The sequence below is a fragment of the Cupriavidus sp. 05L411 genome (assembly GCF_056398045.1).
Genome location: NZ_JBFTOQ010000002.1, coordinates 172,518 through 227,000, shown reverse-complemented (window position 1 = coordinate 227,000; position 54,483 = coordinate 172,518). Strand labels below are relative to the sequence as shown.

General features: G+C 66.1%; 59 protein-coding genes (2 of these 59 running past the window's edge). 15 read left to right on the top strand and 44 right to left on the bottom strand.

The window, feature by feature from the left end:
* From AC1DQR_RS03290 to AC1DQR_RS03225, 14 genes are all read right to left on the bottom strand, one after another.
* Positions 1-459, bottom strand: partial view of a hypothetical protein gene (locus AC1DQR_RS03290; RefSeq protein WP_477132512.1) — the 5' portion only. It extends 396 nt beyond the left edge of the window; 459 of the gene's 855 nt are visible here — the first part of the coding sequence; the start codon lies at positions 457-459; its stop codon lies off the left edge, out of view.
* A 510-nt stretch (positions 460-969) separates the two neighbouring features.
* Positions 970-1,854, bottom strand: a complete 885-nt coding sequence (locus AC1DQR_RS03285; RefSeq protein WP_477132511.1) for a hypothetical protein — start codon at positions 1,852-1,854, stop codon at positions 970-972.
* Positions 1,855-1,906: 52 nt separating this feature from the next.
* Positions 1,907-2,188 (bottom strand): hypothetical protein, encoded by a 282-nt coding sequence (locus AC1DQR_RS03280; protein WP_477132510.1) that lies wholly within the window; start codon positions 2,186-2,188, stop codon positions 1,907-1,909.
* A 231-nt stretch (positions 2,189-2,419) separates the two neighbouring features.
* A complete protein-coding gene (locus tag AC1DQR_RS03275) occupies positions 2,420-3,511 on the bottom strand; it encodes a helicase RepA family protein (RefSeq protein ID WP_477132509.1) in 1,092 nt (363 codons plus the stop codon).
* Complete coding sequence (locus AC1DQR_RS03270; RefSeq protein WP_477132508.1) at positions 3,508-4,341, bottom strand: DUF7146 domain-containing protein; 834 nt, start codon at positions 4,339-4,341, stop codon at positions 3,508-3,510. Before AC1DQR_RS03270 ends, AC1DQR_RS03275 begins: the two co-directional genes overlap by 4 nt.
* Positions 4,338-4,706, bottom strand: coding sequence for a hypothetical protein (locus AC1DQR_RS03265; protein WP_477132507.1), 369 nt, complete (start codon positions 4,704-4,706; stop codon positions 4,338-4,340). Before AC1DQR_RS03265 ends, AC1DQR_RS03270 begins: the two co-directional genes overlap by 4 nt.
* Positions 4,706-4,915 carry a DNA-binding protein gene (locus AC1DQR_RS03260; protein ID WP_477132506.1) on the bottom strand — a complete coding sequence of 70 codons (210 nt, stop codon included), beginning with the start codon at positions 4,913-4,915 and terminating at the stop codon, positions 4,706-4,708. Before AC1DQR_RS03260 ends, AC1DQR_RS03265 begins: the two co-directional genes overlap by 1 nt.
* Before the next feature lie 208 nt (positions 4,916-5,123).
* Positions 5,124-5,729: a hypothetical protein gene (locus AC1DQR_RS03255; RefSeq protein ID WP_477132505.1), complete on the bottom strand. Its 606-nt coding sequence runs from the start codon at positions 5,727-5,729 to the stop codon at positions 5,124-5,126.
* A gap of 139 nt (positions 5,730-5,868) precedes the next feature.
* On the bottom strand, positions 5,869-7,230 hold the full coding sequence (locus AC1DQR_RS03250) for a tyrosine-type recombinase/integrase (RefSeq protein ID WP_477132504.1): 1,362 nt from the start codon (positions 7,228-7,230) through the stop codon (positions 5,869-5,871).
* A 306-nt stretch (positions 7,231-7,536) separates the two neighbouring features.
* Positions 7,537-9,432, bottom strand: a complete 1,896-nt coding sequence (locus AC1DQR_RS03245) for an alpha/beta fold hydrolase (protein ID WP_416049360.1) — start codon at positions 9,430-9,432, stop codon at positions 7,537-7,539.
* A gap of 45 nt (positions 9,433-9,477) precedes the next feature.
* Positions 9,478-10,644, bottom strand: a complete 1,167-nt coding sequence (locus tag AC1DQR_RS03240; protein ID WP_416049359.1) for an AI-2E family transporter — start codon at positions 10,642-10,644, stop codon at positions 9,478-9,480.
* 163 nt (positions 10,645-10,807) lie between these two features.
* Entirely contained in the window at positions 10,808-11,314 is a 507-nt protein-coding gene (locus AC1DQR_RS03235) for a DUF3318 domain-containing protein (RefSeq protein ID WP_416049358.1), read from the bottom strand.
* A complete protein-coding gene (locus AC1DQR_RS03230; protein WP_150984121.1) occupies positions 11,311-11,691 on the bottom strand; it encodes a phage holin family protein in 381 nt (126 codons plus the stop codon). Before AC1DQR_RS03230 ends, AC1DQR_RS03235 begins: the two co-directional genes overlap by 4 nt.
* A gap of 170 nt (positions 11,692-11,861) precedes the next feature.
* Positions 11,862-12,179: an ElaB/YgaM/YqjD family protein gene (locus tag AC1DQR_RS03225; protein WP_324291756.1), complete on the bottom strand. Its 318-nt coding sequence runs from the start codon at positions 12,177-12,179 to the stop codon at positions 11,862-11,864.
* 240 nt (positions 12,180-12,419) lie between these two features.
* Here AC1DQR_RS03225 and AC1DQR_RS03220 point away from each other — a divergent pair, with 240 nt between their 5' ends.
* The gene (locus tag AC1DQR_RS03220) at positions 12,420-13,058 is read left to right on the top strand and encodes a peroxiredoxin (RefSeq protein WP_416049357.1); all 639 of its coding nucleotides are present in this window, start codon (positions 12,420-12,422) and stop codon (positions 13,056-13,058) included.
* A 159-nt stretch (positions 13,059-13,217) separates the two neighbouring features.
* Here AC1DQR_RS03220 and AC1DQR_RS03215 read toward each other — a convergent pair whose 3' ends face one another.
* A complete protein-coding gene (locus tag AC1DQR_RS03215) occupies positions 13,218-14,411 on the bottom strand; it encodes an acyl-CoA dehydrogenase (protein ID WP_006162948.1) in 1,194 nt (397 codons plus the stop codon).
* A 215-nt stretch (positions 14,412-14,626) separates the two neighbouring features.
* On the opposite strand from AC1DQR_RS03215, the gene AC1DQR_RS03210 reads away from it, so the two are divergent.
* Positions 14,627-15,442: an IclR family transcriptional regulator gene (locus AC1DQR_RS03210; RefSeq protein WP_416049356.1), complete on the top strand. Its 816-nt coding sequence runs from the start codon at positions 14,627-14,629 to the stop codon at positions 15,440-15,442.
* 50 nt (positions 15,443-15,492) lie between these two features.
* Here the strand turns inward: AC1DQR_RS03210 and kynA are convergent, their stop codons facing one another.
* Genes kynA through kynB form a run of 3 tightly spaced genes read right to left on the bottom strand, consistent with a single transcriptional unit; the run spans position 15,493 to position 18,357 of the window.
* Positions 15,493-16,368 (bottom strand): tryptophan 2,3-dioxygenase, encoded by an 876-nt coding sequence (gene kynA / locus AC1DQR_RS03205; RefSeq protein WP_150984125.1) that lies wholly within the window; start codon positions 16,366-16,368, stop codon positions 15,493-15,495.
* 13 nt (positions 16,369-16,381) lie between these two features.
* On the bottom strand, positions 16,382-17,638 hold the full coding sequence (gene kynU, locus AC1DQR_RS03200; RefSeq protein ID WP_416049355.1) for a kynureninase: 1,257 nt from the start codon (positions 17,636-17,638) through the stop codon (positions 16,382-16,384).
* A gap of 53 nt (positions 17,639-17,691) precedes the next feature.
* A complete protein-coding gene (gene kynB, locus AC1DQR_RS03195; protein WP_416049354.1) occupies positions 17,692-18,357 on the bottom strand; it encodes an arylformamidase in 666 nt (221 codons plus the stop codon).
* Positions 18,358-18,519: 162 nt separating this feature from the next.
* Between kynB and AC1DQR_RS03190 the strand changes: the two genes are divergently transcribed.
* Positions 18,520-19,002 (top strand): Lrp/AsnC family transcriptional regulator, encoded by a 483-nt coding sequence (locus AC1DQR_RS03190; protein ID WP_043348484.1) that lies wholly within the window; start codon positions 18,520-18,522, stop codon positions 19,000-19,002.
* A gap of 13 nt (positions 19,003-19,015) precedes the next feature.
* Here AC1DQR_RS03190 and AC1DQR_RS03185 read toward each other — a convergent pair whose 3' ends face one another.
* Together AC1DQR_RS03185 and AC1DQR_RS03180 are read right to left on the bottom strand one after the other, a co-directional pair.
* Positions 19,016-19,480, bottom strand: a complete 465-nt coding sequence (locus tag AC1DQR_RS03185) for a MarR family winged helix-turn-helix transcriptional regulator (protein WP_416049353.1) — start codon at positions 19,478-19,480, stop codon at positions 19,016-19,018.
* 18 nt (positions 19,481-19,498) lie between these two features.
* Entirely contained in the window at positions 19,499-20,053 is a 555-nt protein-coding gene (locus AC1DQR_RS03180; protein WP_006162962.1) for a flavin reductase family protein, read from the bottom strand.
* Positions 20,054-20,224: 171 nt separating this feature from the next.
* On the opposite strand from AC1DQR_RS03180, the gene AC1DQR_RS03175 reads away from it, so the two are divergent.
* The 4 genes from AC1DQR_RS03175 to AC1DQR_RS03160 are packed head-to-tail and all read left to right on the top strand — an operon-like array spanning position 20,225 to position 25,041.
* Positions 20,225-21,331 carry a 2,5-dihydroxypyridine 5,6-dioxygenase NicX family protein gene (locus tag AC1DQR_RS03175; RefSeq protein WP_477132503.1) on the top strand — a complete coding sequence of 369 codons (1,107 nt, stop codon included), beginning with the start codon at positions 20,225-20,227 and terminating at the stop codon, positions 21,329-21,331.
* The gene (locus AC1DQR_RS03170; RefSeq protein ID WP_416049351.1) at positions 21,328-22,188 is read left to right on the top strand and encodes an alpha/beta fold hydrolase; all 861 of its coding nucleotides are present in this window, start codon (positions 21,328-21,330) and stop codon (positions 22,186-22,188) included. The genes AC1DQR_RS03175 and AC1DQR_RS03170 overlap by 4 nt, the downstream gene beginning before the upstream one ends.
* A gap of 58 nt (positions 22,189-22,246) precedes the next feature.
* Entirely contained in the window at positions 22,247-23,491 is a 1,245-nt protein-coding gene (locus tag AC1DQR_RS03165) for an acyl-CoA dehydrogenase family protein (protein ID WP_416049350.1), read from the top strand.
* The gene (locus tag AC1DQR_RS03160; protein WP_416049349.1) at positions 23,488-25,041 is read left to right on the top strand and encodes a class I adenylate-forming enzyme family protein; all 1,554 of its coding nucleotides are present in this window, start codon (positions 23,488-23,490) and stop codon (positions 25,039-25,041) included. Before AC1DQR_RS03165 ends, AC1DQR_RS03160 begins: the two co-directional genes overlap by 4 nt.
* On the opposite strand, the gene AC1DQR_RS03155 is transcribed toward AC1DQR_RS03160, so the two are convergent.
* The gene (locus AC1DQR_RS03155) at positions 24,998-25,939 is read right to left on the bottom strand and encodes a LysR family transcriptional regulator (RefSeq protein WP_477132502.1); all 942 of its coding nucleotides are present in this window, start codon (positions 25,937-25,939) and stop codon (positions 24,998-25,000) included. The two genes, AC1DQR_RS03160 and AC1DQR_RS03155, sit on opposite strands and share 44 nt — an antisense overlap.
* Before the next feature lie 125 nt (positions 25,940-26,064).
* Here AC1DQR_RS03155 and AC1DQR_RS03150 point away from each other — a divergent pair, with 125 nt between their 5' ends.
* Both AC1DQR_RS03150 and msrA read left to right on the top strand, forming a co-directional pair.
* On the top strand, positions 26,065-27,075 hold the full coding sequence (locus AC1DQR_RS03150) for a cyclase family protein (protein WP_416049347.1): 1,011 nt from the start codon (positions 26,065-26,067) through the stop codon (positions 27,073-27,075).
* Between the two features lie 83 nt (positions 27,076-27,158).
* Positions 27,159-27,701, top strand: a complete 543-nt coding sequence (gene msrA, locus AC1DQR_RS03145; RefSeq protein ID WP_416049346.1) for a peptide-methionine (S)-S-oxide reductase MsrA — start codon at positions 27,159-27,161, stop codon at positions 27,699-27,701.
* Between the two features lie 16 nt (positions 27,702-27,717).
* Here msrA and AC1DQR_RS03140 read toward each other — a convergent pair whose 3' ends face one another.
* The 5 genes from AC1DQR_RS03140 to AC1DQR_RS03120 form a co-directional block, all read right to left on the bottom strand.
* On the bottom strand, positions 27,718-28,803 hold the full coding sequence (locus AC1DQR_RS03140) for a DUF72 domain-containing protein (protein ID WP_416049345.1): 1,086 nt from the start codon (positions 28,801-28,803) through the stop codon (positions 27,718-27,720).
* An 8-nt stretch (positions 28,804-28,811) separates the two neighbouring features.
* Positions 28,812-30,044, bottom strand: coding sequence for a class I SAM-dependent methyltransferase (locus AC1DQR_RS03135; protein ID WP_416049344.1), 1,233 nt, complete (start codon positions 30,042-30,044; stop codon positions 28,812-28,814).
* Positions 30,045-30,223: 179 nt separating this feature from the next.
* Positions 30,224-30,862 (bottom strand): pyridoxamine 5'-phosphate oxidase, encoded by a 639-nt coding sequence (pdxH, locus tag AC1DQR_RS03130; protein ID WP_174422553.1) that lies wholly within the window; start codon positions 30,860-30,862, stop codon positions 30,224-30,226.
* A gap of 139 nt (positions 30,863-31,001) precedes the next feature.
* Positions 31,002-32,195 (bottom strand): MFS transporter, encoded by a 1,194-nt coding sequence (locus AC1DQR_RS03125; protein ID WP_477132501.1) that lies wholly within the window; start codon positions 32,193-32,195, stop codon positions 31,002-31,004.
* 293 nt (positions 32,196-32,488) lie between these two features.
* A complete protein-coding gene (locus AC1DQR_RS03120) occupies positions 32,489-34,756 on the bottom strand; it encodes an AsmA family protein (protein ID WP_477132500.1) in 2,268 nt (755 codons plus the stop codon).
* Between the two features lie 188 nt (positions 34,757-34,944).
* On the opposite strand from AC1DQR_RS03120, the gene tcdA reads away from it, so the two are divergent.
* Positions 34,945-35,856: a tRNA cyclic N6-threonylcarbamoyladenosine(37) synthase TcdA gene (gene tcdA / locus AC1DQR_RS03115; RefSeq protein WP_416049341.1), complete on the top strand. Its 912-nt coding sequence runs from the start codon at positions 34,945-34,947 to the stop codon at positions 35,854-35,856.
* Positions 35,857-35,872: 16 nt separating this feature from the next.
* Here tcdA and AC1DQR_RS03110 read toward each other — a convergent pair whose 3' ends face one another.
* A complete protein-coding gene (locus tag AC1DQR_RS03110) occupies positions 35,873-36,451 on the bottom strand; it encodes a P-loop nucleotide/nucleoside kinase family protein (protein ID WP_416049340.1) in 579 nt (192 codons plus the stop codon).
* A 157-nt stretch (positions 36,452-36,608) separates the two neighbouring features.
* On the opposite strand from AC1DQR_RS03110, the gene AC1DQR_RS03105 reads away from it, so the two are divergent.
* Positions 36,609-37,049, top strand: a complete 441-nt coding sequence (locus AC1DQR_RS03105) for a bacteriohemerythrin (protein ID WP_174422549.1) — start codon at positions 36,609-36,611, stop codon at positions 37,047-37,049.
* Positions 37,050-37,063: 14 nt separating this feature from the next.
* Here the strand turns inward: AC1DQR_RS03105 and AC1DQR_RS03100 are convergent, their stop codons facing one another.
* A complete protein-coding gene (locus AC1DQR_RS03100; protein WP_416049338.1) occupies positions 37,064-37,462 on the bottom strand; it encodes a cupin domain-containing protein in 399 nt (132 codons plus the stop codon).
* 65 nt (positions 37,463-37,527) lie between these two features.
* Entirely contained in the window at positions 37,528-38,373 is an 846-nt protein-coding gene (trxA, locus tag AC1DQR_RS03095; protein ID WP_416049337.1) for a thioredoxin, read from the bottom strand.
* 260 nt (positions 38,374-38,633) lie between these two features.
* Between trxA and AC1DQR_RS03090 the strand changes: the two genes are divergently transcribed.
* Entirely contained in the window at positions 38,634-40,349 is a 1,716-nt protein-coding gene (locus AC1DQR_RS03090) for a long-chain fatty acid--CoA ligase (RefSeq protein WP_416049336.1), read from the top strand.
* A gap of 57 nt (positions 40,350-40,406) precedes the next feature.
* Here the strand turns inward: AC1DQR_RS03090 and AC1DQR_RS03085 are convergent, their stop codons facing one another.
* Together AC1DQR_RS03085 and AC1DQR_RS03080 are read right to left on the bottom strand one after the other, a co-directional pair.
* Entirely contained in the window at positions 40,407-41,210 is an 804-nt protein-coding gene (locus AC1DQR_RS03085; protein WP_477132499.1) for an ankyrin repeat domain-containing protein, read from the bottom strand.
* A 16-nt stretch (positions 41,211-41,226) separates the two neighbouring features.
* Complete coding sequence (locus AC1DQR_RS03080) at positions 41,227-41,931, bottom strand: gamma-glutamylcyclotransferase (protein WP_416049334.1); 705 nt, start codon at positions 41,929-41,931, stop codon at positions 41,227-41,229.
* Positions 41,932-42,161: 230 nt separating this feature from the next.
* Here AC1DQR_RS03080 and AC1DQR_RS03075 point away from each other — a divergent pair, with 230 nt between their 5' ends.
* The gene (locus tag AC1DQR_RS03075) at positions 42,162-42,947 is read left to right on the top strand and encodes a DUF1223 domain-containing protein (RefSeq protein ID WP_477132498.1); all 786 of its coding nucleotides are present in this window, start codon (positions 42,162-42,164) and stop codon (positions 42,945-42,947) included.
* A 99-nt stretch (positions 42,948-43,046) separates the two neighbouring features.
* The gene (locus tag AC1DQR_RS03070; RefSeq protein WP_043348426.1) at positions 43,047-43,367 is read left to right on the top strand and encodes a hypothetical protein; all 321 of its coding nucleotides are present in this window, start codon (positions 43,047-43,049) and stop codon (positions 43,365-43,367) included.
* A gap of 120 nt (positions 43,368-43,487) precedes the next feature.
* Here the strand turns inward: AC1DQR_RS03070 and AC1DQR_RS03065 are convergent, their stop codons facing one another.
* The 8 genes from AC1DQR_RS03065 to AC1DQR_RS03030 all read right to left on the bottom strand — a co-directional run bounded on the left by AC1DQR_RS03065 (position 43,488) and on the right by AC1DQR_RS03030 (position 48,835).
* Positions 43,488-43,835: an FKBP-type peptidyl-prolyl cis-trans isomerase gene (locus AC1DQR_RS03065; protein WP_006162999.1), complete on the bottom strand. Its 348-nt coding sequence runs from the start codon at positions 43,833-43,835 to the stop codon at positions 43,488-43,490.
* 96 nt (positions 43,836-43,931) lie between these two features.
* On the bottom strand, positions 43,932-44,480 hold the full coding sequence (locus AC1DQR_RS03060) for a YaeQ family protein (protein WP_043348422.1): 549 nt from the start codon (positions 44,478-44,480) through the stop codon (positions 43,932-43,934).
* A 96-nt stretch (positions 44,481-44,576) separates the two neighbouring features.
* Positions 44,577-45,281, bottom strand: coding sequence for an alpha/beta hydrolase (locus AC1DQR_RS03055; protein WP_416049332.1), 705 nt, complete (start codon positions 45,279-45,281; stop codon positions 44,577-44,579).
* Between the two features lie 18 nt (positions 45,282-45,299).
* Positions 45,300-45,611, bottom strand: a complete 312-nt coding sequence (locus AC1DQR_RS03050; protein WP_174422540.1) for a hypothetical protein — start codon at positions 45,609-45,611, stop codon at positions 45,300-45,302.
* A gap of 145 nt (positions 45,612-45,756) precedes the next feature.
* A complete protein-coding gene (locus tag AC1DQR_RS03045) occupies positions 45,757-46,359 on the bottom strand; it encodes a YceI family protein (protein WP_416049331.1) in 603 nt (200 codons plus the stop codon).
* An 11-nt stretch (positions 46,360-46,370) separates the two neighbouring features.
* Positions 46,371-46,754: an MAPEG family protein gene (locus AC1DQR_RS03040; RefSeq protein WP_477132497.1), complete on the bottom strand. Its 384-nt coding sequence runs from the start codon at positions 46,752-46,754 to the stop codon at positions 46,371-46,373.
* A 79-nt stretch (positions 46,755-46,833) separates the two neighbouring features.
* Positions 46,834-47,052 (bottom strand): RNA-binding S4 domain-containing protein, encoded by a 219-nt coding sequence (locus AC1DQR_RS03035; protein ID WP_043348411.1) that lies wholly within the window; start codon positions 47,050-47,052, stop codon positions 46,834-46,836.
* A gap of 4 nt (positions 47,053-47,056) precedes the next feature.
* Positions 47,057-48,835, bottom strand: coding sequence for a glutamine--tRNA ligase/YqeY domain fusion protein (locus AC1DQR_RS03030; RefSeq protein WP_477132496.1), 1,779 nt, complete (start codon positions 48,833-48,835; stop codon positions 47,057-47,059).
* Positions 48,836-49,049: 214 nt separating this feature from the next.
* Here AC1DQR_RS03030 and AC1DQR_RS03025 point away from each other — a divergent pair, with 214 nt between their 5' ends.
* Positions 49,050-50,489 carry a CoA transferase gene (locus AC1DQR_RS03025; protein ID WP_477132495.1) on the top strand — a complete coding sequence of 480 codons (1,440 nt, stop codon included), beginning with the start codon at positions 49,050-49,052 and terminating at the stop codon, positions 50,487-50,489.
* 53 nt (positions 50,490-50,542) lie between these two features.
* Here the strand turns inward: AC1DQR_RS03025 and AC1DQR_RS03020 are convergent, their stop codons facing one another.
* The 5 genes from AC1DQR_RS03020 to ggt all read right to left on the bottom strand — a co-directional run.
* Positions 50,543-51,160: an FMN-binding negative transcriptional regulator gene (locus tag AC1DQR_RS03020; protein WP_416049328.1), complete on the bottom strand. Its 618-nt coding sequence runs from the start codon at positions 51,158-51,160 to the stop codon at positions 50,543-50,545.
* 4 nt (positions 51,161-51,164) lie between these two features.
* A complete protein-coding gene (locus AC1DQR_RS03015; RefSeq protein ID WP_416049327.1) occupies positions 51,165-51,812 on the bottom strand; it encodes a pyridoxamine 5'-phosphate oxidase family protein in 648 nt (215 codons plus the stop codon).
* Positions 51,813-51,908: 96 nt separating this feature from the next.
* Positions 51,909-52,769: a PhzF family phenazine biosynthesis protein gene (locus tag AC1DQR_RS03010; protein ID WP_174422683.1), complete on the bottom strand. Its 861-nt coding sequence runs from the start codon at positions 52,767-52,769 to the stop codon at positions 51,909-51,911.
* Positions 52,770-52,889: 120 nt separating this feature from the next.
* Entirely contained in the window at positions 52,890-53,288 is a 399-nt protein-coding gene (locus AC1DQR_RS03005) for a thiol-disulfide oxidoreductase DCC family protein (RefSeq protein WP_416049326.1), read from the bottom strand.
* A gap of 171 nt (positions 53,289-53,459) precedes the next feature.
* On the bottom strand, positions 53,460-54,483 hold the 3' portion of the coding sequence (gene ggt, locus AC1DQR_RS03000; protein WP_416049325.1) for a gamma-glutamyltransferase. It continues 602 nt past the right edge of the window; only the last 1,024 of its 1,626 coding nucleotides appear in the window; the start codon falls outside the window, past its right edge — the gene reads right to left on this strand; it ends in the stop codon at positions 53,460-53,462.

Below are 54,483 nucleotides of genomic sequence, written 5' to 3'. Positions count from 1 at the left end.
CATCACCGGTGTCGGCTCAGAAGTTCCGAGTAGGTTGTAGTTGTAAATCGCCCACCATGCCGCCCCCACGATAGCAACCACCTGCATCCACTTCGACCAAGGGTCGGCCGTTTTTGCGAACCAGCCTGCGATTCGCGTAAGCTGTGACCGCGCCACTACGATAGCTTTTCCACGCCGCGTAGCTTCCATATCTGCTCCCCATTTGTATGCCGCTCGGTACAGAATACTCCCTCCCATAATTTGGCGGCCGGCTCCGATTCCCTTGGTGCTGCTTCCGAGGAAATCGGTACGGCGCCCGAGGAAGTCCCGCCTTACGACCCGAAACTTTGCGCCATAGTCGAAAGCCCTGTTGTCCATGGTGAAAAGGCCTATCGCCGAGCAGGCAAGGCCAAGCCATCCCGAAACCGTCTCAGAAAGTGCAATTGGACCGTTCGGCAAGCCGTTTCGCAAACCGTTCATCTAAGCCATCCCGCATGCCATCCACGAAGGCATGGCGGATGCCATGCGGGAAGCCTTCCCGAAAGCCTTCCCGAAAGGCTTCGGCGTAGGATTGCGCATGGCTTTATCGAAGACTTCCCGCCAAGGTGACGACGTATGCTCGCCCGTCCTAACGTCGATGCTGGCATCCGGGTTACGGCGCCCTTGTCAATAAACGCCGGACTATGGTGCGTGCCGCACGCGCTAGAACGTACGCAGAGCGGAGCAACACATCCACGATGTAGGCGAGCAGCATGACAGCGACGCGCGTGCAGCCTAGCCCCGATTTGAGGGCTGGCAGTACCGATTAAGACGGGGGAGGGGGCGATAAATCGCTGGGGCCGGGCGCCGCTAGACCGTGCGCTAGCTGCAATTTTTGCAGCCGCAAAATTGAGTAGAGGACTATGCACAAAACTGACGAGGCGGGCGCCAAGTGCGGCGCCGCCTAGGGCATCGGTAGGGCTGTGCCGCAAGGGTACAGCCCCCCCAACGTTAGATACGCGAGCCAGTGAAACGTACCGCCTGCTTGTTGGCGTTCTTGCCGCCAGTGCGTTCGATAGCGACGACAGGCTTTGGCGTGCTGGCACCGTGTTTTTGCGTACGGGGACGCGCTTGCGTCGTTACCGCCGCCGGCTGGTCGCCCGGCTCACGAACGCCATTGTCCTGCAGCACGTCGGCCAGCTTAAGGCGCTCGCGGCTCAACGTAACCTCGCCGCTCTCGTCCAGGCGGGGCGTAGGGAGCGAAAACGCCTCCAGCGCCGGCCCAAGCTTGTGCGTCAGAACGGTCAGGCGCTCGCTTACCTCGTTGCGGGCCAGCGGCAGCAACGCCATGCCCGTTACCTCGGCCATCGCCTCCTTCAGCGCAGTCACGAGCGCGGTCACCTCGGCGGTGTTGGACTCGTACTTCGCCGACGTTTCCCCGGTCCACGAATTAACCGGGAACGCGGTAATGCGCGTGAGGTGGCGCAGCTTGTCCGCAGCGCTGTCAAGGTGCCGGAAAAAGTCATCAAGCCGCATGTCGCGGGAAGCAATCAAGTCCTGTTGCAAAGCGCGCGCCTCGCGGTGCTTGGCCGATTCAGCAGCGTCAATTGCGGCCCCCGTGCGCTTTTCCTCGTGGCGCGCGGCAACCAATTGCGCTTCGAGGGATTCGCGGGCACGAATTGCATTTTGGAGCGCAACGCCGGCAGCGCTAACGTCCTTGTCGTGACGCTGGTCAACGGTGTCCAGCCTCGCCTTGAGTGCGATGCGCTTTTCGATGGTGGCCTGCTCGGCGCGCTCAATGATGCGTTCGGCCTCCGGCGAAGCCATGATGTTGCGCAACACCTGCTCATCACGGCTCGTCAGATTGGCCTTGTGGAGAAAATCGAACATGCTCATGTCTAACTCCCAAAAGTGAAAACGGAAGGAACAGCAGCCGGGTCCGGTGCCGTCACTGGGCCATTTGCCAGCCGACCACGTTGTAAAGGCGAAGGCCGGTGCGCGCGTCGTACCACACTGTGCCGAGAGGGCCATCGCCGCCACTCAGGCCCGTATGACCATACGCATAGCGGGCCAGCCGATAGACCGGGTCATCGTCACGGTGAGCGGCATTCGTGGGGTCAACCTTAACCAGAACGTTATTTGCGGCCCCGTAGGCATCCAGAAGTGGCGCGAGGCCGGTTACGGCATCGGCGGGGACGTTCCATACGGGCGGTTGAATGGTTGCAGTCATTTCTTTACCTCTCTTCGATAGTGCGCCTATGGCGCGGGTTTGGTCGTTACTGCGCGGTCATCTACAAAGCATCAGCTATAGCCAGCCCTCCTGTATTTGTTGAATGCCCTCGCGGGGGTACAGCAGGTGCGTTTGGGTGCGCCCCTAAAGGGTCGCGCACCTAAACGCACCCTCTTGCCTAGGTGCGCGAAGGTGCGTGCACCCTAAATGCACCCTCGCGCACCACCCTCATCATTTGGCGGCCTCCGCAATGCAGACCATGCCGGCGGCTTCATGCACTGCGCCAGCGTCCACAAGCGACTGGATGGCGCGATAGACGGACGCTTTGTAATACCGGCCTTCGAAATGCGCCCGCACATCGCTCTTTTTGATGCCGACCTTGTGCGACGCCAAGAACTCGACCACTGCGCCTTCGATTGCGCCCATGCGCTTGCCTTTCAGCTTCGCCGGCGCATCGGCCGGCAGCACAATGCGGCATGTGGCGGGGTCACCCCACTTGGTAATCCCAAGTTGCACCGTTTCGAGCCTGAAGCCGATGCGCTCGCTTTTGGTGGGCAAGTCGCGCTGCTTCGTAATTTCGGCGCAGTGACCGGCGGCCAAGTCCGTCACTTCAATTTCGGTGTCCACGGCTGCGCGGACGCCGCTCCAACCACGGGCACCAGCGGCGGCGTCTTTCCCGCTGTGGTGAATCAGCAAGAAATGCGCGTTGCACTCGGCGCGGATGCGGTCGAAATGGCGGACCACAAGCCCCATATCCTGCCCGGCGTTCTCATTCGCGCCGGCACTCAGCCGGGCCAAGGTGTCGCCCACAATCAGGCGCGCACGCTTCCCGCATTTCGCTTCCAACTGCTGCACGAGTTCGATAACGGCGTCCGTGTCCGCTTCTCCGTCGAAGAGGTCGATAGGACTTTGCACAATGGCGAAGTTGGGCACGCGCACCTTGTGGTACATCTGGTACGCCTGCAAGCGGCTACGCACCGAAGCGGGCGATTCTGCGGCAAGGTAAATCACAAGCCCCGGTTCGGTCTGGCGACCCAGCCACGGCGCGCCGCGAGCTACGGAAGCGGCCATATCAATCGCGAAAAACGTTTTGCCGCTGTTGGAGCCGCCGTAAAGCATGCTGCCACCGCCTGCGGTCAAAACCCCTTGCACCAGTTCGTCGGGCGGCGTAAAGGTCTCGGGCAGTTCATCGGCAAATGCCACGCTCAGAAGCGATTCCGCTTTGGCTGCCTTAGCGTCGCGGTCCGTACCGTCTTGTACCGGCTTAACGATGCGCTCGGCCTGCGAAAGCACGTTCTTCATGCGTTCTGCTTCCGCGTTCATGCCGGCACCTCCGCGAGCACGTCATTCAGGTCGTTCTCGGCCTGCCGGGTAACAAACACCTCGGCGCCCGCGCCCGCCCACTGAGCGGCGCAGGCCTTGCCAGCCGCGATGCCTGCCGGGTCGTTGTCCGCGCCGATAACGAGGCATTCAATACCGGCCAGGTACGGCAGTGCGGCGAGGTTGCCGGCATCGATACAGGCCCACACGGGCGCATATGCCCACGCCAGACTGAGCGCCGTTTCCACGCCTTCCGCGACGCCTACGCCCGCCGTCACGGCTTCGTCAGGCCAGAGGCGAATGACGCCGCCTTGTTTGCGATGGCCGCGCAACAATAGGCGCGGCGGGTCGATGTTAGCTTTGCGGCCATCGGCTTGAACCCACGTGCGATGCAAGCTCAACGGCTGACCCGTTGCAGCGTCAGTAATCAGACCGACAAGCGCAGGTCCAACATGGCCGGTCGGATGCTTCAAGGCGGGATGAAAACGCAAATCACCATCAGCCGGCGGGATGCGGCAATGCCTCGCTTCGAGATACGCGATGGCATCGCCTGAAAGCGCCCTGCAATCGCGCCAAAGGTCGCGGCCATAGGCGGACAGCGTTTCATGTTTTTGCGCGGTTATGGGCTTGATAACGGGCTTGGTAGCGAGCAATTGGCCGACACCGACGCGCTCGGGACGATTGCTCTCAACGAACGAGCAGCGGAAACAATGCGCAACGCCTTTACCATCGGCTTCAATGCTGAGGCCCAAGGTCTTGTCGCGCTCGCCGCGCCCGCAGGCGGGGCACTGTAGGCGATGATTGCCAACTTCGTAATCGACCCATGCAATCATGCCGCCTCCTTATCGCGCTTGCGCAGCCAAGCGCGGACAGCACGGCTACCGGCTTGCGTCAGGTGGTACACGCTTTGGTGGACCGGCAGGCCGTCGGCGTTCAGGGCGGGAACCATCGTGCACGGCAGGCCCTCCTCACCAAGGCCAAGGTCGCGCAGCTTCGCAATCGATGCAGGTTCCGCGCAGCAAGGCGAGGCAAACTCCTCGTGTTCGGCGGAGAGCGGGCGAATCAGGATTGCGTAAATTACGCGCAGGCATTGCGGGTCATCGGTGCCCGCAAACTTCAGACGCGCGTTAGAATTGGGGACAGTTTCGGCAGTATCGAAAAGGTCCGATGTAGCTTGGCGGCGGTCGGACTTTTTCATTACACGCCCCGCTGCATGAAGCGCTCACGGGAATCCGCCGGCCACAGCAGGCGGCCATTCGGCACCTTTACGGGACGGATGCCCCAATAGCTGCCGGTTTGGCAGTACCGTTTCCGAATGGATTGCGGGCGGACTTTGATTTCCGCCGCGAATTCTTCCGTAGTAAGTGGGCGGGCGTCGATGCCCACCACGATTTGCGCCGCTTCCATATGCTGACCTCCAAGGCACGAAACTAGGTTTCGCGTCGCATGAAGTCGGAGCGGAAATACTTACTGCCTTGTTGCCCCGGCGATCAATGCGAATCGCTTGGGGCCAGTCTCAGAACTGCAACTTTGTGCAATCAAACCGCAACCGCGCACCGTTGCCGCATAAGGCTTTGCGGGAGGTTGCGGCAACCAGTGGTGCAACCGGTGTCGGTCAGTTTTTTTTGCCGAAGGCCCAATTAGTAGGCTGTGCGTTCTCTTTTACCTGCTTGCATAGCTTGCTGACGTATTGACGGGTCACGTTGAATTCGTTTGCGAGCGCGGTATGCTTCTCGCCACTATTCGCCCGCTTCACAATCTGCTCGCGCTGCTCGGCGGTTAGCGCAGCGGCCTTGTTCGCGGGCCGTTGTGGCGCAGCAATGGGACGCTTTGCGATGGGGTCGCGTAGTTTCAACTCGCCCTGCTCAATCGCCTCCCGTAGCCGTTCGCGCCATGCCCGATGTGTTTCTGCGCCGATGAGCCAATTCGGGGCCGCATCGGCCAGTTCGTGTGTCGAGAACGGAGGGGCGGCCGCCACAATGGCGCGCGCTGCCTCGTCCGGGTAATCATTCTGCGCGGCCAGTTCGATGCCGCACAGCAACATTTCGACTTGGATAAAGCCTGAGTCCGGCAACGGCGGGGCCGTCTCGACTTCCTCGCCGGTCTTGGTCAACCACGCCTTGAATTCTGCGATTGAAAGCAGGCTGTCCCCGAATTCGCGGCCCAAGACCGCTACTTGAAATTGCGTTGCCATTGAGCGCCCTTCGCGCGCTTCCTTCATTGGGGCGCCCCTGCCGGGGCCGGTGAAGGGACCGGCTTTTCGATATGCCTATCGATTGCGCAATCGATAGGCATATCTAGGTAGGGGCAAACTGTTAGCGGCCTCGCGCGTGCAGAGCGCGCCGCCGCATAAGACACGGCTACTTTACCGCACGCAACGCTGGTTTCGCAGCGTCGGGCACAAACTCGATGCGCGCCTGTTCCAGCATCCACGCCTCGATTTTTGTGTGCCACATGCGCAGCAGGTCGAGTGGGCGACGGCGGTAGTGCTTTTCGGCAATGGCTGACGGCTTGTGTCCCATGATTTGCGCGGAGATGCCGGCCGGCATTTCTACCCACTCGCACAGCGTACCGAAAGACCGGCGCAAGCCGTGCAGGCTTACATGCGGCAATCCGGCCACGTTCAGCGCCTTGGAGTGGGCATTGCGCGGCTCTGCCAGCCTGCCGTTGGCGGATGTGGGGCTACTGAACACCCAAGGGGACGGTTCCCATTTCTCGCCGCTTGCCTCGGTCGCGCGCATTTTTCGGACGGTGGGCGGCAGTTCATTGCGGCGCTTCAGGTCCAGCAGCAGGGACGAGAGGTAAGGAGTGAGCGGAATAACGCGCCCCGTTTCCGTTTCTACCTTATCGGCAATGGACAGGCTCCCCCATTGGAAATCCACGTCTTCCCACCGCAGGCCGCCCAACTCTTCCCGCCGTGCACCCGTGATAAGCAACCCTTGGAGGTAGGCCGATATGACCGGATTTGATATCGCCTGCACGGCGGCGAACCACGCGGGCAACTGCTCGCGTTGTAGGCAATCGTCCTTCGCCTTGGTCTTGGGTACGTACTCGCGCGAAATACGGCTGGAAAAGGCGTCAGGCGGTATAAGCCCTTTGTAGTGCGCTTGGTCGCCGCACCAGCGAACAAAGGCGCGCAGCAGCCGAAAGGAGAGGGCGGCGCTCGTCGGGCGGCTCTCCGCTTCCTTTTCCAACCATCCGGCAATACGGTCGCGGGTCAGGTCCGATAGGCGGTCATCCAGCAGGGCGGCGAGCGGCGCAGCAATCGTCTTGCCCCGCTTCCAATCGCGGTCGCCACGGTCTGCAAGGCGGATATGGTCGAGGTAATGACGCTCGGACCATTTAGGACGGCGGGCCGCAACGTAGACGGCCCAAGCATCGCCGAGGGTTACATCTTTGCGGCGGGCGGCGGCTTTTTCAGCCTCGTAAGCGGCGCGTACTTCGGCCTTTACCTCGCGCGGGTCTTTGCCCTCATCAATTAACCGTTGTAAGCGGCGTGCTTCCTCCTGCGCTTTGTCAATGTCCCAGCTTCGCGGGTCGCCAATAGTCAGGCGGACGGTCTGCCCGTGAATCCTGCCCTGAAAAATGTAGGCCTTCGCGCCGCTCGCAGTCGCGCGAAGGCCAAGCCCGGGCGTTTTCTCGTCCCATAGGAAAGCTTGCGCCTTGCCCTCGGGGCAGTTATGCCCGTCTACCCGCCGCTCCGTGAATTTAACCTTTGGCACTTTCCCCTCCCCCAAGTCCGCCCATGTAAGCGCTATGTAAGCAGATTCTAGGGCACTGAATCAACGTAGATCAAGATGGCAGTTCGAAAGGAATGCGTTAGTGCATTGTTTTTTAACGTAATTTCCGGGTTCCGTGGTCGCCGATCAACGTGAAGTAATGGGATCTTGTGCGGACTTTTAATCCGTTGGTCGCGTGTTCGAGTCACGCACGACCCACCAGCATTGCGAAAAGGCGTAGCGGGCAACCGCTACGCCTTTTTTGTTTCGTGTCCCGCGCCTGATGTTCGGGCGCGGAGCAGTCGCAAATCAGCCTTCCCTGGCCAGGTGCCTGGCGAGAAACGCTTCCATGGCTTCGTAGAAGTCGAAGGTGTTTTCCTCGTTGTGGAAGCCGTGGCCCTCGTTTTCCTTTAAGAGGTACTCCACATCCACGCCGCGCGAGCGCAGCGCCTGGACGATCTGGTCGCTCTCCGCCTGCTTGACGCGCGGATCGTTGGCGCCTTGCGCCACCAGCAGCGGCGTGCGGATCTTGTCCGCGAAGAACACCGGCGAGGCATCGTGCAGGGCTTGGCGCTCGGCTTCCACGTTGGGGTTGCCGACCATCTCATACAGCATGTCTAGCATCGGCTTCCAGTACGCGGGAATGGTCTCCAGCAGCGTGAACAGGTTCGATACGCCGACATAGTCGATGGCCGCGGCGTAGCGCTCCGGCGTGAAGGCGACGCCCGCCAGCGTTGCATAGCCGCCATAGCTGGCGCCGTAGATCGCGATGCGCTTGGGGTCCACGATGCCTTGCGCGACGAGCCAGTCGACGCCGTCGTCGATATCGTGCTGCATCGTCTTGCCCCACTGCTTGAAGCTCGCCTCCCAGAATGCGCGACCGTAGCCGGTGGAGCCGCGGAAGTTGATCTGCAGCACGGCATAGCCGCGATTGGCCAGCAGCTGCACCTCGGGGTTGAAGCCCCATACGTCGCGCGTCCACGGGCCGCCGTGCGGGTTGACCACCAGCGGCAGGCCCCGCGGCGCAGGCTCTCCCGCGCTGGCCACCGGCAGCGTCAGGTAGCCGTGGATCTGCAGGCCGTCGCGCGAGGTGAAGCGGATCGGCTGCATGCCGGCCATGTCGGCTTCATCCAGCCAGGGCTGCACCTTGCCTAGCGTGACCAGCTTTTGCGTGCCGCTGTCGTACAGGAAACGCGTGCCGGTGGTCTTGTCGCTCGACGCGGAGACGATCATGCGGGTTTCGTCGCGCGTGATGCTGGTGACGTGGTGCTCGTAGCCCGGCAGTTGCCGCTCCAGGTCGGCATGGATCTGCTCGGCGTGGGCGTCGAAGAAATGGCGGTGTGTCTTCCAGTCGGTGTACCAGGCGGCGGTCAGCACGCGACGATGCCGCGAGTAGGACAGGCCGCCGACATCTACCTCGTCGTGCTCGAAGACCAGGCGGCCTTCCTTGGCGGTCTGCGGATCGAATTCGAATATCGCCGTCTTGTCGCGGCCGCGATTCGACTGCACATACAACTGCTTGTCGTCGAAGGTAAAGAACAGCGGCGAGACCGTCTCGCGAAAGTCGGTGGTCAGGATCGGGCGGAAAGGCTCGTCCTCGGCATCGCGGTAGAGCAGGGTGGTGTTGACGCCATCGCTGGCGGTCGCTACCCGCAGGCGGCCTGCGTGGTCGGTGCCCCAGCTCATCACGTTGCCCGGGTTTTCCGCGATCTGCACGGACTCGCCAGTGACGACATCGACGCGCAGCACGTCGAATACCTCCGGGTCGCGCTTGTTGTGCGACAGCAGGATATGGCGGTCATCGTCCTCGAGATCGTCGATGATCTCCGCGCGCACGCCCGGGTACGGGGTCAGGTCGACAGGTTCGCCGCCGCCGATCGGCACCGACAGCACGTGGAAGTTCTCGTCGCCGCCAAAGTCCTTTGCGTACAAGATGTGCGCGTTGCCTTTCCAGGTGTGGAAGGGCAGGTCGCGCTCGCTCTCGTGGGTCAGCGGCCGGGCTTCGCCCAACACGTTGCCTTCGGTGTCGATGGCCTGCACGAAGACGTTCTGGCGGCCCTGGTGCCGGGCGAGGAAGGACAGGTGGCGGCCATCCGGCGAGATCGAGAACTGGGAACGGTCCGGTTTGCGGAACAGTTCACGCACGCCGTAGTGCTTCACCTTTGCCAGCGCCTGCGCACCGGATGACGGTTTGTCTTGACGCAATGCTCACTCCTTGGTGTGTTTGGGGCCGGCAAGCGGCACCAGGGCTCAGTCCGTGCGTGCCGCCTCGGAGCCCGGTGCCTGGGCGCAGGCTTGCCCGGTTGCGCCTGTGGACGGTGCGGGCGGCGTCGGGTCCTTGTCGTGCGCGGCGTCCCGGCGCTCGATTTCTTCCCGTGTGGACGTGGACAGGTCCCAGCTGGCGATAAACAGCGCGGCGATCAGCGGGCCGATCACGAAGCCGCTCAGCCCGAACAGCGCCATGCCGCCCAGCGTGGAGATCAGCACCACCCAGTCGGGCATGCGGGTGTCCTTTCCAACCAGGATAGGGCGCAGCACGTTGTCCACCGCGCCGATCACCACCGCGCAGAAGCCGATCAGGATGGAGCCCTTGCCCACGTCGCCGGTCAGCAGGAAGTAGATTCCCACCGGTCCCCAGATCAGTGCGGCGCCCACCGCAGGCAGCAGCGACAGGAAGCCCATCAGCACGCCCCACAGCAGCGAGCCCTGGATGCCGAGGAACCAGAAGGCCAGGCCGCCCAGCGCGCCTTGCACCGCGGCCACGGCGATGTTGCCTTTGACGGTGGCGCGGGCCACGGTGGTGAACTTGCGCAGCAGGTGCTGCTTGTGCGGCTCGCTCAGCGGGATCGCCCGCATGATGATCTTGGAAAGCTGCGGGCCATCGCGCAGCAGGAAGAACAGCAGGTACAGCATCACGCCAAAGCTGACCACGAACTGGAATGTGTTCTGCCCGATGCTGAGCGCCTGCGCGGCGATGATCTGGCTGGCCTGGGCGGCCCCCGTGGTGAGCTTTTGCTGCAGGTCGCTGATATCGGTCAGGCCGAAGCGGTCCAGCACCCTGGTCACCGACGGTGGCAGGGCGTGCAAGGCTTGCTGGAAGTAGGCGCCGAAATTGAGCTGGCCGGACTTGATCTGCTGGTAGACGGTGCTGCCTTCCTGGATCAGGGCGCCGGTGACAAAGATCAGCGGCAGCACGACGATCAGCAGGCATAGCGTCAGCGTGGTCAGCGATGCCAGGTTGCGTCGGCCGCCCATGCGCCGGGTCAGCCAGTTGTTGGGTGGCGTGAAGATGATGGCCAGAATGGCGCCCCAGAACACGGCGCCGAAGAAAGGCCGCAGGACGAAGCAGAAAGCTATCGACACGACTGCAAGCAGCAGGTAGAACGCCTTTTGCTGCATTTCCGCTCGTTGGGTCATTGCGCTGTCACCTTGCGTCGAAAAAGCGTTGGAGCGCGCGCCGCGATGGTGGCATTCGGCGGCTTGCCGCGGCGCGTGGCGCTGATTGCCTTCATTGCCGTATGACAGGCCCGCGGTAGGCAAGGCCGGCACAGGTGGCGGCCTTGCATGGCGTATCGCGGTGCTAACGCACCAGCGGGTCGCGGAACCCTGTGTCGACGGTGTCGGACGGGGTCTTGCTGGCATCCAGGGCGGAGCTTTTCTGAAAAGTCTCGTAGGCCCAGTAGCCGGCTGCGGCCAGCGCGCCGAACTTGGACAGCTTCCAGCCCCAGCGCAGCACCGGGGTCTTGCGCAGCAGCGGCAGCGCCAGGGACACGGCTGAGCTGAGCATCGGGTAATCCTTGGCGAGTCCAAGCAGCTTGAGCCAGGAGGCGGGCCGGGTCATGCGCGGCAGCCAGGTGCTGAAGCGGCCGAGGCGGGTCGCGCTGCCACGGACGTGATGGAGTGCCTGGGCGCAGTCGTAGCGCTCAAGCGCGGCGCGCGTGATCAGCAGCTCCTTGCGAATGGCAAGGGGCAGGCGCACCTCCCGCGCGAAACGTACGGGGCGTGGGTGCGAGCGAGGCGCTTTGGAAGTGGTTGCGGTGCCGGCCGCGTTGTCGGCCGGCTCGCCTGGGGTGTGTGGTGTGCTCATCGGCGCAGGATCTCCCGGTCTTTATCGATCTCGGCCAGCGTCGCTTCGAACAGGGGCGGGGCATTGCGCACCAGATGGCGGGCAACCGCGAGGCAGATTGCGCAGGCGGCCAGGTATAACGCAACCAGCACGCCCAGGGCCTGCCAGCGGTAGGTGTCCCAGAACACGATGGCGATCAATACGGTCAGTGTCACCATGGCTAGGCCAAAGAACACCAGGCCGAAACAGGCCAGCAAGGCCATCTTCATCAGCCGGGAGCGTTCTTCCGCGAGTTCGACACTGGCAAGTTCAAGGCGAGTCTGCACCATTGCCACCAGTGATCCTGCCAGGCTGCGCAGGGCATCCATAAACTTGGGGGAAGAGGTGGGGTCGCTCATTCAATTCCGGCGAAGGCGTGCAGCGGCGAAGCGCTGCACCTGCTGCAGACGGGGAGCCCCGCCAGCGGTGCGGGACCGCTGGCGGGGCGTTGCCCGGCACTGCGCCGCGACATGCGGCGGCACAGGTGCAAGGCGTTCGGGTTCATGCGCGAGGCCTGCGGCCTGGCGAATTACTTGCGGTTCAGCAATAGGCCGATCAGCAGGCCGACGCCGGCGGCAACACCGACAGCGCGCCACGGATGGTCATGGACGTAGTCGTCGGTGGCACGTGCAGCCGCCTTGCTCTTGGTGACCACGGCGTCCTGGAGGTCTTGGGCCTTTTCTTTGGCTTGTTTCAGCAGGCCCATGCCGCGCTCACGCAGTTCGGCAGCTTTCTCGCCTGTGGTCGAGGCCGCTTGCTTAAGCAGTTCTTCGGCATCGGACAAAACGGTCTTGACATCGCTCATCAGTTTCTCCTGTTTGCGGGCGGTGGTTTCGGATTGTGACATTTTGCCTTCCCCGCACGTTGTCGGGCAGCTTCTAGCCCTCTTTACTAGCATATGCGGGGAACCGCCGTGGTTTCAACACCACGAGTCCGACACAGCGTGTAGGACTGTGACGCAGGACAAAGGTCTTAACAAAGGTCTTAATACAAAAAGGTGATTTTGTAGTGACTTTATATTCGTTTGGGTTGGATCGCAATCGCACTAGAGTGGTTCCACCCTATTTTGCCTCTTGAGGAGACCCGCATGGCTCTACGTCTCGGTGACATCGCACCGGATTTCGCACAGGATTCCAGTGAAGGCCCGATTCACTTTCATGAATGGCTGGGCGACAGCTGGGGCGTGCTTTTCTCGCACCCGGCCGATTTCACACCGGTCTGCACGACCGAACTCGGCTTGACGGCGAAGCTGAAGGGTGATTTTGCCAAGCGCAATGTCAAAGTCATCGCACTGTCGGTCGATCCTGTCGAGTCCCATCGCGAGTGGATCAAGGATATCAACGAGACCCAGGGTACCACGGTCAATTTCCCCATCATCGCCGATGGCGACCGCAAGGTTTCCGAGCTGTACGACATGATTCACCCCAATGCGAACGCGACCTTCACGGTGCGCTCGCTGTTTGTGATCGACCCGGAAAAGAAGGTGCGGCTGACCATCACCTACCCGGCCAGCACCGGGCGCAACTTCAATGAGATCCTGCGGGTGATCGATTCGCTGCAGCTCACCGACAACCATAGCATTGCCACGCCGGGCAACTGGCAGGACGGCGAGGATGTGGTGATCGTGCCCTCGCTGAAGGACGAGGACGTGATAAAGCAGAAATTTCCGAAGGGATACAAGGCCGTGCGGCCTTACCTGCGGCTGACGCCGCAACCCAACAAGTAAGCAAGCAGCCGGCCAGGGCGCGTAGCGCCGGGCCGGCGGACCGGTGTTGTACAACGATGGGCTCGCCCGTCGTCTCTCCTTGGTAGTGTGCTTGGCCCGGCTTCGCAGCCGGGCCTTTTTATGTCTTGCGAGAGAGTGGGCGGGCCCGGGCGGCGTGCTTTAGAAGAACGCCTGGATGCCGGTCTGGGCGCGGCCCAGGATCAGCGCGTGGATGTCATGGGTGCCTTCGTAAGTGTTGACCACTTCGAGGTTGACCACGTGACGGATCACGCCGAACTCGTCCGAGATGCCGTTGCCGCCGAGCATGTCGCGCGCCACGCGGGCGATGTCCAGCGACTTGCCGCAGGAATTGCGCTTCATGATCGAGGTGATTTCCACCGCGGCGGTGCCTTCGTCCTTCATGCGGCCCAGGCGCAGGCAGCCTTGCAGGCCCAGCGTGATCTCGGTCTGCATGTCGGCCAGCTTCTTCTGCACCAGCTGGTTGGCGGCCAGCGGGCGGCCGAACTGCTTGCGGTCCAGCGTGTACTGGCGCGCGGTGTGCCAGCAGAACTCGGCGGCGCCCAGGGCGCCCCAGGCGATGCCGTAGCGGGCCGAGTTCAGGCAGGTGAAGGGTCCCTTCAGGCCGGACACGCCCGGCATCAGGTTCTCTTCCGGCACGAACACCTGGTCCATGACGATTTCGCCAGTGATCGAGGTGCGCAGGCCAACCTTGCCGTGGATGGCAGGTGCCGACAGGCCCTTCCAGCCCTTTTCGAGGATAAAGCCGCGGATCGCTTCCTTGCCGTCGTCGCCGACCAGCTTGCCCCACACCACGAATACGTCGGCGATGGGCGAGTTGGTGATCCACATCTTGGCGCCGGACAGCTCATAGCCGCCTGCCACCTTCTTGGCGCGTGTGATCATGGAGCCCGGGTCGGAGCCGTGGTTCGGCTCGGTCAGGCCGAAGCAGCCGATCCACTCGCCGGTCGCCAGCTTAGGCAGGTATTTCTGCTTYTGCGCTTCGCTGCCGAATTCRTGGATSGGCACCATCACCAGCGACGACTGCACGCTCATCATCGAGCGATAGCCCGAATCCACMCGYTCCACTTCRCGCGCGATCAGGCCGTAGGCCACGTAGTTCAGGCCSGGGCCGCCGTATTCCTCGGGAATGGTGGGGCCGAGCAGGCCCAGCTCGCCCATCTCGCGGAAGATCTCGATGTCGGTCTTCTCATTGCGGAACGATTGCAGCACGCGCGGGGCGAGCTTGTCCTGGCAATAGGCCAGGGCGGCGTCGCGCACCATGCGCTCGTCGGCGCTCAGCTGGTCGTCCAGCAACAGCGGGTCAGCCCAGTGGAATTCGGCGTTGGCAGCCATGTAGGTCTCCTTCGGTAGTGCAGGTCTAGTGCAGATCGGGATGGGCGGCCTCGCGAGCCAACCCTGAATTCAGGAAGTATCGGCGCATTCCGCGGTCCGCCGTGGTGCTTTCGTGGTTCCGCATTGCGGAACTTTGTTCCGGTGATGTAGTATATCGCAATGCGCGATCCATGCAATAGGCCGCGCTGCCTCCATCCAATCCGCGGAGATCACTTTTGGCCACTGAATCGCAAGCCACGCCTGTGGCGGATGCCGCCAGCGCCACACCGCGCGAGAGCGATCCCAATTTTGTTGCCGCGCTGGCGCGCGGCCTTGAGCTGCTGCGTTGCTTTCGCACTGGCGAGTCGATGTTGGGCAACCAGGATTTCGTGCGCCGCACGGGCTTTCCCAAAGCCACAGTGAGCCGGCTGGCCGGCACACTGGTGCAACTGGGCTACCTGCGCTACGACGATAGCCTGGGCAAGTACGCCCTCGATGCCGGCGTGCTGGCACTAGGCTATTCCTACCTGTCCGCGTCCAATGTCGTGACGCTGGCGCGCCCGCACATGCTGGCGTTCGCGCAGGCTTACGGGGTGTCGGTCTCGCTGGGCAAGCGCGAGCGCATGGAGGTGATCTATCTTGAATCGATTCGCAACGATGCGGGCGTGATGCTGGGGCTGGGCGTGGGGTCGCGGCTCTCGCTGGTATCGAGCTCCATGGGCCGCGCTTACCTGGCGGCCTTGCCGGCAGCCAAGCGCGAACGGGTGCTGTCGGAGTTTGCCCTGGCCTATCCCGAACAGTGGAAAACCCAGGAGGCGGCCATGCGTGCCACGGTGGAGCAGGCGTCGACCCTGGGCTATGCGGCGTCGTTCCGCGACTGGCACCCGGCCATCCATGCATGCGCGGTGGCATTCCGTCCGGTGGGGGAGAAGGAGCTGCACATGCTGAGTTGCAGTGCGTCCTATGGCTCGGTCGAGGAAGCGGTGTTTCACGACAAGCTGGCGCCTGCCTTGCGCGCGTTGGCGGCGCGGCTGTCGGACCCGGCGCTTTGAAGCGAGGCGACACCGGCCTTGGCCGGCGTCGCGTTGCCAATACTGCCCGCTTACAGGTCCGTGCGCAGCTTCCACAACTCCGGGAACAGCACCACGTCGAGCATCTTGCGCAGGTAGCTGACGCCTTCGGTACCGCCGGTGCCGCGCTTGAAGCCGATCACGCGTTCCACGGTGGTGACATGGCGGAAGCGCCACTGCCGGAAAGCATCTTCCAGGTCGACGAACTTCTCGCCTAGTTCATACAGTTCCCAGTGCGCCTCGGGTTTGCGATAGACCTCCAGCCATGCCGCTTCCACCGAGGCGTTCTCGCCGGCCGGCTTGGTCCAGTCCCGCTCGATGCAGGCCGCATCGATGGCAAAGCCGCGCCGCGCCATCAGGCGGATCGCTTCGTCATACAGCGACGGCGTGCGCAGGGCTTCTTCCACCAGCGCCAGGTGTTGCGGCTGGTGCGCATGCGGGCGCAGCATGGCCGCGTTCTTGTTGCCGAGGATGAACTCGATCTCGCGGTACTGGAACGATTGGAAGCCAGACGACATCCCGAGGTAAGGGCGCATCGCCGAGTACTCCGGCGGCGTCATCGTCGCCAGCACGCTCCACGCCTGCACCAGTTGCTCCATGATGCGCGAGACTCGCGTGAGCATCTTGAAGGCAGGCGGCAACTGGTCCTGGCGCACGCATTCGCGCGCGGCGCGCAGCTCGTGCAGTGCCAGCTTCATCCACAGCTCGCTGGTCTGGTGCTGCACGATGAACAGCATCTCGTTGTGCTCGGGCGAGAGCGGATGCTGGGCGTTGAGAATCTGGTCCAGCGCCAGGTAATCGCCGTAGCTCATGTCCTTGGCGAAATCCATCTGGGCGTCGTGCCAGCTGGCATCGCTGGTCTCGGTGGCGCCTGCGCCCGACATCGGGCATCCCTTGTGGTTGCTCATGGCGTGCTCCTGCTCAGGTCACCAGGCCGCGCGTCTGGTGACGCTCGGCCTTGTAGGTGCCGCTGTCGAGCACGTCGCGCAGGATTTCCACTGCATCCCAGACTTCGGTGAAGCTGGTGTACAGCGGCGTGAAGCCAAAGCGCGCGATGCGTGGCTCGCGGTAGTCGCCGATCACGCCGCGCTCGATCAGGGCCTGCACCACGGCAAAGCCGTCCGGATGGGCAAAGCTCACATGGCTGCCGCGGCGTGCATGGGCGCGCGGGGTCACCAGTTCGAGCGGGTGCGCGGCGCAGCGTGTTTCCACCAGCGCGATAAAGAGGTCGGTCAGCATCAGCGACTTGGCGCGTAGCGCTGCCATGTCGGTCTGGGCGTAGATATCGAGCCCGCATTCGACCATGGCCAGCGAGGCAATGGGCTGGGTGCCGCACAGGAAGCGCGCGACGCCTTCGCGCGGGCGGTAGCCGGGTTCCATCGCGAACGGCGCGGCGTGGCCCCACCAGCCGGACAGCGGTTGCCAGAAGGCATCGCGCAGCGAGGGCGCGACCCACAGGAAGGCGGGCGAGCCGGGGCCGCCGTTGAGGTACTTGTAAGTGCAGCCGACCGCGTAGTCCGCACCCGATGCCTTGAGCGCCACGGGCACGGCGCCGGCCGAGTGGGCCAGGTCCCACACCGTGAGCGCGCCGCGGGCATGCGCCATCTCGGTCACGCTGGCCATGTCGAGCATTTCGCCGGTCTTGTAGTTGACATGGGTCAGCATCAGCACGGCGGTGTCGGCGTCCACCGCCGCATCGATCTCCTCGGGCGCATTCACCAGGCGCAGCGAATAGCCTTGCTGCAGCAGATCGGCCAGCCCCTGTGCGATGTAGAGGTCGGTGGGGAAGTTGCTGGCTTCCGATACGATCACCTTGCGCTTCGGGTCGCGGGTCTGCTGCACGCGCAGCGCGGCCGCCAGCACTTTGAACAGGTTGGAGGAGGTGGTGTCGGTCACCACGACTTCGTCCTCGCCGGCGCCGACCAGCGGTGCCAGCATATTACCCAGGCGCTGGGGCAGTTCGAACCACCCGGCCGTGTTCCAGCTGCGGATCAGGCCCGTGCCCCATTCCTCGCTCACCACTTCGGCGGCGCGTGCCGCGGCGCTGCGCGGGCGCGCGCCCAGCGAGTTGCCATCGAGGTAGATCACGCCTTGCGGGAGCGCGAACTGGTCGCGCAGGTGGCGCAGCGGATCTTCTTGGTCGAGGGCGAGGCATTGCTCGCGAGTCAGTGCGGTCATGTGTGAGAGGTTTCCTGGGGGGAGGTTGGGTTCGGGTCGTTCAGTGCGATCGTTCAGGCCAGGCTGCGCAGCACGGCACGCACCGGGCTTGCATCGAGTCCGGCAAAGCGCAGGGGCAGGGCGATCAGTTCATAGTCGGCCTCGGCCACGGCGTCGAGCACCAGGCCTTCGAGGATGGCCAGGCGATGCTGGCGCACCATGTTGTGCGCGGCCATGGTCTTGGATTCCTGCGGGTCCAGCGAGGGCGTGTCGATGCCGACCAGCGTCACGCCGTGCGCTGCGAGCAACGCGATGGTTTCCGGCGCGACCGCGCAGAAGTCCGGGTCCCACGTCGCCAGCGGCGCTTGCTGGTAAGTGCGCAGCAGCACACGCGGCGGTACGCCTGCCAGCGCATGTTCGATGTGGCGGGGCTCGACCAGCGGGGCCGCACCGATGCAATGGATCACCCGGCACGGGCCGAGGTAGGGCGCCAGGTCCACCGCGCCGATGGGCGCGCCGTCGGCGGCGTAGTGCAGCGGCGCATCGGCATGGGCGCCGGTGTGGGGCGACATGGTGATGCGCCCGACATTGACGGGGCAGTGGGCGTCGATCTGCCAGTTGCGCTCGAGCTGGAACGGCGTGTCGCCCGGCCAGACCGGCGTGTCGGGCGAGAGCGCGGGACTGATGTCCCAGAGCTGGCGCGGCCTATCGTTGGTATCGGGGGTGGGGCGGTTCGTCATCGGGGGCTGACGCCTGGGAGCGGCGTTCCAAGGCTCTTCATGGAGCGGATGACGGCATGATAGTCAATATTACGGACAAGAGGCTTGCGAAATGGCCAGTGGATTCCAGTGGTTTTCGCATAGAATTTCATTTATGAAGAGAATCATGGAAGAATCTGCGAAATGAACCTGGATCCCATCGATTTGCGCATCCTGACCTGCCTCCAGGAGAACGGGCGCATCAGCAACCAGGACCTGGCCGACCGCGTGGCGCTGTCGCCTTCGGCCTGCCTGCGGCGGGTGCGTTTGCTGGAGGAGGACGGTGTGATCGGCGGCTACCGGGCGTGGTTCGACGCCGAGCGGCTCGGCCTGGAACTGGAGGCGATCGTGCAGGTATCGATGCGCCCCGAAACCGAGGGCTGGCACGATACCTTCAACGCGGCGGTGCAATCCTGGCCTGAAGTGGTGTCGGCCTACATCATCACCGGCGACAGCAATTACATCCTGACCGTGCAGGCGCGCAACCTCAAGCACTACTCGGATTTCATCGTGAACCGGCTCTACCGCACGCCGGGCGTGATGGATATCCGCTCGAACATCGTGCTGCAAAGGATCAAGACGGATGGCTCGCCGCTGGCGGTCGTCAAGGGCGAGCCGCGGCCCTGAGGGCTGCCGGCACTCAGCGCGGCGCGTGCAGTGCGATCAGGCGGCGCAAGGTGTCCTTGAGCTGGTTGCCCTGCGCGACGCCAAAGTCATCCAGCACTTGTTGCTCGTGCGTGGCGGCCTGGTCGAGCAGGGCGCGGGCGCGGCTGCGGCCGCGCGCGGTGATCGATACCAGCGCATGGCGGCGGTCCAGGGCACCGTTGCGCCGCGTGACGAGGCCGTCGGCGGCCATGCGGTCGATCAGCTTGGTCAGGGTGGGCTGCTTGGTGAGCGTGATATCGGCCAGCGCGCCGATGGTGCAGTCTGGCCGGTCGGCCAGCGTGGCCAGCACGCGCCATTCGGGCACGGAGAACCCGGCTGCCTCGACCTGCCGATGGAACTCGCCCGACACAAGGTGGCTGGCCCGCGCCAGCAGATAGGGCAGGTAGCCATCTACAAAAGCGTCTGGGGCCGCCGGGGCCGGCTTGGGCGAATCCTTCATGACTGCTGCGCCCGGACTTCAGTCCGTCAGCGGATCGGTGGTGGCAAAGCGGCCGTCGTGGAACACCAGCGGGTTGCCCGCGTTGTCGTGCACGCCGCAGCGCTCCACCTCGCCCACGAAGATGACGTGGTCGCCCTCGTCGTAGCGGCTGCGGTTGTGGCATTCGAACCAGGCCAGCGCGTTGGCCAGGATCGGCAGGCCGTTCTCGGACAGGCGGTAGTCGACACCCGCGAAGCGGTCGCCCTTGAGCGTGGCGAAGCGCTGGCACAGGTCCAGTTGCGAGGCCGACAGCACATTGATGATGTAGTGCGAGCCGTCGCGGAACATCGGCAGGCTGTTGGCGCGTGTGGCCATGCTCCATAGCACCAGCGGCGGATCGAGCGAGACCGAGTTGAACGAGCTGGCGGTAATGCCCACGAAAGGCGCGCCCGGCGGCGAGCCAGGGCCCGCGCGGGTGGTGATTACCGTCACGCCGGTGGCGAACTGGGACAGCGTGCGCCGGAAGTGCAGCGTATCGAAATCGGGAGAAGCGGCTTTGCCGATGATGCTTGGCGTGGCCTCAGGCATGCCCATAGCGCGGGCTCCACTGGGATCCATGAAATTTCATATATTATTTGCGCCAGCGACAAGAATCACAAGCACAAAGCTAATGCGTCCGGCGGGAGGCATCGGTGGGCTGGCGCACCAAGGCCATTCCCCCGGGACCCTGCCAGGATCGCAGCAGATCGCACCAGGAGGAGACCTATGCTCATCGAGCAAATCGAGCACCGCTGGCTGGCGGCTTTTCGGCGCACCCTTGAACTGTGCGCCCTGTCCGCCCAGGAAGTGGTTGGGATTGTAACGGAGTCCCAATCCCGACGTGTCAATGTGGAGTTGGCGGAACTGGCGGTGCAATCGCTGGGCGCCACGCCCGTGCGCATCCGGGTGCCGTCCCCGGCGCTTGCCGCCCCCGCGCCAGTGCGTTCCACCGGCGCCAGCGATGCCTTGCAGCAACTCGCCCCGGTGGTGGCCGCCTTGCAGCGCTGCCACCTGGTGATCGATTGCACCGTGGAGGGCCTGCTGCATGCGCCCGAACTCCCGCTGATCCTCAAAGGCGCCGACGGCATCGTGCCGCGCCTGCTGATGGTCAGCAACGAACATCCCGAGATCCTGGAGCGCTGCCTGCCCGATCCCGCGCTGGAGAGCAGCGTGCGCGCGGCCATGAAACGGTTGCGTGGCGCAGGCGAGATGCGCGTGCATTCGGCCGCCGGCACCGAGCTGCGCGTCGGGCTCGCAAGCGCGCGCGTCGGCGGCGTCTGGGGCTACTGCAACAAGCCGGGCCAGGTCGCGCACTGGCCGGGCGGCCTGTGCCTGGCCTTTCCCGCCGGCGGGCAGGTCAACGGCACGCTGGTGCTCGCACCGGGCGACGTCAACCTGACCTTCAAGACCTACCTGCGCGACACCATCGTCTGCCATATCGAGGATGACTACATGGTCGGCATCGAAGGGCAGGGCATGGACGCCGACATGATGCGCGGCTACTACGCGGCGTGGGCCGACCGCGAAGGCACGCGCGATGCCTACGCGGTTTCGCACGTGGGCTGGGGTTTGAACCCGCAGGCCCGCTGGGATGCGATGACGTTCTATGACAAACGCGACTGCAACGGCACGGAGCTGCGCGCCTTTGCCGGCAACTTTCTCTACTCCACCGGCGCCAACGAGGTCGCCGGCCGCCACACGCTGGGCCACTTCGACCTGCCGCTGCGCAACTGCACGATCACGCTCGATGGCGTGGGCGAGGTGGACGAGGGCCGGCTCGCCGGCCCGGCCACGCCCGAAGCGGCCCATTCAAACAATAAGGCAAGCGCATGAACGAGAACGTGAATCCTGGCGTGACCCACCCCCAGCCCTACCCCCAGCCCCAGCCCCAGACCCACGCCAATGGCATCTCCACCATCGCGCAGGGCACCGGCCCCGTGGCCGTCGTGATGCTGCATGGCATCGGCGGCGGCAAGGCCGCGTGGCCGGCGCAGATCGCTGCGCTGGTGCAAGCGGGCTATCGCGCGGTGGCCTGGGACATGCCTGGCTACGGCGACAGCGCCATGATCGATCCCTGTGATTTCGCCGGGCTGGCGCATGCCTTGCAGCCGGTGCTGCAGGCTGAGCGCGATGCGGGCCGGCGCGTGGTGCTGCTAGGCCACAGCATGGGCGGCATGGTCGCGCAGGAAGCTTACGCAGCCATGCCAGGGCTGATCGACGCAATGGTGCTGTCAGGGACGTCGCCCGCATTCGGCAAGGCCGATGGCCAGTGGCAACGCGACTTCGTGGCTGCGCGCACGGCGCCGCTCGATGCCGGCAAGACCATGGCGGAGATGGCCAACGGGCTGGTGCGCGCCATGGTCGCGCCGCAGGCCGAGCCTCGCGCGGTGGCGTTCGCCGCCAGCGTGATGGCGGCCGTGCCGCCCGACACCTATCGCGCCGCCCTGCAGGCGCTGGTGTGCTTTGACCGGCGCGAAGTGCTGGCGCGCATCACCGTGCCGGTGCTGGTGCTGGCCGGCGAGCACGACGCCAATGCCGCGCCCCCCGTGATGGAGCGCATGGCGCAGAAGATCGCTGGCGCCGAGTACCTGTGCCTGCCCGCGGTGGGCCACCTGGCTTGCATGGAGCGCCCGGCGGATTTCAACGCCGCCGTGCTCGGCTTCCTGGGGCGGCATTTCCCGCTGCACTGAATCCACAAGAACATCGAGGCATCGCCACGCGCGTGGCCGATGCCCGGGAGACACGATCATGCCACTGGACTTCATTCCCGCCGTCGGCAGCGCCGATTTCACCGAGGCGCAGGAGCGCCTGCTGACGCTCGCCAACCGGCTCGGCCGCGAGCGCTTCGGCCCGCGCGCGGCGCAGTGGGACCGCGAGGCCAGCTTCCCCTTTGCCAACTATGATGATCTGCGCGAGGCCGGCCTACTGGCCTTGTGCGTGCCGCGCGAGTTTGGCGGAGAGGGCGCGGACTTCGCCACGTATTGCATGGTGGGCGCGGAGATCGGCCGCTTCTGCGGCGCCACCGCGCTGACCTACAACATGCACATCTGCTCCACCATGTGGACCGGCATGCTGGCCGACGGCATCGCCATGACGCCCGAGCAGCGCGCCGAGCACGAGGCCCGGCGCGAGCTGCACTTTGCGCGCGTGGTGAAGGACGGCGCGATCTACGCTCAGCCCTTCTCGGAGGGCTCGGCCGCCGCAGCCGGGCGCGCACCTTTCGGCACCAGCGCACGCAAGGTCGAAGGCGGCTGGGTGCTCAATGGCCGCAAGATCTTCGCATCGCTGTCGGGCGCCGCGGACTACTACGGCATCCTCTGCACGGAGGAGTGCGCGGACCATTCGCCCGATATGCGCGACACGCTCTACATCGCGGTGCCGGGCAAGGCCGAAGGCCTCACCGTGACCGGCGAGTGGGACCCGATGGGCATGCGCGGCACGGTGTCGCGCACGCTGCTGCTCAAGGATGTGTTCGTCGCCGACCAGGAGCAGCTGATGCCGCGCGGCGTCTATTACAAAGCGGCGCAGACCTGGCCAGCCATGTTCTTCACGCTCTCGCCGACCTATCTCGGCGTGGCACAGGCCGCATATGACTTCACCGTGCAGTACCTGCGCGGCGAAGTGCCGGGCCAGCCGCCGGTGAAGCGCCGCATGTATCCCACCAAGCAGATCGCCGTGGCGCAGATGCGCATCCAGCTGGAGAACATGCGCTCGATCTTCTGGCGCGTGATTCATGAAGCCTGCGCCAGCCCGGGGAAGGATGCGCGCATGCGGCTGTACGCTGCGCACTACAGCGTGATGGAAGGCGCCAACGACATCGCCCGGCTGGCGATCCGCACCTGCGGCGGCCAGTCCATGCTCAAGGACCTGCCGCTGGAGCGGCTCTATCGCGATTCGCGCTGCGGCGCGCTGATGCTGCCCTGGACCGCCGAGCTGATCCTGGACCGCATGGGGCGCGAGACCCTGTACGAGTCGGGCGAGCGCGACGAATGAGCGAGCGCGCCAACCGGCTGTTCGCTGGCACGCCGGAGCCGGGCGCGCTGCTGCGCACGCTGCATGCGCATGTCAGTGCCGCGCCCCTGCGCCCGGCGCTGCATAGCCTCGGCTACACCATCGGCTATGGCAAGCTGTGGCGCCGCGTGGAACGCGTCTGCGCGCACCTGGCCGGCACCTGGGGCGTGCAGCCGGGCGATCGCGTGGGCACGCTGTGCCTGAACCACGATCTGCAGCTCGCCATCCTGTTCGCATGCGCAAGGCTCGGAGCCATCTTCGTGCCGCTGAACTTCCGGCTGGCCGTGCCGGAGCTGAGCGCCATCGCCGCGCATGCGGGCATTCGTGTGCTGTTCCACGATGCGCCGCACGCGCAGGCTGCGGCGGCGGTGGCAGCCGCCCTGCCGGAGCCTGCCGCGCGGGCGCCGATCGATAGCCTGATCGACCGGCCGGCGCCGCTGGACACACCCCTGCCGAGGCCATCGCAGCCGCCCGGCGAGGCACCCCTGCTGCTGGTCTACACCTCCGGCTCCACTGGCCATCCCAAGGGCGCGCTGCACACGCAGGCCGGCTTGCTGGCCAACGCGCGCGCAAGCTGGTGGGCGCACGGCATGACGCGGGACGACCATGTCTTGTCCGTGCTGCCGCTGTTCCATGTGGGCGGCTTGTGCATCCAGACGCTGCCGGCATTGCTGGCCGGGGCGCAGGTGACGTTGCACCAGCGTTTCGCGCCGGATGCCTGGCTCGATGCGTGCGCGCAGGCGCAGCCCACGCTGTCGCTGATGGTGCCAGCCACGCTGCGCGCGGTGCTGGAACATCCCGGCTGGCCAGGCGCGGACCTCTCTTCGCTGCGCGGCGTGATGGCTGGCTCCTCGCCGATTCCCCGCGCGTATATCGATGCCTTCCATGCGCGCGGCGTCCCGCTCGGGCAGGTCTACGGCGCTACCGAGACCGGTCCCGTATCGGTCGTGCTGCGCCTGGACCAGGCCAAGGCCAGGCCCGGCTATGCCGGCTGGCCCCAGCCGGAGGTGCAGGTGCGGCTAGCCGATGCGCAAGGCGTTGCGGTCGCCGACGGCGAAGTGGGCGAGCTCTGGCTCGCGGGCGCCAACCTGATGCAGGGCTACTGGCGGCAGCCGGAGCATCCGGATTTCCGCGATGGCTGGTTCCGCTCGGGTGACCTTGCGCATCGCCATACCGATGGTTGCATCGAGGTAGTCGGCCGCAGCAAGGACATGATCATCTCGGGCGGAGAGAACATCTATCCGGCCGAGATCGAGAACGCGCTGCTGGGCCTGCCCGGCGTGCTGGATTGCGCGGTGGTGGGGCTGCCGGACGCGCGCTGGGGCGAGGTGCCGGTTGCCGTCGTGGTGCCTGCCGATGGCGCGGATCGCGCCGCGCTGGCGCCAGAGGCGCTGCGTGAAACGCTGGCGCTGTCGATTGCGCGGTTCAAGCTGCCGCAGCGGGTGGTGCTGGTGGACAGCCTGCCCAGGAGCGCGCTTGGCAAGGTGCTCAAGCCCCAGTTGCGGGCGATGGTGGCGGCGTCGTTGCGCTAGCGTCCGGCTGAGGGCCTTGCAGAGCCTCGGCCAGGAACGCCACGAACACGCCCACCTTCCGTTGCAGGTGCCGGTGGCTGGCATAGAGCGCATAGATGCTCCGGCCGGCCAGCGCATGCTCCGGCAGCACCCTGACCAGCTCGCCGCGCGCCAGCAGGGGCAGCGCGATGAACGAGGGCAGTGCGCCGATGCCAAGGCCGGCCAGCAGCATATCGCTGAGCAGCAGGCTGTTGTTGGCCGAGAAGCGCGCGGGCACTTCGATGCTGGTGGTGCCTTGCGGCCCTTCCAGGTGCCAGCTGCCGGGATAGTCGGCCAGCTGGTAGGCCAGGCAGTCGTGGCTGCGCAGGTCCTCGACGGTGCGCGGCGTGCCGCGCGCTGCCAGGTAGGCGGGGGCGGCGCAGATGGTTTGCTCTACCTCGCCCAGCCGCCGCGCGATGAGGGACGAGTCCGTCAATGCCGAGCGGATGCGCAGCGAGACGTCGAAGCCCTCCGACACCACGTCCAGCAAGCGGTCGTCCAGGGTCAGCTCGACCTGTACCTGCGGATAGCGCGCCATGAACGTCACCAGCAGGGGTGAGAGCACCTTGAGCCCGAATGATAGGGGCGCGTTCACGCGCAGGCGGCCGCTGATCTCATCCGTGCCAGCGGCCGTGGCCCGCTCCAGCGCATCGAGCTCGTCGAGCAGGCGGCAGCATTCGGCAAAGTAGGCGCGGCCGGTTTCCGACAGGCGCATGCGGCGCGTGGTGCGCTGGATCAGCAGCGCGCCCAGACGCGCCTCCAACTGGCGCACCTGCTTGCTGACCGCGGCGGTCGACTGCCCGAGATCGGCGGCAGCCTGGCTGAAGCTATCGCGTTCCACCACGCGCCGGAAGGTACGCATCGCCGCGAGCAGATCCATATATTTTCCCGTCAGTTGAATATGTTTGTCTGAATTCGCAGATTATCTACCATCGCGTGCCTAATAGGATGGCGGCATGCCTTCCACGTTGCTGTGGAAACCGCCAATCCAGTCAGGAGTCCCCTATGTCCTTTCGTCTTACCCCTGCCGCCAGCGCTACGCGCCGCCTGGCCGCTTTTTCCCTGCCGCTGTTGTTCGCGCTACTGAGCGGCGCCGCCGGCGCGGCGCCCCAGGTGGGTGTCAGCCCCTGGGGGCCCAAGGATGAGATCGGCCGCCTCAACCTGATTACCCCGGCCTCGCGCGCCGCCATCATGGCGCGGGTTTCCGGCACGCAGGCCTACGACCTGGCGGTGGACTACTTCATCGGCATGCCAAGCTGGCAGGCCGCCGGCGATCCGCCCTACCAAATGTGGATGACCCATACCCCGCACGGCAACCTGGTGGCTGATTCGATGCAGGTGGGTGAGGCGATGAACCGGCATGTCAGCTACAGCGGCTCGGCGGTTTCCATGTATGCCCACATGGGCACGCATATCGATGCGCTCAACCACTTCGGCCTGAACGGCAAAATCTGGAATGGCTATTCCGCTGCCGAGCACCTGGGCGATCGCGGCTGGAACGTGACAGGCGCGGAGAAGCTGCCGCCGATCGTCGCCCGTGGCGTGCTGATCGACGTAGCCGCGGCCAAGGGGCTGGACATGCTGCCCGACAACTACCGCGTGACGCGCAAGGACCTGCGCGAAGCGCTGGACAAGCAAGGCGTGGCGCTGGAGCAGGGCGATGTGGTGCTGATCCGCACCGGGCGCATGCAGCACTATGAAAACGCCCAGGCCTATATGGCCAACCCGCCGGGACTGGGACTGGATGCAGCCAGGTTCCTGGTCGAGGAAGGGGGCGCCATGGTTGTGGGGGCCGATAACCTGAGCTTCGAGACGTTTCCGGCGGAGGTACCCGACAACTACATCCCGGTCCATACCTATTTGCTGGCGCAGCAGGGCACACCGATCATCGAGCTGGTGAACCTGGAGGCCTTGTCGCGCGAGCGCGTCTACCAGTTCGCTTTCATCGGCGCCTCATTGAAGTTCCGTGGAGCCGACGCCGCGCCGATCCGGCCGGTCGCTTTGCCGATCCGTTAGGCGCGGCGTCCATTGCAGTCTCCGGCGGCGCGAGGGGTGGCGAACGAGTATGCTACCTATAGTCATGAGCCGGAGAGATCAAGATGGACAACGAGCATGAGATTGCCACGCTGGGCGGTGGTTGCTTCTGGTGCCTGGAAGCGGTGTACCAGCAAGTCAAGGGCGTACGGGCCGTGGAGTCGGGCTATACCGGCGGCCACGTAAACCATCCGACTTACGAGCAGGTGTGCGGCGGCGACACCGGGCACGCCGAAGTGGTGCGCGTGACCTTCGATCCCACGGTGATCAAGTTCCGCGAGATCCTGGAGATCTTCTTTGCCATCCACGATCCCACCACCCTTAACCGGCAAGGCAACGATGTCGGCACGCAGTACCGCTCGGTGATCTTCACCAACACGGAGCCGCAGCGTGCCATGGCCGAGTATGTGATGCGGGAGGTGGCGGAGCAAAAACTCTACGATGCGCCGCTGGTGACGCAGATCGAGCCCACGCAACCGTACTGGCGCGCGGAGGAAGGCCACCAGAATTACTTCCAGAACCACCCGAACCAGGGCTATTGCTCGTTTGTGATTTCACCCAAGCTGGCCAAGTTCCGGCAGAAGTTCGCGCATCACCTGAATCGCTGATGCGCCAGGGCTGCGCTCAGCTTGCTTCCAGGCGCTCGGCAATGGCCTCGGCCAGCCGCACGCAAGTCAACGGCGCCGAGCCTTCCGCCTTGTTGCTGACGATCACATAGGCGGGCTGGCCCGCGCTCAGCGTGCGCACCACCTGCTCGGCGATCACCGCGCGGGTATGCGGGTCTTCGTCGATCAGCCGGTCAAACGGCGCGTAGCGGGATTCGGCTTGCTCGTAGGCAAAGCCCGCATGCAACATCCACCGCAGCACCAGCGGTCCTGGTGCGCCCTCGTCCATGAGTGCTTGTGCTGGCAGTTGCCGTTCGGCCGGCGGCATGCGCTCGCGCGCGGACAGGCAGAAACGCACGCGGCGTGCGCGCAGTAGCTTGATGAATCGCGGCGTGAGCAAGGCGGCATCGCGCAACTCCACGGCGTAGCAGGCGTGCGGTGTCGTGGCGGCGTCGAGCGCGGGCAGGGCGCCCAGGAAGGCGTCGAGCCGCGACAGGAAGCCGGCGCTGTCGGTGGCCATCGCGCCTAGCGGGGAAAGCTGGAACAGCAGCGGCCCGCACTTGGCGCCAAGGCCCGCGGTGGCCGGCGCGACGAAATCGCGCGCGGCGATCTCGGCATCGAGGAAGCTGGCGTTGGCCAGCCGGCCGGCGCCCTCGGACGTGCGCAGCCACGGATCGCAAACGCTGGCAGGTGCCTTGACCAGGAAGCGGAAGTGCGCGGGCACCTGAGCCGCATAGGCAACGTAGTCGGCAAGCGGGATCGGCGCGTAGAACCCGCGATCGATGCCGGCGGCACGCAGCAAGGGATGCTGCGAGTAGGCGGCCAGCCCTTTGCGCGAGAGCAGGCTGTCCGTGTACTCGCCTTGATAGACCAATCCGTTCCAGCCGCCATAGGACCATGACGACGTGCCGAGATGCAGCCCGGCCGGCAGGCGTTCGGCCAGCGCGAGCAGGGCGGGGTCCGGGGGCGGCGCCAGTACACTTTTGCCGCGCGATGGCTTGGCGGCGGCGGCTACGCTCGGGGAAGCGCCGGCAAGTGGTGCGGCATTGCCGGCAGCGGCCACCCCTGGCGGCTCCAGCAGGCCGCCGAACAGGTCTTCAGTCAAGCCGATTCTCAGTCAAGCGATTTGTCGTAGATGTAGCGGCGCGACCAGGGCAAGCTCTGCGACGAGAGGCCGGCCTTGTGGCAAACCACCTGGTAGATCGACATCTGGTCGGTATCGAAGGCATGGCCGCAGCCTGCCAGGTAGACGCGCCAGATGCGGTATTTCTTCTCGCCCACCATGGCGCGGATGGTATCACCCTGCGCTTCGAAGTTGTCCGCCCAATGTTGCAGCGTGCGCCGGTAGTGGCCGCGCATCAACTCCACATCGGTGGCCTCCAGGCCGCCGCGCTGCAGGGTGTTGAGCACCATGCCGATGTGCGGCAGCTCGCCCTGCGGGAACACGTAGCGGTCCATGAACTCGGAGCCGTCCATGGGCGTGGCGCCGCTGTCGGGGTCGGGCGATGTGATGCCGTGGTTCATGGCGAAGCCATCATCGGCGAGCAACTCGCGCATGCGGCCGAAATAGGCGGGCAGGTTGTCCTTGCCGACGTGCTCGAACATGCCGACGCTGGTGATGCGGTCGAAGGTGCCGGCCGTGTCGCGGTAATCCTGCAAACGGATCTCGATGCGGTCGGACAGGCCCGCCTGCCTGACGCGTTCGGTCGCCAGGTCGAACTGGTTCTGCGACAGCGTGATGCCCACGCAGCGCGCGCCGAACTTTTCCGCCGCGCGGATGACCAGCGCGCCCCAGCCGCAGCCAATGTCGAGCAAGGTTTGTCCGGGCTGCAGCCGGATCTTGGTCAGGATGTGGTCGATCTTCTTGCGCTGTGCGGTGGCAAGGTCTTCATTGCCATGCTCGAAGTAGGCGCAGGAGTACACCATGCCCGGGTCCAGCCAGAGCCGGTAGAACGCGTTGGATACGTCGTAGTGATACTGGATCGAGGCCTTGTCCGCCGCCTTGGTGTGGGCGAAATGCTGGGCCACCCGTGCCAGTGCGCCACCGGCCTGCGCGCTGGCGGCGGCCGAGAAGCGGTAAGCCACGGCGATGATGTCGCTGAGCGTGCCGTCCAGGTCGATCTTTTCCTGGACATAGGCTTCGCCGAGATTGTCGAGGCTGGGCGTGAGCAGCAGGGGCAGGGCACCCGCCTCGCGTATGGTCAGGGTCACCGCGGGATGATCGAAGCGGCCGAGCGGATACTCGTTGCCGTTCCATAGCCGCAGCCTCACAGGGAGATTGGCCCGGTCGCGCAGATCGGCGATCCAGTGGTCCAGTTGCTTGTCCAGTGCTTGCTTGAAAAACATGCGGCCTCCCTCCTGATGGTTGCGGCACACTCCTCGAACTACAGCACAGGGCAGGCGGGGCCTGCTCCTGGTGGCCGCTTCCTCACAAAACCGGAAAGCGACCCTGACTTACTTTACGACAATTCCTAATTTTGTGCAGTGCGCGGCCTCGGCGGCCGGCGGCACCGCGCTCATGGCGCTCAGGGCGACAGGCGCACGATTTGCCAGCTGCCGTCCGGCGCCAGGCGGTAGGCGATCCGGTCGTGCAGGCGCGACGGGCGTCCCTGCCAGTACTCGATGCGGGTCGGCACCAGCCGGTACCCGCCCCAGTGCGCCGGCCGCGGCGGGTTATCGCCGAACTTGGCGCGGAAATCCGCTTCGCGCTGCTCCAGCACCGTGCGGTCCGCCACCTCGCGGCTCTGCTCCGAGGCCCATGCCCCGAGGCGCGAGCCGAGTGGACGCGTCGCGTAGTAAGCATCGCTCTCGCTATCGGTAACTTTTTCAACGCGTCCTTCCACGCGCACCTGGCGCTCCAGCTGCACCCAGTGGAACAGCAGCGCCGCGCGCGGGTTGGCGGCAAGGTCCAGGCCCTTGCGGCTTTCGTAGTTGGTGAAGAACGTAAAGCCCTGGGTGTCCATGGCCTTGAGCAGCACAATGCGTGCCGAGGGCTGGCCGTCGGCGTCGACGGTGGCCAGCGTCATGGCATTGGGTTCCGGGAGCTTGGCGTGGATGGCTTCATCGAACCAGCGCTGGAACTGGCTGATGGGATCGGACGCCACGTCGGATTCGGACAGCGATCCGAGTACGTAGGTGCGGCGGAGGTCGGCGAGTTGGGTCATGTCGGATCAGGTATCGAGTCAGCAGGCCGCGCGCGGGGCAAGCATGCACGGCGCCGGCGGCCTGTCTGATTTGAGTATAGCGAAAGCGCAGCGGACCGCATTTGCGCCTGAGCAACTCATGCGCGATGCCGTGGGCGCCTCAGGCCGGCGGCTGGGGCAGCTTGCGGGCCTGGCCGCGCGAGTAATAGCCGGCCACGCCCATCGCCCCTGCCATTGACAGGAAAATCGGCAGCATGCCAAGTGCCGTGCCGACTACGCCAAAGGTCAGCGGCCACACCACCTGGCTGGTATTGAGCACGGCCGAGCGCAATCCCAGGGCCTCGCCGGCGCGCCCGGTGGGCGAGGCCGTGTGCAGGATGTTCATGACGTTGGGCTGGGCGCTGCCGAGCGCCAGGCCCAGCAGGAAGGCCAGGCAGCACATCAGCCAGAACTCGGCCGCGAAGGGATAGAGCAGGTAGGCTACCGCCCCGACCAGCAGCGCGACCCGAATCACCTTCCACTCCGAGAGCCGGCGCGACACCAGCGGCATTGCCACACGGATGGCGAAGGTGGCAATGGCGAAGGCGCCCAGCACCCAGCCGACCGACGACGGCGAAAGGCCAACCCGGGTGCCCTGGATGGGAATGAGGAAGGCGTGCAGGTCCCAGGCCGCCGACAGGACCGCGCTGGCGATAAAGACCGCGCGCAACTCCGGGTGGGCAAGCAAGCCCAATGTGGAGTTGCGGGTGCCGTCCACGATGGCGCCGCGCGCGGCGCGCCCGCCGTGTGCCGGCAGCCGCCCGCGCATGAAGTACAGGCCGGCCAGCCCTGCGGCCGCTACCGCCACCAGCACAAAAAAAGCCGGGCGGTAGCCAGCGTGCTCGATCACATAGCCCATCATCACCGGGCCCAGCGTGCCGGAGAACGAGAATCCCAGCGCTTGGAGCGTGTAGTTGCGCAGCCGCGTGCCATCGGTGGAAATCTGCCCGATCAGCAACTGCATGGCGACCTGCACCAGCATGAAGCCGACGCCAATCAGCGCGCAGGAAAGGTAGAGCGCTGCGATGCCCGGCCACACCGCTGGCAGCAGCGTGCCCGCGACCACCATCAACGAGCCCGCGGTCATCGGCTTGCGCGGCCCGATCTCGTCGATGCGCTTGCCGGCATGGATCGCCAGCAGCATCGGCAGCAACGCATAGAGCGACATCAGGATGCCGAGCGTGACGGTCGAGGCTTTGAGCGAGAGGGCAAACAGTGAAACCACGACGCGGCTGGCATTGAAGGCTACGTGGTTGCACACCGTTAGGGCGATCAGGCAGCTGATCGGCGGGACGGTGGCATGTAGCGGCGTCATGCAGGGGCGGGGGCTGGAGGGGAAATCGGGAAAAACAAGTGCGGCCGAAACCGCACCCTGAGAAGGACGCCAGCCTCGAAATGGATCGGAGCCAGACATCCGCTTCATGCCACGTATTGGAAACTTCGTTGTAAATGGCCGTTTAATTATGCGGCCGAATGTGGGCGATGCACAACGATGCCTTGCGTTGCAATGCACCAAAGTGTTGCGTAATTGCGTCGACGGCGGGAGGGGTGTCGCAAGGTGTCGCAAGCAGGCAACGCCCGGCTTGCAACCGGGCGACGCACCGCCAGTTAGCCGCCCTGATAGAGCGTATTGCCTGGCGCTGGCCGATCGGGTGCGCCGGGGCGCGACGGTGCAGTGGGCTTGACTGGTGCCGTGGCGGCGGGCGCGGCTTGCGTGTCCGGTGAAGGGGCAGGGCCGGCCGCCTGGCTGGTCTTGCCGGTCTTCGGGTCGCGGTAGGCCTGCCCCGGCGGCGGCGCGGTCGGGCGCGTGCGAATCTCCGCCAGCAGCTTGCCGCACTGGCTGTCGGGTGCAGCCGATAGATCGATCAGGGGCAGGACTGCCGTGGCCACCGGCGCGACCAGCGCCAGTGCCACCACGCCGCCGGCGCGCAAGGCCAGCACGCCGATGTCCGGGCTGACCGTGGGCTTCTTCAGCGTGCCGCCCACATAGAGCGGCGAGCGCAGCGAGAAGATGCGCAGCCCCTTGGAATCCGGCCGCACGGTGAGCGCTAGCCGCTCACTGCCAAGGTCGATGGCGCCGCTGGTGTCGATCACGGCGTCCTGGGTGTCGATGACGAAGACGCGCGAGCGCGCCACGCCGTTGGTGAAGCTGAAATCGCTGACGCCGCAATGGATCTGCACCGGCTTGTCGCCGAACAGCTTGGAGATCACCACGCTGCCCACGTTCAGGCCCATCGCCTCGAGCAGGAACTTGCTGACCGTGCCGTTTTCCACCAGCAGCTTGGCCTCGCCATTGGACGAGCCCAACAACGCCGCCACCGAGTTGCCGGTGGCGCTTAGCTTGGCGCTGCCGTTGACCTCACCCACGCTGGCGCGCATCGACTCGAACTTCGGGAACAGTTGCTTGAGCTGGAGGTGGCGCGCTTTCATGTCGATGGTGGCGGCGAGCGGCTCGCGCTTGCCGTTGAGCTGCAGCGACGACGTCAGGTTGCCGCCGGCCACGCCAAAGTTCAGCGGGTCCAACGTCAGCACGCCATCGTCGAGCTTGAGGTGGGTGACGAGGTCGGTGATCGGCAGGTCGGCGGTGCGGATGATGCGCTTGCCGGTGAACTTCACGTCGGCGTCGATGCTGTCCCAGCGCTCGGTGCGGAACGGCGCCACCGGCAGCGCTTTGCCGGCGGGCTGGCGCACTGTGCTGTCGGATGCTGCCTGCCCGGGCTTGGCGTCCGCACCGATCAGCGGAGCCAGGTCCTCGAAGCGCAGTTGCTTCGATTCCAGTTCGCCCGACAGCAGGGCGCGTGGCTGGCGCTGCGTGTAGGTGAGCGAGCCGTTCAGGTCGCTGCCGCCGACGCGTCCGGAAAACTTGTCGTACCGGTACACGGAAGCACCTTTGCGCAAGGTGGCAACCAGCCGGCCGCGGGTCTCGTAGGGCGGGGTGCTCGGCAGCACGATGCCGGTCAGCGCGTACAGCTTGGCCATATTGTCGCCGGACAGCTGCAGGTGCATGTCGAGCGCGCCCAGGTGGGCAGGGTTGGTCAGCGTGCCCTCCACGACCGCGCGGGTGTTGCCCACCCGCATATCGGCCTGCAGCGGGAAGGGGTCCTGGGTGTCGCGCAGGCTGAGCACGGTGCCGGCCTTGCCGGTGGCATTGATGGTGGCCTGGTTGTAGCGTCCCGTGGCCTTCCAGCGCAGGCCATAGCGCTGGCTGGCGTTGCCGGCGGCGCCGGCGCCACCGGGCTGGCCGACCGCGCTGGCCGTGTTTGATGCCGGGGGCGCGATCAGGGCGCCGTCGCGGGTCTTGTCGTAGAGGGCGGCGTCGCCGATGGTGTCCAGGCGCGCCTGCAGCTCAATCTTCATTGCCTGGTCGTTCAGCGCCAGGTCGCCGCGCGCCAGCGAGATCTCGCCGATGTCGAGCCGCCATGGCGATGGCGCCTTGCCGGCGGGCGTGACGAAGGTCCAGTTGTTGCGCTGGTCGGCCAGCCGCTCCAGCCAGACCGCGGGGCTGTCGACGGTAATGCTGGGGATCGAGATCTGGTGGGAGAGCAGGGGCAGCGGGCGTAGTACGAAGATCAATTCGCGCACGGTGGCAAAGTTGGCCTCGTGTGCCCATTCCGGGTTGCCGACGGTGATATCCCGGGCAGACAGGCGTGGCCAGGGGACCCAGGTGTGCCAGCCGGTCTCGCCCTCGGCGCTGCGCCAGGTCAGGGTGAGGTCGCCATTGATGGCAAAGGGCCGGCCGATGGCCTCGGCAACCTTCTGGTTCAGCCACGGCTTGAGGCGGTTCCAGTCGAAGGTCAGAATGACCACGACAAGCGCCGCGATCAGCACCAGCGGTGTCAGTACACTCCAGAGAACGGTCTTGCGGCGCAGGGGCATGGGATCGGTTTCCTGGTTGGCGCCGGCAGCCGCGCGCGCTCTGCGAGACAATGCGGCGGTCGAACCACTGCTGTGGGTATTGTATAGTTGCGCGCCCCGCTCCCCTGTCGGCGCTTGGCTGACAAGGTGCGGCAACGCGCGCTTTTCCCCCGCAGTGTCCTCCAATTCAGCCAGCTTCGAGCGTAGAAATGAGCAACCCCGTCCCCGCAACCTCCACCCAGCCGGAACCGGAGCTGGCGCAACTGCCGCCGGCCCTTACCCACGAGAGCCCGGAGGATGACGACTACCACCGGCGCTTCGGCGGCGTGGCGCGCCTGTATGGCGCGGCGGGCCTGGCGCGGCTGGAGGCCGCCAGCGTTTGCGTGGTCGGCATCGGTGGGGTGGGCAGCTGGGCGGCCGAGGCGCTGGCGCGCAATGCGGTCGGCCGTGTCACGCTGATCGATCTGGACCATATCGCGGTGTCCAACACCAACCGCCAGATCCACGCGCTGGGCGACGCCTATGGCCGCGCCAAGGTGCAGGCCATGGCGGAGCGCATGGTGCAGATCAACCCGCGCTGCCGGGTGACCGAGGTGGACGATTTCGTGACCCCGGAGAATCTGGTCGAACTGCTCGACGGGCACGACTACATCATTGATGCGATCGACTCGGTCAAGGTCAAGATCGCCATGCTGGGCTGGGCCCGCCGCGTGGGCCGGCGCATCATCACCTGCGGCGGTGCCGGCGGCCAGCTCGACCCGACCCGCATCCGCGTGGTGGACTTTTCCCGCACCGTGCAGGATCCGCTGCTGGCCAAGGTGCGCTCCACCCTGCGCAAGGACTGGGGCTGGCCGCGCAACCCCAAGCGCAAGTTCGGCATCGACGCGGTCTTCTCCGACGAGCCGCTGCGCTATCCGGAGCCCGAGCAGCAGTCCTGCGAGATCGACGAGGCCCCGGAAGCCGCGCCAGGCGCCTCGGCTGAGCCGCCGGCCGGCCCGCAGGGGCTGGCCTGCGCCGGCTTCGGCTCCTCGGTGGCGGTCACCGCGGTGTTCGGGATGGTGGCGGCGTCCAGCGTGCTGGCCGCCCTCACGGCGCCGGACGTTTCCACGGCGCCGGAATGAGCATCGCGGCGGCTGGCTACGCCGCGAGCGTGGCCAGCAGGGCGTTCAGCGCGGCGTCGTCCGGCGCCGTATTGTCGAAGTAGGCCAACTCGGGGTACTGCGCCGGCTCGGGCATGAAGCGCCGGGTGCGGTAGTCGTCCCAGTGCGCCAGCTTGTAGGCATCGTTTGGATTGGCACGCTTGACGATGCGCGCATGCGCCTCGTTCTCCGGCAGGTGCACCCACAGGGTGCGCACGATGGTGCCGGCGGGCACGTGCAGCCATTCGGGATCGTGCAGCAGGTGGTCGCGCACCTCGCGCGATAGCGGGCCCACCACGATCACGCTGATGCCCAGGGCGAGGTTCTCCCGCGCGGTATCCAGCAGGCCATGATATTCCGCATTGCGCAGGTACTTGAGGTAGGTCGGGCTGTCGCGGTCGTTCGGGTCGCCAGTCAGCGCGCCCATTGCGGCGGCGCTATAGCCGCCGTAGAGCGTGTCCTTGTCGAGCAGGCAGAACGGCTCGCCGGTGGCCTGCATGAGTGGGCCGATCAGGCGGTGGGCCAGGGTGGTCTTGCCGGTGCCGGCATGGCCGCAGAAGAAGAGCAGTCGGGGCATGGGAAGCCAGGAATCAGCCTGGTGCGGTGATGGAGCCAGCCCTGAGCATACCCTGCGCGTGCCGCCGGCCTTGGCGGCGCTGCGGTTTGTCCTGGATCAGTCCGGGCCGCCGCGGATTCGGTATCCTTGCGGTTTTCGCGATGTTGTCCCTTCCGATATGACCGATTCCTCTTCGCCTGGCACCGCCACGCTGGCCCCCGACCTGTTGTTGGGCGAGCCGGTCACCGATGCCACCCATGCCGAATTCGTCCAACTGCTGGATGCCGCCACGCGCGCCGACGATGCGGGCTTCCTGGCCGCCCTGGACGAGTGGATCGACCACACCCGCCATCATTTCGGCCAGGAAGAAGCGTGGATGGAGGCGATGGCCTTCGGCCCGCAGCATTGCCACCGCGGCGAGCACGAGCAGGTGCTGGCGGTGGCCGGCGCGGTGCGCGACAAGGTGGCCGAGGGCGACCTGGCGCTGGGCCGGCGGCTCTTGTCGGAGCTGCCCGGCTGGTTCGACCAGCACGTGAAGGCGATGGACGCGATGATGGTCAACCACATGCGCGAGAACGGCTTTAGCCTGATCGAGGCACCGTCGGAGCAGGCGGGCTGAATGGCCTGGCTGGCCTAGATGCCCTGGATGGCGTCGGCGGCAGCCCGGTCGAGCACGACAAAGTGCTTGCGCACCGGTTCGAGCACCTCGAACAAGCCGGTGAAGCCGGCCGGGATCACGCAGGCGTCGCCGGGCCCGAATTCACGGGCGTTGCCCGCGTCGTCGCTGATGCGCAGGCGGCCGCTGATGACATGGAAGAACTCCTCCTTGCCAGCCGGAAACGCAATGCGCCACGCGCCCGGCTCGCAAGCCCAGATGCCGCAATCGAAATCGCCCTGGCTGGCGCTGTAGTGCGTCCAGGTGGTGCGGTCGGGGTTGCCGGCAACCAGCCGGTCCAGGCGTGGGCGATCGTGGCTGGGAAGCGGTTCGGGGTCGGTCTGGAAGTCGATCAGGCGGGGCGGGGAGGCAGTCACGGTGGAACAGGGCGGTTGCAGGGAAATAAAACGGCGGGCCCGGCCCGCCGCGTTCACCCGCCAGTTTAATTGAGCGCCGAGGCCAGCAGCCGGCGATAGCGCGACACCACGTCAGGCTGGTCGCTCATCAGCTTGAATACCGACAGCATGGCCGTGCGGCCGATATCGTCCTCGAAGGAGCGATCCGTGCGCGCGATGGCCAGCAGTTGCTCCAGCGCCGGCTCATATTGCCGATGCGCGATCAGTGCGCGCGCCAGGTCCAGCCGCGCCTGCAGGTCGCCGGGGGCGTCGGCGACACGGGCCGCCAGGGTGGCCGCGTCGGGCAGGTCCGAGGCACCGCGCATGGCCTCGATCCGGGTGCAGAGCGCAGCGTAGCCGTCCTCCTGGGCCGCGTTGGGGGACAACATGCCGAACTCCGACTGGGCCTGGTCCAGCGCATCCTCGTCCAGCAGGAAACCGATGTATTCAAGGCGAGCGGCATCAAAGCCGGGGTCGAACGCCAGCGCCGCCTGGAACGCCGACCTGGCCGCCTCGCGGTCGCCCGCGCCGGCAGCGTCGCGGGCAGCACGCAGGGCCACCCTGCCCGGGTCGGGCATCACCCGGGCAATGAACTCGCGCAGCCCGGATTCCGGCAGCACGCCGGTGAACTGGTCCGCCGCCTGGCCGTCGGCGAACGCCACCACGTGGGGAATGCTGCGCACGCCGAAATGCGACGCCAGTTCCTGATTCTCATCCACGTTCACCTTGGCCAGCCGCCATTTGCCGGCCGCCTCGCCCTCAAGCTTTTCCAGCATCGGCCCCAAGGTGCGGCAAGGGCCGCACCATGGTGCCCAGAAATCCACCAGCACGGGGATGTGGCGCGACGTCTCGATCACGTCGGCGTCAAAATTCTGCAGGGTTACGTCGCTCATGGCTTGGCCTCGGAGTGTGGAACGCCCGCGCGAAAGTCTCCACTCGCGCAACGACGTCTTCTCTTTCATATTGGGACCGCCCCGCCGAATGCAACCTTTGCACGCCGCGCGGCATGGATGCCGGCGCAGGCAAGGGTAAGCGATGGATTGAAAAAAGAACGGTCGTTCGGTTATATTGCTTGACTGATTGCTGGTTTCGGCAAATTCATCTCTCGCCTCGCATCCAAGACCAGGTCGGATAGACCGAACAGGAGACCTTTATGCAGACCCCCCAGCCCGCGCGCCCGCATTTCCAGTTCTGGCCCAAGCGCGTGCCCACCAAGATCGTGCTGCCGGAGACCTCGCTCTGGTACAACCTGGTGGTCTCCGCCCATCGCTACGCCGACAAGGCGGCCATCCGGTATTTCGGCAACGCCATCACCTTCCGGGCGCTGGAGGCCCAGGCCAGCGCCATGGCGGGATGGCTGCAGCAAAAGGCCGGCGTGAAGAAGGGCGACCGGGTGCTGCTGTATATGCAGAACTGCCCGCAGTTCATCATTGCCTATTACGCGATCCTGCGCGCGGATGCCGTGGTCGTGCCGGTCAATCCGATGAACCGGTCTGAGGAGTTCAAGCATTACATCACCGACGCGCAGGCCAGCGTGGCGATCTGCAGCGCGGATCTGGCCATGGGCGCCGAGCAGGCCAGTAACGAGTTGCCGCCCGAGCAGCGCCTGCAGCACCTGCTGGTCACGCAATATAGCGATGCGCTGCCGGCCAGCTACGAGAACCCCGAAGACGCTCCGGGCGCCTGGCTGACCACGCAGCATCCGCTGCCGGCCGGCGCCACCCCCTGGGCCGAGGCACTCGCCGCGCAACTGGTGCCCGGCCCGCATACCGCGGGCCCGGACGATATGGCGGTGATGCCCTATACCTCGGGCACCACCGGCTTTCCCAAGGGTTGCATCCACACCCACCGCTCCGTCATGCATAACGTGATCGGCGGCGGCATCTGGAGCGGCAGCGGCGCGGAATCGACGATCCTGGCGGTGCTGCCGCTGTTTCACGTGACCGGCATGCAGTACGGCATGAACGGCCCGATCTACAGCGGCGCTACCGTGGTGATGCTGCCGCGCTGGGACCGCGAAGTCGCGGGCCGGCTGATCTCGCGCTTCCAGATCACGCACTGGACCAACATCCCGACCATGGTGATCGACTTCCTGGGCAGCCCGAACCTGGACCAGTTCGACCTGTCGAGCCTGCGCTATATCGGCGGCGGCGGCGCGGCCATGCCGCAGGCGGTAGCGGAGCGCCTGAAGCAGCAGTTCGGCCTTAATTACATTGAAGGCTATGGCCTGTCCGAGACCATGGCGCCGACCCACAGCAATCCGGGCGACCGGCCCAAGCTGCAGTGCCTGGGCGTGCCCACCTTCAATACCGACGCGCGCGTGATCGATCCGGTCACGCTCAAGGAAGTGGCGGTCAACGAGACTGGCGAGATCATCGTGTGCGGCCCGCAGGTGTTCAAGGGCTACTGGGGCAAGCCGGATGCCACGCGCGATGCCTTCATCGAGTTCGATGGCAAGACCTTCTTCCGCACCGGCGACCTGGGCCGCATGGACGAAGAGGGCTACTACTTCATCACCGACCGGCTCAAGCGCATGATCAACGCGTCGGGCTTCAAGGTGTGGCCGGCAGAGGTGGAGAACCTGCTGTACAAGCACCCCGACGTGCAAGAGGCCTGCATCATCGGTACGCGCGATGCGTATCGGGGCGAAACCGTGAAGGCGGTGGTGGTGCTCAAGACGCATGCCAAGGGCAAGACAACGCCCGAGGAAATCATCGAATGGGCCAAGGAAAACATGGCGGCCTACAAGTACCCGCGCGTGGTGGAATTTGTCGACGCGCTGCCCAAGTCGGGCACGGGCAAGGTGATGTGGCGCGCGTTGCAGGAAAGCGAGAACGCGCGCAGCGCGGAGCCGAAGCCAGCGGCCTGAGTGGCCTGAGCGGGTAGCGTCGCATCAGCGGGATGCGCGGGCACGTCCGTGCCCGTGTCAGTGCCCGCGCACGCGCACCAGCATCTTCACCATGGTCTTGTAGCTGCGCTCGCGGGCGTGCCGGGTTGGGGTGGTGCCATCCCGGTCGGCAAGGTTGGCGTCCGCGCCCGCATCCAGCAGCAACTGCACGGTGTCTTCATACCGCGCGCTGCCATCGCCCATGACGATGGTCTCCAGCAGGGCGGTCCAGCCCTGGCGGTTAACATGGTCGACCGCCACACCGGCTTTCAACAACACCTTCACTACTTCGGTATTGCCATGCTCGCACGCGGCGATCAGGGCGGTGTTGTCATAGCTGTCCGTGCTGTTGAGATCGGCGCCATGCGCCAGCGCCAGTTGCACCAGCTCAAGCTGCCCGGTGGCCGCGGCCAGCAGGAAGGGGCTGTTGGATTCCATGTCCTTGCGGTTGACATCAGCGCCGGCCGCCACCAGTGCCTTGGCGACCTCGGTATGGCGGCTGTAGACCGCCACCAGCAAGGCACTGCGGCCGCGTTCGTCGGCGGCCTGTGCGGAAGCGCCCGAAGCCAGCAAGCGCTTGACCAGTTCGAGATCTCCCAGCGTTGCCGCGGCAAGGAGATTGCGGTCGAGCCCGCCAACGCTATCGTGCGCGGCAGCGGCGGAGCCCGCAGCGCCTTGCCCGTGCGAGCGCGGCGATGACTGGGCCGGGCCATTGCTGGCAGGGCGCGCCGCCAGCGTCGATCCGCCGGGGCCGGCCAGCAGCGCGCCGCCCATCAGCAATCCGGTCAGCCCCAGCACTTCGGCAAGCACCAGTCGGCGGGGGCGGGCAGCAGGGCGTGGCATCCTGGTCGATCCTGGGTCAGGCGGGTTCGCTGACAGCCTGTGCGGCCATGGCATCCGTATCCTGCAGCCGGCGCCAGAGCCGGCCCAGGTAGGGATCGTCGACCCCGTTGGTGGCAAGGCCAAGCAGCGTCTGTTGCAGGTACTCGCGGGCCGGGCCATACAGGCCACAGGCGTGGCGCAGGCAGGCCACCACGCGGTCGTCCGGCAAGCGTCCGGCATAGGCTTCGTGCTCGCGGTTCATCACGAAGGCCAGGGCGCGCTGCCGCGGGCTGCCGTTCATCTTCACATTGAGCCAGCGGGGATGGTAGGCGCCGGTCAGCATCTCGCGGCGCCACAGCAGACGGAATTCCTGCTCGATCATATGATGGGGGATGCGGAAGACGACGCCCTGGCACGAGCCGCCGCGGTCCAGCGCGAGCACCAGGCCCGGGTCGTCCCAGGTGCCGCGGTTGATGCGCGAGTACAGGTAGAAGCCGCGGTGGTAGCCATGCACGGTAGCCAGCTGGCGGTCCGTGTGAATCACCATCGGGTTCCAGATCAGCGAGCCATAGCCGAACAGCAGGACATCGCCGGCCAGCCCGGGCGTATCCGGCCGCTGGTCCAGCGTAGCGCGCAGAGAACGCTCGAAAGCTTCTTCGGGAAGTAGCGAGGAAGCCACCGGCGTGCTGCAAAGAGAAGCACGCAGCCGATCTGTTTCGAGATCTTGTCGGGTGATGGCCATGATGCAAGCATAATCCAAAGCTGCGCGGCAGGCGGCATGGAAACCACATGGCACGCAGAAATGTCTGTAAGGTCCGGCAGGCTGTATGCGACTGACAACGGTCAGGCAGCCTTCGGAGGTCCAGCATGCACAAGCATCTCGAACAATCGGCCCAGGCCGATGCCATAGCGCACCGGGCAGCCGGGCCGCGCACCCCATCGCGGAAATCCTGCAAGCCCAGGTCTTGGCCTGTGCGCTGGGCACCGGTGCTGATGCTCGCCGCGCTGGCCGGCCCGGTGCGCGCGACGGCCGGCTCCGTGCCGGCAGCATGCCTGCACGACAGCCCGCCCCAGCGGCTAGCCCTGATCGAGCTCTACACCTCGGAGGGCTGTAGCAGCTGTCCGCCGGCCGATCACTGGCTCGGCACGCAGGCCGCTCGGCTGCCGGCCTCGCAGGCATTGGCGCTGGCGCTGCACGTCGACTACTGGGACAGCCTGGGCTGGCGCGACCGCTTTGCCAGCCCGGTGTTCACCGCTCGCCAGCGCACGCTGGCGGGCGCCGTCGGCAGTCATACGGTATATACGCCCGAGGTGTTTGTCGGCGCGCGCGAGCAGCGCCGCTGGCACGACGCAGGCGAGGTCGCGGCGCGCGTCGCCGAGATCAACGCGCAAGCGCCCGGCGCCTCGCTTCGGCTGGGCTGGCAGGCGCTCTCCGCCGGGCAAGTGCAGGTCGCGCTGAACGTGACGCCGGCAGCCCGCTCCGGGCCACTGCAGGCCTATGCCGCGCTGGTCGAGGACGGGCTGGTGTCGTCGGTGAAGGCCGGCGAGAACCAAGGCGCCACGCTGCATCACGAGCGTGTCGTGCGGCTCTGGCTGGGCCCCTTCGCGGTGCCGGCCGAGGGGCTGGCCTGGTCGGGCAGCGTGCCGCTGCCAACCGGGGCCGACCCGCACAAGCTGGCCTGGGTTGCCTTCGCGCAGCAGCCCGGCGCCGAGGTGGCGCAGGCGGTGCTGGCGCCGCGCTGCGAATTGTCCGGGTGACGCAGGGATTCCTGTCGCGGACTGGCACTATCTGCTGGGCAAGGTGGCGGTATCGCCTGCTATGTCTTTACAATGGGGCATCAACCAGGAGAACAGGCTATGGCGCGCACGCTCACGGTAGTTTTCGGTACCGGCAAGGAATTTGGCTTCACCATTGGCGACGCAGAGTTGGCGGCGGTCACCGAGGATGCTGGCTGGCGCTGGTTCGACCGCGAGTACGCCGAGCTTGATTGCCAGGCTTCCAGTCCGGTCGGCAAAGTGCTGGTGATCGACAAGATCCTGAGCGTGGCCAAGTTTTCCGGCGAGCAGCGCTTCAGCGGCGATGCCGCGTGGGCCCAGGACTACGCCCGCCATGCTGCCCGCCTGTTGGACCGCGACAAGGTCCGGGTCGACGTGGGCAACGCCGCGATCAGTTTCTGATCGCGGCCTGTCCGCAGCGCAATGCAAAGAGGGGCGCCCATGGGCGCCCCTCTTTTTTGTGCTATCCGCGCAAGGTGCGCATGGATGCGATCGGCCGCTGCCGCAGCGGCGGCCAGGCGATCAGACCGCCAGCAGTTCCACTTCGAACAGCAGCGTGGCGTTGGGCGGGATCACGCCGCCCGCGCCGCGCGCGCCGTAGCCCAGCTCGGCCGGGATCACCAGGCGGCGGGTGCCGCCAACCTTCATGCCTTGCACGCCTTCATCCCAGCCGCGGATGACGTGGCCGGCGCCCAGCGGGAACACGAACGGGTCGTTGCGGTCCTTGCTCGAGTCGAACTTGCGGCCGGCTTGCTCGTTTTCGTAGAGCCAGCCGGTGTAGTGCACCGTGACATGCTTGCCTGCCGTGGCTTCGGCGCCTTCGCCGGTGACGGTGTCTTCAAATTGCAGGCCGGAGGGAGTGGTATTCATGGATGGCTTCCTTGTGCTGTATCAGCGAGGGTCACGGGTTCGGTGAGGCTGGCGGCAAACCGGCCACACCGGGCGGATTGGTTGAACGGGTTTGGCTCAGCCCGCGGGCTGTTGCAGGACTTCGAGCGTGATGCGGACGTTGTGGTCGTCGTCGCTGACCCAGATCTCGCTATCCTGGATCGTCACCGACAGCCGCATGGCGCGCTGGGCCAGGGCAGCAAGTGCTTCTACCGCCTCGGCCGGCACATTGTAAATGGTCACGTTGCGCAGCTTGCCCGCCTTGCCGGCCATGCCCTTCCACCATTCACGCGCGCTCGCACCATTGTAGGTGAACACGGTGACGCGATCGGCACGGGCCGCGGCGCGCTTCAGGCGCGATTCGTCGGGCTGGCCCAGCTCGATCCAGTGTGCGATGTCGCCGGTGAGGGTCTTTTCCCACAGGTCCGGCTCGTCGGGCTCGTCCAGGCCGCGGGTGAAGGTCAAGGTGTCGCTGGCTTCGCAGGCAAAGGCCAGCAGCCGCACCATCATGCGCGCGTCGTTTTCCGACGGGTGCTTGGCAATGGTCAGGGCGTGGCTGCCGTAATAGGGCCGATCCATGTCGGAGACGGACAGTTCGGCCTTGTAGATGGTGGATTTAAGAGCCATGAAGGAAGCGGGGGCGGCAAAGGCTGCGAGAAGCGAAAGGCCGCATCATACGTGAATCGGGCGGGGCGATCTCGCGCCGGACTTTCAAGTGCCCGCTCAGGCGCCCACGGCGCGTAGCGCGATCGCGCTCAGCCGGTTGGCAAAGCCGGGCTGGTTCTGCCAGGCCTCGCCCAGCAAGTGGCCGGTATCCGGCAGGTCGATCACCTCCACGCGCTCGGCCAGGCCGGCGCGTCCGGCGAGCGTATCGGCGATGCCGGGCGGAATGACCGCATCCTCGGCGCCGCGCACCAGCGTCAGGCGGCCGCGGAACCCGGCAATGAGGTCGAAGGCGAGCGAGGCGCGCCAGCTGCCGGGGGTGCGCAGCACTGCCGTAAAGGCCGGGCCGAAGGGGAGTTCGAACGCGGCGGGGTCATAGGCGGCGCCCACGAGCGTCAGCAGCCGACCGATTTGGTTGCGCGGGTCGGCGGCCAGCCGCACGGCGATTTCCCCGCTCATGCTGATACCGATCACGGCCCGAGGGGCGGTGCCGTCAAGGCGCGCCAGCGCCGCCTGGGCCTCGCGCAGGCGTTTGGCCAGCGAGTTGGGCGTGCGCGCCGAGCTTTCGCCGTGGCCGGAAAAATCGATGGCAACGCTGCCCACGCCCCGCGCGGCAAGCGCCTGGCGCAAGGCCAGCCAGCGCGCGCGGTGGCTGGTGCCCGCGCCGTGCAGCAGCAGGCAGCTCGCGCCGTTGCCGGCGTCGATGCGGTCGGCAGCCAGCGTTTCGGCGCCGGCCTCGATGTCAAAGCGCAGGGGCGTGCTCATGGCGGGCTTGGCGGCGCTTCAGCGGGATTTCTTGTAATCGCTCAGGTAGTAGCGCAGCAGCGCCGACGCCAGCGTCAGGCAGAGAAAAGCGATGGCGATCACCATGGCGTGCCCGGCGGGGCTGTCGATCTGTCCCGACAGGGCCAGGCTGGCCAGCCAGCTGCCTACCGGCAGGATCAGCAGGGGCACCAGCAGCGCGCGGCGCCCATAGGTGCGCAGCGCCCACGCGGGGAAATTGCGCAGGAAGGCCATCGGGATGCTGCAGATCAGGCAGGCGCCCGCGGCGGCTAGCGAGGCCGCCACCACATCCCCAACTTGAATCGTGATCATTGTTCTCGGGTTCCCCGTTCAGGCGGAGGCCGGGAGAGGGCCGGCCGGAAAAATGCAAACCGCTGATTCTACAGAAGAATTTCGGCTTTCAGGTGTCTCAGGGTCGACATGTCGCAGCGGCAGGAAGGCGAGCGTGACGTGGCTGTCACTCCAGCGCCGGCAGTGCCGGCGTGGCTTCCACCGACAGGGTCAGGACCACGGTATCGCCCACATCCGGCAGGAAGCGCGTCATGCCAAATTCGCTGCGCGAGAGCACGGCGCGGAAGTCTCCACCGCACACGTGGCGCTTGATGCCGAACAGGGAGATCTCGCCGCAACTGAAGCGCTCGGCTTCCAGCCGCAGCGGCTGCGTGACGCCGTGCAGGGTCAGCTCGCCTTCCACGGCCACCAGCCGGTCCCCGTCCCGCACGAAGCGATTCGCGCGCAGCCGGACCACGGGAAAATTCTGGGCATCGAGAAACTGGGCTGAGCGCAGGATGCCGTCCAGCGTGCGGTTGCCGGAATCGACCGAGTCGGCATCGACCGTGAAATCGATCGCGCCGCCGCCGCTGGCTTCGTCAAAGCTGATGCGGCCATCGATCTTGCCGAAGCGCCCGCGCACCGAGGTCCGCTCAAAGTGGCTGGCGGCGAAGTACACCGTGGTGTGCGTCGGGTCCACCGTGAAGTTGACGGGCTCCGCCTGCGCCGTGCCAGGCAGGCACGGCGCCAGCAGGCAGAGCGCGCAAGCGACAGTTGTCGAAAGCCGCATGATGCGTGTCCTCAATGGACGAACACCGGCAACAGGAAGATACCGATCACCGACAGGAAGCCGATGGTCCAGCACAGCGTGCGCAAGGTGGCGCGATCGGCCAGGTAGCACACGGTGTACAGGATGCGCGCGGCGAGGAAGACCAGCGCCAGTTCATCGATGCGCGCCGACGGTGCTTGCAGGTGCGTGGCGCACAGCACGGCCGCGGCGAAGAAGGGGAAGGCCTCGAAGTGATTGCGGTGCGCCATGTCGGCGCGCCGCGCGCGCCCGGCCTGCTTTTCCAGCCAGCCGCGCGGGTCGTGGTTGTCGTAGGCGCGTCCGCTCGCCTTGGCCACGCCTACCGTCACGACGGGCAGGATTCCCGCCAGCAGCACACACCAGAATGCGATCGGCATTGTCATTTCCTTTGCTTGGAGGAAAACGCCCGGCGACCGGACTGGCCGGCCGCCGGGCGTGCTCGCGAAGGCGATGGCCTCAGGCTGCCACCACGCGGATTTTCACGCCGGCCACGCTGACCACCTGGCCGGCGCGGATCTTGGCGGTCTTGCGCGATTCCACCGCGCCATCGACCGAGACTTCGCCGGCCGCCACCAGCGCCTTGCCGGCGCCGCCGCTGTCGCACACGCCGGCGACCTTGAGCAGGTCGTTCAGGGCAATATGCTCGCCCTCCAGCGGGAAGGTTACGGTTTGCATGGGCTTATTTCCCCCAGCTGTCGCGCAGCCCGACGATGCGGTTGAAGACCGGCTTGCCCGGCTTCGAATCCACGCGGTCGGCCACGAAGTAGCCCTGGCGCTCGAACTGGAAGCGATCCTCCGGAGCGGCTTGCGCCAGGCCGGGTTCCAGGTAGGCCGTGACGATCTTCTTCGAGTCCGGGTTCAGCGCGTCGAGGAAGTTCTTGCCGCCGGCGTCCGGGTTCGGGTCGTTGAAGAGGCGGTCGTACAGACGCACTTCGGCTTCATAGGCATGCGCCACGCTGACCCAATGGATGTTGCCCTTGACCTTGACGCTGTCCGCGCCCGGCGTGCCGCTGCGGGTCTCGGGCAGGTAGTTGGCGTGCACGGCGATGACCTTGCCGTCGGCGTCGCGGTCCACACCCGTGCATTCGATCACGTAGCCGTGGCGCAGGCGCACCTTGCTGCCCGGGGTGCCGTCCTCCTTGGGCGCGAACAGGCGGAAGTAGCCCTTGGGCGGCGCTTCGCTGAAGTCGTCGCGCTCGATCCACAGCTCGCGCGTGAGCGGGAAGACGCGCATGCCGAGCTCCGGCTTCTTCGGATGCACCGGCGCCGTGCAGTCGTCGCTCTGGCCTTCGGGGTAGTTGTCCAGGATCAGCTTGAGCGGATCCAGCACGGCGGCGCCACGCGCGGCGCGCGCGTCGAGGTCGTCGCGCACGGCGCCTTCCAGCGTGCTCATGTCGATCCAGCTATCGGACTTGGCCACGCCGATGCGCTCGCAGAACAACTGGATCGATTCCGGCGTAAAGCCGCGGCGGCGCACGCCCACGATGGTGGGCATGCGCGGATCGTCCCAACCGTCCACGCGGTTTTCAACGACCAGTTGCAGCAACTTGCGCTTGCTGGTGATGGCGTAGGTCAGGTTCAGGCGGGCGAACTCATACTGGTGCGGCAGCGGCTCGCTGAACACGCCGCATTCGCGCAGCTGCGCCAGCACCCAGTCGTACAGCGGGCGGTTGTTCTCGAACTCCAGCGTGCACAGCGAATGCGTGATGTTTTCCAGCGCGTCCGAGATGCAGTGGGTGAAGTCGTACATCGGGTAGATGCACCACTTGTCGCCCGTGCGGTGGTGATGCGCGTGGCGGATCCGGTAGATCACCGGATCGCGCATCACGATGTTGGGCGCGTTCATGTCGATCTTGGCGCGCAGCACGTGCTCGCCGTCGGCGTACTTGTCGTCGCGCATGTCGCGGAACAGCTGCAGGTTTTCCTCCACGCTGCGGTCGCGGAACGGCGAGGGCGTGCCCGGGCGTGAGAAGTCGCCGCGGTTGGTGGCGATCTGCTCGGCGCTTTGGCTATCCACGTAGGCGACGCCGCGCTCGATCAGCTTTTCGGCGAAGGCGTAGAGCTGGTCGAAGTAGTCGCTGGCGTAATACAGGTGCGGCTGCTTGCTGCCGTCCTTGGCCGTGGTGTCCCAGCTGAAGCCGAGCCAGTGCACCGCGTCGATGATGGAATCAACGTATTCGGTGTCTTCCTTGACCGGGTTGGTGTCGTCGAAGCGCAGGTGGCAGCGGCCGCCGAAATCGCGCGCCATGCCGAAGTTCACGCAGATGCTCTTGGCGTGGCCGATATGCAGGTAGCCATTGGGCTCCGGCGGGAAGCGGGTGATGACGGGGGGCAACGGCTCGCCCTGGGCATCCTGGCGGCCGGCGTAGGTGCCGGCGGTGAGGTCCTGGTCGATGATGCTGCGCAGGAAATTGGATGCGGCGGTCGTGCTGTCGTTGGCTTTGGGGTCGTTGCTCATGGTGGCGCCGGTGGGCGGTTAAGTCAGGAGGCGGGGCGGCGGCCGGAGTCTGGCGCGCAGCCTGCCGCGCTGCTCGATTGCATGGCGGAATGCCGGATCGGGTGATTTTACCGTGCCGGGGACCAGAGTCGTGCAAACTCCGCGCACGGGCGCAAAAACACCCGGCGCGGCCTAGGATGGAGAGAGTGCACCCGCCCTGTGGAGCCTTGCCGCCATGCCGACGCCAACGATTTCCCAAGCCACCCGCCCAACCCCGCTAGAGGCCGTAGCCAGGCTTTGGCTGGCCGCCGGGCTGCCAGCCAAAGCCCTGGACCGGCTGCAGCTCAGCGGTGCCGATCCGGTGTTGCCGTCGTCGTTCGCCGTGGGCACGGCCGCCCAGGCCAGCCTGGGCGCGTCGGCGCTGGCCGCCGCCATGCTGTGGCAGCAGCGCAGCGGGCGCTGGCAGGACGTGGCCGTCGACATGCGYCACGCCSTGGCCGARTTCCGCAGCGAGCGCTACCTGCGCGTGGGCGGCGAGCCCGCGCCGGAGTTCCGTGACAAGGTGTCTGGCCTCTACCGCTGCGGCAACGGCCGCTGGGTACGCGTGCATGCCAATTTTCCCCATCATCGSGACGGCGTGCTGCGCATCCTGGGCTGCCCGCACGATCCCGCAGCGGTGCGCTCATCCTTGCAGAAATGGGACGCCGAGGCCTTCGAGGCCACCGCCTCCGAGGCCGGCCTGGTCGTGGCCGCCCTGCGCAGCTTCGACGAGTGGGACCGCCATCCGCAGGGGCAGGCGTTGCACGGCATGCCGCCACTGACCATCGAGCGCATCGGCGAAGCGCCGCCGCAGCCGCTTGCCGCGCTGCCCGCGGCCGGCGCGCGCCCGCTGTGCGGCGTGCGCGTGCTGGATTTCACCCGCGTCATCGCCGGGCCGGTAGCCGGACGCACGCTGGCCGCGCATGGCGCCGATGTACTGCAGGTGAGCGCGGCCCACCTGCCCAGCATTGCCCCGCTGGTGATCGACACCGGGCGCGGCAAGCGCGCCTGCCAGCTGGACCTGCGCGACCCCGACGACAAGCGCGCCCTGCACAAGCTGCTGCACGGCGCCGACGTGCTGATACAGGGCTATCGCCCGCAGGGGCTGGCGGAGTTGGGTGTGGGGCCGGAGGCGGTGGCCCGCGCCCGCCCGGGCATCGTCTATGTGACGTTAAGTGCCTATGGACATGTGGGCCCCTGGGCTGGCAAGCGCGGCTTCGATTCGCTGGTGCAGACTGCCAGCGGCTTCAATCAGGCCGAAGCGTTCGCGGCGCGCTGCGAGGAACCGCTGCCGCTGCCGGCGCAAGTGCTGGATCATGCGGCCGGCTACCTGCTGGCGCTTGGCGCCATGGCCGGGCTGCATCGCCGTGCGGCCGAGGGCGGCAGCTGGCATGTGCGGGTGTCGCTGGCGCAGGTTGGCCAGTGGTTGCGCGGCCTGGGCCGGGTCGAGGGCGGGTTGCAGGCGCCGGACCAGTGCTTTGAGGACGTGGAAGACCTGCTGGTGACCCTGCCGTCGGGCTTTGGCGAACTGCGCGCGGTGTCGCACGCGGGACGCTTGTCCGAGACGCCCGCGTACTGGGCGCTGCCGTCGGTGCCCCTGGGCACGCACGCGCCTGAGTGGCTGCCGCGCGCCTGAGCAGCGCATGGGCTGGGTTCGAAGCTGGCCGTGAGGGGGGCTTCAGGCGTTCTTCAGGCGCCAGTCATCCGCGCCATCCAGTCCGCCATGTCGCGCTCGATGGGGCTGCCTTCCTGCTGGGCAGCGAGAATGCGGGCGCGGTCGCCCGCCGGGCGGTTCTGGCTGAGCTTGAACTTGGCTTCGATGCGCGTGGGCACAATGCGCAGGCCCACGATCGCGCCCAGCATTTTCTGCTGGAAATCCTCCGGCAGCGCGCGCCACTGCGCAGCGTAGCCGGGCTCGTTCTGCGTGATCAACCGCTTGAGCAGCGCATCCTTGGCGTGGGCGTCATGGATGGTGGCGATCTCTGCGTACACGTGCACGGCCACGTAGTTCCAGGTCGGCACCGACAGCTTTTGCTCGTACAACGCTGGCGACACGTAGCCATGCGGCCCCTGGAACACCAGCAGGGCGCTTGGCGTCTGCTCCAGCCAGCGCCAGTGCGGGTTGGCGCGCGCCATATGGCCTTCGATCTGCCAGGCGTCGCCGCTGCGCTGGGCCACCACCGGCAGGTGGGTGGCGAAGGGCAGCCCATCGGCGTCGTTGCCGATCAGCGTGGCAAAGGGGTAGCGGCGCATGACCTCGTCGATGGCGTCGCTTTCGGTGCTGGCGAAGTGGGATGGCGTGTACATGGGATCAATACAGGGTTTGTTTCATCCGCGCGGGCTGCGACTCGTCGTAGGCGACGCCGTCGAAGGGAGCCCGGCTCACGGCGGCAAGGATGGTGCCGTTGCTCGGCAGGCTGCTGCGCGCCACCTGTGTTTCCGGGGCCCACAGCTTGGAGCGCACCAGCGCGCGGGCGCACTGGAAGAACACTGACTGGATCGAAATCACCAGCACGGTGGCCGGCGCCTTGCCATCCACGATGCAGCGCGCGATCAGCGCCGGGTCCACCGAGACATGGGCGGTGCCCGCCACGCGGATGGTCTCGTTGACGCCCGGGATCAGGAACAGCAGGCCCACGCGCGGGTCGGTGATGATGTTGCGCAGGCTGTCCAGGCGGTTGTTGCCGCGCCGGTCCGGCAGCAGCAGGGTGCGCTCATCCAGCACCTGCACAAAGCCCGGTGCATCGCCGCGCGGGGAGACTTCCGCGTACTCGCCGCCCACCGTGGACAGCAGGCAGAGCGGGGCGGCTTCGACGAAGGCACGGTAGTGCGGGTGCAGATAGTCGACTTCCTTGGCGAGCGAGGCTTCGCCGGCTTCGGCGTAGTGGGCCTCCAGCTCGGCCAGCGTGGTCAGGGCGTGCGGCGTGGTCATGTCGGGTGGCGCATGTGGGTGGCGCATGTGGGGGCGCTCGTCAGGACGTTGGGAAGACCTAGCAGTCACTCACTGTAACGCAGTAGCGCGCCCTTTGTCGCGTTGACGCCGCAGTCCTGCGTGTCACAGGTTGATAGTGCCGCGTCCCAGCTCGATCACGCGCCCGCCCACGCGGATGGCCTGCTCGCCGGTGACTTCCAGGCGCAGCGTGCACGGCCGGTCGACCGCCTCGCCCTGCGAGACCTGGTAGGCGGCCGGCAGCGCGTGGTCGTTGGCGATCAGCCAGCCGCCCAGGTTGGCGCAGGCCGAACCGGTGCCCGGGTCCTCGGCCACGCCACCACCTTGCTTGGTGAAGAAATAGCGCGACACCACCTGGCCCGGCCGGGTCGGGTCGAACGCGAAGACGTAAGCCGTCTTGCGGCCCAGGCTGCTCTGTGGCCAGGACGCCAGGCGTGCGCTGTCAGGCTGCGCGCGGCGTACCGCATCCACGCTCTTCACGGCCACCATCAACTGGTCGGCGCCGGTGTCGACCCAGATCGGCGCCGCCAGCAGGTCGGTCTCGGCGAGCCCGAGCAGCGATGCCATCTGCGCGTCCGGCAGGCCCGCCGGCGCCGTCCTGGGCGCGCCCGCATGCGGCGCGGTGAAGGTCCACACGTCGCCCTGCGCGGTCACCGGCACCACGCCCGCCTTGAACTCCAGCGTGAGCGCGTCGCCGGTTGCGGCCAGGTCGCGCACCACATGGGCGGTGCCCAGCGTGGGATGACCGGCAAAGGGCATTTCGTAGCCCGTGGTGAAAATCCGGACGTGTGCGCTGGCCTGCTCGGAAGGGAGGATGAAGGTGGTTTCGGACAGGTTGAACTGCAGCGCCAGGGCCTGCATGGTGGCCGTGTCGAGCCCGCGCGCATCCTCGAACACGCACAGGGGATTGCCGCCGAAGGTGGATTCGGCGAAGACGTTGAGCAGGCGGAAAGCGTAGGTGGTCATGGCGGCCGGAGCGAAAGCAAAGGTGAAGGCCTCAGTGTAGTGCCCTACGCGGCGCACACCATGCACAGTCGTCGCCATGGCAAGCAGGCCAGTTGCAGACAGTTAGGTGAAGCGCCTGGCTCAGCGCCGGCCCGGCGTGCAGACGCCGTTCGCGCAGCCGTAGCCCAGCAGCCGGCTGGCGCGATAGCGGTTGCGCGCAAACCAGCGGTAGAGGTGCTGCCACGCCGGGCGGGTAGCCTGCAGCCTGAGCGGCCACACCAGCCAGCCCAGGCCGATCAGCGCATAGCTCTCGGCGATGCAGTCGATGCCAACCAGCAATTGTCCGTCGGCGCGCACGCCATGCAGTGCCGTATCCATGGCGGCGAAGGTGGTGCCATAGGCAGCGGGATCGAAGCCCTCGCCGCGCATGTCGAGGTATCCCAGCAGGCCGTGGCGGTCGAGCCTGGCCATGCGCCGCATTTCGGCGGCACAGAGCGGGCAGTTGCCGTCGAAGAACAGCGTCAGTGCGGGCGTGCTCATGTCATGCTCTCCTCGCGTGGTGCGATCCGTCTTGTGTTTCGTCAGTAATTTCTGTCAACACAGAAATTAAAGGCGAGATCGCTTGCCACGTCAAGTCAATCTGAGCTGGCAGTGCACAGGCAAAAAGACGCCCACCTTGCGATGGGCGCTCCCAGTACTACCTACGGGTACTCAAAACCCTACGGCCTGCCCGTCGCGCCGGCTGTCGCTGGCGGCCACATAGCCATGCTCGGCGTCATCCGACAGGCGCCAGATAAACTGCCCCGAGCCGAAATCCATGTACGGGTCGTCGACCGACTTGAGCTGGTGGCCGCGAGCCTTCAGGCCAGCAACGACCGCCGGATCCATGGTGGATTCGACGTCCAGCGTGAAGTCGCGGTTGACCTTCCAGCGCGGTGCGCAGCAGGCGGCCTGCGGCTGCTGGTTGTAGTCCACCATGCGCACCACGGTCTGCAGATGCCCCTGCGGCTGCATGTCGCCGCCCATCACGCCGAAGCTCATCACCGGCTGGCCGTCCTTGGTCAGGAAGGCCGGGATGATGGTGTGGAAGGGGCGCTTGCCGCCGGCCACCACGTTGGGGGATTTCGGGTCCATCGAGAAGCCCACGCCGCGGTTCTGCAGGCTGATGCCGGTGCCCGGCACGACCACGCCGGAGCCGAAGCCCATGTAGTTCGACTGGATGAACGAGATCATCATGCCGTTCTCGTCGGCGGCGGTCAGGTAGATGGTGCCGCCGACCTTGGGCATGCCGAAATCGAAGTGCGTGGCGCGCTCCATGTCGATCAGTTTGGCGCGCGACTTCAGGTATGCGTCGTCCAGCATCTGCTCGGGCGTGACTTCCATGCTGCCAGGGTCGGCCACGTAGCGGTAGAGATCGGCAAAAGCCAGCTTCATTGCCTCGATCTGCAGATGCTGCGACTCGACCGAGTCCACCGGCAGCGCGGCCATGTCGAACTGGTCGAGGATGCCCAGCGCCACCAGCGCAGCGATGCCCTGGCCGTTCGGCGGGATCTCGTGCAGCTCGTAGCCGCGATAGGCCTTGCTGATCGGCTTGACCCAGTCCGGTTTGTAGTTGCGCAGGTCGTCGGCCGTCATGGCGCCACCGCATTCCTTGCTGAAGGCGACGATCTTCTCGGCGATCTCGCCTTCGTAGTAGGCGCGGCCTTTGCTGGCGCCGATCTTGCGCAGCGTGTCG

Coding starts and splice junctions, on each gene's coding strand:
- AC1DQR_RS03285 (WP_477132511.1), bottom strand. CDS start 1,854: ATGAGCATGTTCGATTTTCTCCACAAGGCCAATCTGACGAGCCGTGAT.
- AC1DQR_RS03280 (WP_477132510.1), bottom strand. CDS start 2,188: ATGACTGCAACCATTCAACCGCCCGTATGGAACGTCCCCGCCGATGCC.
- AC1DQR_RS03275 (WP_477132509.1), bottom strand. CDS start 3,511: ATGAACGCGGAAGCAGAACGCATGAAGAACGTGCTTTCGCAGGCCGAG.
- AC1DQR_RS03270 (WP_477132508.1), bottom strand. CDS start 4,341: ATGATTGCATGGGTCGATTACGAAGTTGGCAATCATCGCCTACAGTGC.
- AC1DQR_RS03265 (WP_477132507.1), bottom strand. CDS start 4,706: ATGAAAAAGTCCGACCGCCGCCAAGCTACATCGGACCTTTTCGATACT.
- AC1DQR_RS03260 (WP_477132506.1), bottom strand. CDS start 4,915: ATGGAAGCGGCGCAAATCGTGGTGGGCATCGACGCCCGCCCACTTACT.
- AC1DQR_RS03255 (WP_477132505.1), bottom strand. CDS start 5,729: ATGAAGGAAGCGCGCGAAGGGCGCTCAATGGCAACGCAATTTCAAGTA.
- AC1DQR_RS03240 (WP_416049359.1), bottom strand. CDS start 10,644: ATGACCCAACGAGCGGAAATGCAGCAAAAGGCGTTCTACCTGCTGCTT.
- AC1DQR_RS03235 (WP_416049358.1), bottom strand. CDS start 11,314: ATGAGCACACCACACACCCCAGGCGAGCCGGCCGACAACGCGGCCGGC.
- AC1DQR_RS03230 (WP_150984121.1), bottom strand. CDS start 11,691: ATGAGCGACCCCACCTCTTCCCCCAAGTTTATGGATGCCCTGCGCAGC.
- AC1DQR_RS03225 (WP_324291756.1), bottom strand. CDS start 12,179: ATGTCACAATCCGAAACCACCGCCCGCAAACAGGAGAAACTGATGAGC.
- AC1DQR_RS03220 (WP_416049357.1), top strand. CDS start 12,420: ATGGCTCTACGTCTCGGTGACATCGCACCGGATTTCGCACAGGATTCC.
- kynA (WP_150984125.1), bottom strand. CDS start 16,368: ATGAGCAACCACAAGGGATGCCCGATGTCGGGCGCAGGCGCCACCGAG.
- kynU (WP_416049355.1), bottom strand. CDS start 17,638: ATGACCGCACTGACTCGCGAGCAATGCCTCGCCCTCGACCAAGAAGAT.
- kynB (WP_416049354.1), bottom strand. CDS start 18,357: ATGACGAACCGCCCCACCCCCGATACCAACGATAGGCCGCGCCAGCTC.
- AC1DQR_RS03190 (WP_043348484.1), top strand. CDS start 18,520: ATGAACCTGGATCCCATCGATTTGCGCATCCTGACCTGCCTCCAGGAG.
- AC1DQR_RS03185 (WP_416049353.1), bottom strand. CDS start 19,480: ATGAAGGATTCGCCCAAGCCGGCCCCGGCGGCCCCAGACGCTTTTGTA.
- AC1DQR_RS03180 (WP_006162962.1), bottom strand. CDS start 20,053: ATGGGCATGCCTGAGGCCACGCCAAGCATCATCGGCAAAGCCGCTTCT.
- AC1DQR_RS03175 (WP_477132503.1), top strand. CDS start 20,225: ATGCTCATCGAGCAAATCGAGCACCGCTGGCTGGCGGCTTTTCGGCGC.
- AC1DQR_RS03170 (WP_416049351.1), top strand. CDS start 21,328: ATGAACGAGAACGTGAATCCTGGCGTGACCCACCCCCAGCCCTACCCC.
- AC1DQR_RS03165 (WP_416049350.1), top strand. CDS start 22,247: ATGCCACTGGACTTCATTCCCGCCGTCGGCAGCGCCGATTTCACCGAG.
- AC1DQR_RS03160 (WP_416049349.1), top strand. CDS start 23,488: ATGAGCGAGCGCGCCAACCGGCTGTTCGCTGGCACGCCGGAGCCGGGC.
- AC1DQR_RS03155 (WP_477132502.1), bottom strand. CDS start 25,939: ATGGATCTGCTCGCGGCGATGCGTACCTTCCGGCGCGTGGTGGAACGC.
- AC1DQR_RS03150 (WP_416049347.1), top strand. CDS start 26,065: ATGTCCTTTCGTCTTACCCCTGCCGCCAGCGCTACGCGCCGCCTGGCC.
- msrA (WP_416049346.1), top strand. CDS start 27,159: ATGGACAACGAGCATGAGATTGCCACGCTGGGCGGTGGTTGCTTCTGG.
- AC1DQR_RS03135 (WP_416049344.1), bottom strand. CDS start 30,044: ATGTTTTTCAAGCAAGCACTGGACAAGCAACTGGACCACTGGATCGCC.
- pdxH (WP_174422553.1), bottom strand. CDS start 30,862: ATGACCCAACTCGCCGACCTCCGCCGCACCTACGTACTCGGATCGCTG.
- AC1DQR_RS03125 (WP_477132501.1), bottom strand. CDS start 32,195: ATGACGCCGCTACATGCCACCGTCCCGCCGATCAGCTGCCTGATCGCC.
- AC1DQR_RS03120 (WP_477132500.1), bottom strand. CDS start 34,756: ATGCCCCTGCGCCGCAAGACCGTTCTCTGGAGTGTACTGACACCGCTG.
- tcdA (WP_416049341.1), top strand. CDS start 34,945: ATGAGCAACCCCGTCCCCGCAACCTCCACCCAGCCGGAACCGGAGCTG.
- AC1DQR_RS03110 (WP_416049340.1), bottom strand. CDS start 36,451: ATGCCCCGACTGCTCTTCTTCTGCGGCCATGCCGGCACCGGCAAGACC.
- AC1DQR_RS03105 (WP_174422549.1), top strand. CDS start 36,609: ATGACCGATTCCTCTTCGCCTGGCACCGCCACGCTGGCCCCCGACCTG.
- trxA (WP_416049337.1), bottom strand. CDS start 38,373: ATGAGCGACGTAACCCTGCAGAATTTTGACGCCGACGTGATCGAGACG.
- AC1DQR_RS03090 (WP_416049336.1), top strand. CDS start 38,634: ATGCAGACCCCCCAGCCCGCGCGCCCGCATTTCCAGTTCTGGCCCAAG.
- AC1DQR_RS03085 (WP_477132499.1), bottom strand. CDS start 41,210: ATGCCACGCCCTGCTGCCCGCCCCCGCCGACTGGTGCTTGCCGAAGTG.
- AC1DQR_RS03080 (WP_416049334.1), bottom strand. CDS start 41,931: ATGGCCATCACCCGACAAGATCTCGAAACAGATCGGCTGCGTGCTTCT.
- AC1DQR_RS03070 (WP_043348426.1), top strand. CDS start 43,047: ATGGCGCGCACGCTCACGGTAGTTTTCGGTACCGGCAAGGAATTTGGC.
- AC1DQR_RS03065 (WP_006162999.1), bottom strand. CDS start 43,835: ATGAATACCACTCCCTCCGGCCTGCAATTTGAAGACACCGTCACCGGC.
- AC1DQR_RS03060 (WP_043348422.1), bottom strand. CDS start 44,480: ATGGCTCTTAAATCCACCATCTACAAGGCCGAACTGTCCGTCTCCGAC.
- AC1DQR_RS03055 (WP_416049332.1), bottom strand. CDS start 45,281: ATGAGCACGCCCCTGCGCTTTGACATCGAGGCCGGCGCCGAAACGCTG.
- AC1DQR_RS03050 (WP_174422540.1), bottom strand. CDS start 45,611: ATGATCACGATTCAAGTTGGGGATGTGGTGGCGGCCTCGCTAGCCGCC.
- AC1DQR_RS03045 (WP_416049331.1), bottom strand. CDS start 46,359: ATGCGGCTTTCGACAACTGTCGCTTGCGCGCTCTGCCTGCTGGCGCCG.
- AC1DQR_RS03040 (WP_477132497.1), bottom strand. CDS start 46,754: ATGCCGATCGCATTCTGGTGTGTGCTGCTGGCGGGAATCCTGCCCGTC.
- AC1DQR_RS03035 (WP_043348411.1), bottom strand. CDS start 47,052: ATGCAAACCGTAACCTTCCCGCTGGAGGGCGAGCATATTGCCCTGAAC.
- AC1DQR_RS03030 (WP_477132496.1), bottom strand. CDS start 48,835: ATGAGCAACGACCCCAAAGCCAACGACAGCACGACCGCCGCATCCAAT.
- AC1DQR_RS03020 (WP_416049328.1), bottom strand. CDS start 51,160: ATGTACACGCCATCCCACTTCGCCAGCACCGAAAGCGACGCCATCGAC.
- AC1DQR_RS03015 (WP_416049327.1), bottom strand. CDS start 51,812: ATGCGCCACCCACATGCGCCACCCGACATGACCACGCCGCACGCCCTG.
- AC1DQR_RS03010 (WP_174422683.1), bottom strand. CDS start 52,769: ATGACCACCTACGCTTTCCGCCTGCTCAACGTCTTCGCCGAATCCACC.
- AC1DQR_RS03005 (WP_416049326.1), bottom strand. CDS start 53,288: ATGAGCACGCCCGCACTGACGCTGTTCTTCGACGGCAACTGCCCGCTC.